Here is a 44,905-nt window from a genome sequence, read left to right as displayed (position 1 = left end):
CTATGGTGCAAATTGCCGCCATAAAATTATTTTTGAATAAATTTTAAACAGCTTCAAAATAGATTATCAGGAACTTGCTGGAACAGAATTTGAGGTAAAGCAAGCCGCATGTGAGTTTTCCCATACATCCGAGTTGACGAAATTTAGTGGATATTGGATGGAAAGTTATGCTGGAGCAGCCGACTATTATAGTATTACTTTTTCGGATAAAGGATGGGATGAAAACGGTGTTTGGCTGCCGGGTGGAATTTATTATAATTTATTGATATTGGATGAGCAGCCTGTAGATCCTTATCAACCTATATTGCGTCCGGGAACTTATGTTTTATCTGATAATGGTGCAGTAGGAGTGTTGGACATGGCTGGTTCAAAATATACAAAAAATGGAGCAGAACTTTCAGATCGGGTAGAGCATTACTTCAAATCGGGGTATGTGGTTGTGGAAGAAACGAATGGCGCATATAAGATTACAGCCAAACTGACTGATGATATAGGGGAAACACACATGGTGTCTTATACCGGTAGCGTCGTGTTACAGGGGCTGGTGAAAATGCCATCGATAGAAAGCGATTTGAACCTTGTTCCCAATGCAGCCTTTGCGCAATATGGACGGGGGGATAAGGAGAAGATGCACTGTGAACTGCGGTTCTCCAAACAAGAAATTTCAGATATAGGTATCCCTGTTGACAGAATACAGTTGGTGACCGAGATTTTTTTGAAATATGACAAGGACGGTCGGCTTACTCCTGGGATATATCCGTTTACGGAACCTAATGAATCGGGATTGATAGACGGTGAGGTAGGTACAATCTTTCCGGGAATACCTTCGTCTTTTACCTCAGATCCAACTATGGTACGAGGTACATATGTAAAAATGTTCAATGAAACAGGCCAGTGTGATCGTATAGCTCTGTTGAATAAGGGGACATTAACTATAGAAGAACAAGGTGAAGGTTATCGCATTACTTGTGATTTTACAACCGAGGATGGCTTGTACAAAGTAACGATGCAATATGAAGGCTTGTTGACTATACCTTCTGTGCCTGGACGATTCTCTACTTTAACAGGCGATTATACGCTGGATTTGTCTAATGCTGTAGGCACAGGCACTTATTTTGGAGATGTTTATGGTAACGGAAGCACAGCGTATTCTATCAATCTTAATCCGAGAGATGGGCAAACCGGTGACGGATTCATGGTAGAATTTGTAAGTAAGTCGTTTGCCTATTTCAATGAACCGATACCTGATGGAACTTTTGCTGCTGCTCCGGAGGATAAGACTGCAATGCCGGGACAGTTTACACAAGGTAGGTTAGATTTATCTAACGGGCAATTACTCGGAACAGTTTATGTGGGCGGTTATGCTGGTCCAGGCATGGTAGGTAAGGTGGCTCCTGCTACAAGCGGAAGCTTTAATATCAGATATTTGGGTGAAGGAATTTATATAATGGATTTCAAATTTTTGGATGACAGAGGACATACGTGGAATGGTAGTTGGCAAGGGAAGATATCTTTGTCGGATGCTGCTATGAATATCTTTCCCGTACAGTCTAATCTTTTTAAGATAACAAAATAACTATCGTTTTACACGGCTGGGAAATACCCCGGTCACATTGACAGATTATTATGAAAACAATTCTTAATACTTTATATTGTGCATTGGTTGCTTTTATTTTTGTAGGTTGTTCGGAAGATAAGGATAAGGAAGGGATGACTTTCAATCCTGATGATCAGGAATTGACAATAGTACAGGGAGAAGCCACCTCTACCACCTTTTCTTTTGATGTTCAGGTTAAAGATACTGATATACCTTACCTTTGTTTGTATGTAGACAAGAGTACAATAGACAGAGTACCTAAGGGAGAACTTCCTGATTACCTGATGAATGAGCTTAAAATGCAAGCTGAGAAGAAAGGTTTGAAGTTTCAAGACTATGTAGCTTCTCTTGCCATTACCGGTAATCTGACTGGCAAGGTGATAGACGGGTTACTTCCCGGACAAATTTATGAATTGGTTGCTTTTGCTGTGTCGGGTACCAGAATAGCCAATAAGGCTGAATACCTTTTCTTCGAGACTCCTGTCGTAGATGCTGTAGACTGTACATTTGATGTAAAAGCTAATGTTGCCCCCTATCCTATAGAACTGATTGTTGCGCCAACAAACAAGGATGTGGATTTTTACTTTAATTTGATGAAGAAATCCGATTTTGATGCTTATGTGGAAGGTGGGTATACAGTGGACGATATTATTGGTGCACTTTTTCAAAATGACTTCAGTACTGCAATGGCCCAGGTCGCTCCTGATGGGCAATTGTCGGCTGAAGGGCTTGAGGAACTGCAAAGAATCTTGTTCCGTAAAGGGGAAACAACTTATCGGGTAGTTGGACTTGTGCCCGAAACTGAATATGTGTGGATGGCTGTTGCCTTTAAGGTAGCCGAGATAGATAATGCGTTTCATATAACCATGGCATCGGTCGTCAGTTCGGGGAGTTTTATTTCTGCTCCGAAACCCGGTAACGGCATGGAGTTTGATATTGAAGCCAGGAGTGTACAATCTGGCACTATACAGTTGAACATTACTCCGAGTATGCAGGACGAAAGCTATCTTTGGTATTATGAGGCTATTTCTGAAGAAAACAATACTCTTACGGGGCAGGAATTGGCTGCTGGTTTCATGAATGAGCGTCAGGATGAGTTGGATGTTATAAAAGTGTCAGGAAGCCAGGAAATAAATATCGAAGGTCTACGGCCGGAAACTGACTATTATGTGCTGGCATGGGGATATGATGGGAATGTCGTTACTACTTTGCCCTGTATGTATGAATTCAGAATAGATGCTGACGGTATCTTGGCAGGTAATGTAAGTAAGGCTCTGCCATTTGTGGATAATTCATTCACAATAGTTCCGGTAACTAAATTGAATACAGTTTTTCTTGTGAGAAAATAAGACTGAAAAAGTCTGGATAATAATAAATTCAAATAAAATGATTGTTAAGATGAAAATATATGCAAAACTTCTATCATTTCTGATTTGCGCCTTGCTGGTTGCTGCTTGTGATGACGATAATAACCAAACGAATCCAGTTGTGACTTTGCAGCAAAATGAAATTAATAACATCCCTTATCAGGGAAAAACCTATGAAATAGCCTTGGACACAGAGGCTGATTGGACTGCTGTTGGAAAGAATGATTGGTGTAAAGTGCTTACATCAAAGGGGTATGGAAGCCGTGCTCTAGTATTTCAGGTTGAGGCGAACTTGGGTGATGCAAGGGAAGGTGAAATTATTGTGTACGCAGAGGAACAGGAATTTGTCATTACTTTGCAGCAGGATGCTAATAATACGACAGGTGAGTTCAAATACCAGATACCTGTTATTTTCCATGTTATCTATAATGATGCTGAGGACCTGGCGCAAAATCCTGCCGCAACAGATATTTATGCCATGTTGGATGAAGTGAATAGAATTTATAAAAATGCAGGTCCGGGAAGTGTGGATCTTAATATGGAATTCACCTTGGCAGAATACGATCCTCAAGGAAATAAGCTGGAAGAAAAAGGCATAGAACGTATTTATTGGCCACAAAAAACACTTGATCCCACAGAAGTGATGGAAGACAGAACTGGAAAATATAAACATTTCATTTGGGAACCGAATGACTATGTGAATATTCTGCTTTATCCTTTTTCCGAGTCGAATATTTTGGGCGTGTCGACTTTCCCTTATAATCCAAAGGGGGATACGGAGCATAAGATAGAAGGACTACAGGAAGCCCCGGTAGGGACTACGTTGGAAAATTTGAACTACGTACATGGTATTTCGGTTAATAGCAGTTATATGGTTGGGAAAGAAGATATTTTGGCCAAATTTGTGAAGGATGCGGAGATGAAAGAATTGATGAATAAGCAAACGAAACTTTATATCACACTGGCACATGAATTAGGGCATTACTTCGGGCTGAGACATACATTTAGTGAAGTAATGGGCGATTGGTGGGCCGATACAGACCATTGTACGGATACGGGAAGTTATGTCCGTATGGGAACAAACGGTTATGAGGCTAAATTGAACGGGCTGATTGGAGAATTTATGGAGAATCCTTCAAAAGCCGATAATTTTGATTGGACTTCTCTGTTCTTGCGTGATGGTGATCAGATGTTTGGAGAATATGAGGCTCATAATATAATGGACTACATGTATTGTTATTTGGATCAGTTCACTGCGCAGCAACGAGACAGAGTACGATTTGTTCTGGAATATAGTCCTTTAATTCCGGGTCCTAAGAAAAACCATTCTACAATAACGCGTAGTCAAACTGGCATTATAGAACTTCCTGTTATACAATCCACGGGGCATGCTCCTTTAGGCTACTAATTTGATATTTGTTGACTGTTTTATCGGTATTTCCAGTAGTGCTTGACGATGCGTGATATTGTACCTTTGTAATGAAAATCTAAAAGTACTCATATCCTAAGAGTATCTGGGAATATTATATGAGGATAAAGATGCTAGAAGAGAGTTCCTGAAAAGTGTAATAGCTTTAAAGGAACTTTCTTCTTATTATTTTATTGTACGAATGTGCTGTCAATTCTGTTTTTTTATGACGGTTCTGAATAGTTCGTCTTTTTTCTTAGTCATTGCTCGTTTTCGTACGAGTTCCATTCAATGTGCGGATGGGTATGGCTCCTCCCTGCCTAGTATTCACAATCTGCCATCGGAAGAAAATTCTGTGTTCATCTGTGTGGTCTGTGATCGGTCCTGGTGTAAATTCTGAGGCCAAAAAGATACGCTGTTGTCAAAATGTTATTAAACGGACGTAAAAATCGAGTGTCGGATGCTGTATTTTTCGACATTTTTTCGGATATTTGCTAAAAATCTAACGGTATGAAACCTATACGCAACTTTAACCAACTGACGGAACACCTGAAGACACTGAACCGCAGGAAACGCATTGCTGTGGTCTGCGCCAACGATCCCAATACCGAGTATGCCATTGCAAGGGCCCTGGAAGAGGGCATTGCTGAGTTTCTGATGATTGGCAATTCGTCTATCCTTGAGAAATATCCTTCGCTGAAGCAATATCCCGACTATGTCCGTACCATTCACATCGAGGACCCCGATGAGGCGGCCCGCGAGGCGGTGCGCATCGTGCGTGAGGGTGGTGCCGACATTCTGATGAAGGGCATCATCAACACCGACAACCTGCTCCGTGCCATCCTCGACAAGGAGCACGGCCTGTTGCCGAAGGGCAAGGTGCTGACTCATTTGGCCGTGATGCAGATACCGACTTACGACAAGCTGCTGTTTTTCTCCGATGCTGCCGTCATCCCGAGGCCCACGCTGCAGCAGCGCATCGAGATGATCTGGTATGCCATCCGTACCTGCCGACACTTCGGCATCGAGCAACCCCGTATCGCCCTGATACACTGCACGGAGAAGGTCAGTGCCAAGTTTCCTCATTCGTTGGACTATGTGAATATCGTCGAGCTGGCCGAGGCGGGCGAGTTCGGCAACGTCATCATCGACGGCCCGCTGGACGTGAAGACCTCGTGTGAGAAGACCAGCGGCGACATCAAGGGCATCGTGTCGCCCATCAATGGCGAGGCCGACGTGCTCATCTTCCCCAACATCGAATCGGGAAACGCCTTCTACAAGGCCGTCTCCCTCTTCTCGCATGCCGATATGGCGGGGTTGCTGCAAGGTCCCGTCTGCCCCGTGGTGCTGCCTTCGCGTAGTGACAGCGGGCTGTCCAAGTATTACAGCATAGCTATGGCCTGTCTTACCAGCAATGGGCAAGATACCATTGAATGACAGGAAAAGAGCAGTTTGACCGTTAACCATTAAGCATTAACCATTCTCATGAAGATATTAGTCATCAACCCCGGCTCCACATCGACCAAGATGGCCGTTTTCGAGGACGAAAAGCCTGTATTTGTCAAGACGCTGCGCCACTCTGTAGACGAGCTGGTACACTATCCACGTGTCATCGACCAGTTTGAGTTCCGCAAGAATCTGGTGCTTGCTGAGTTGGAGCACGAAGGTATTCCCTTTGTCTTCGATGCCATCATCGGACGGGGGGGGCTGCTGAAACCCATTCCCGGTGGTGTCTACGAGGTGAACGATGCCATGATCAATGACTGCATGCACGCCATGCGTACCCATGCCTGTAATCTGGGTTGCCTGATAGCCTCCGAGCTGGCCCATGCCCTGCCCGGTTGCCGGGCATTCATAGCCGACCCCGGTGTGGTGGACGAACTGGACGAGGTGGCCCGCGTCACGGGTTCGCCCCTCATGCCCCGCATCACCATTTGGCATGCGCTGAACCAGCGTGCCATTGCCCGCCGCTATGCTGCCGAACGGACGGCGGAACAACCCGACAGCCCCGTGCGTTACGAAGACTTGAACCTGATTGTCTGCCACCTGGGCGGCGGTATCTCTGTAGCTGCTCATCGCAAAGGCCGTTGTGTGGACGTGAACAATGCCCTCGACGGCGAAGGGCCCTTCTCACCCGAACGGGCGGGTACTCTGCCTGCGGGCGACCTCATCGACCTCTGCTTCTCCGGCAAGTTCTCGCAGAGCGAACTGAAAAAACGCATCTCGGGCCATGCGGGCCTGGCGGCCCATCTGGGCACGACCGACGTGCAGGCCGTGATGAAGCGTATCGAGGAGGGCGACGAGCATGCCCGGCTGGTGCTGGATGCCATGATTTATCAGATAGCCAAGAGTGTGGGTGCAGCGGCGGTTGTGCTCTACGGAAAGGTGGATGCTATTCTGTTGACGGGCGGCATCGCCTATTCGGATTACATCACCTCGCGTCTCAAGGAGCGTGTGTCCTTCCTGGCACCCGTCCGCGTCTATCCCGGCGAAGACGAGCTGGAAGCCCTGGCCCTGAATGCGCTGGGCGCATTGCGGGGCGAGCTGGAGGTGCAGGTGTATCAATAGGAGGAATTTCCCCAGCTTAAAGCGTCTGTTTGCCCAGCTTAAGTGAACCGTTTAAGCTGGGCAAACGGGTTGTTTGGGCTGGGCAAATGAATGGTTTGCGCAGGGTAAACAGATTGTTCCTTTTCATTTCGTTACCAACATCAGCCCTACGCCGCGGACGGTCTTGATTTCGATGTCGGCGTCAGCCTCGAAGAGCTTGCGCAGCTTGGATACGAAGACGTCGAGGCTGCGCGAGGCGAAATAATCATCTTCCGTGTTCCAGCAGCGGCTCAGAATGGCTTCGCGGCGTACGGTTTCGTTCTTGTTCTGAGCCAGGATGTGCAGGAGCTTGGCCTCGGTGACGGTCAACGTCTGGCTCCGGCCGGTGCGGTCGTCGCGCAGGGTGTTGTGTTCGGTGTCCAGCGTGTAGGAGCCAAACTGGCAGAAGCCGGTCTCCGTGCGCATGTGTGTACCCTGCGTCATCTTCAGGATGGCATGTATGTGGGCATCCAGTTCGTCGGCGATGAAGGGCTTCTTCACGTAGTTGTTTACCCCCAGCTGGTAACCGTACCTCACGTCCTTGGGCGAGGTGAGGGCCGAAGCGAACAAGATGGGTGTGTCGGCATCGGTTTCGCGAATGCGGCGCACCATCTCAAAGCCGTCCATCACAGGCATATCGATGTCGCTGATGATGATGTCGGGCTTGAACGAGGCCCATACCTTCAGGCCTTCTTCGCCGTTGGCAGCCGTCTGTACATCGTAGCCGCCGATGATGTCTTCCAGTCCGCACTGCACCACGTAGCGCAGGTTGGGGTCATCTTCTACCAGGAGTAGCTTGATCATGGTTATTGTCTGTTTTTGCGCAAAGATATGGATTTTACAGCTAATAAAGTCATGTTTACATCTTAATTATAAAAAGAAGAGGGTGCTCCGCCGTGGCGGGCACCCTCTCTCGATTCGGGTTATAGAAAAAGATTTCTATCCGTTAGTTATTGGATTTCTTTTCTCTTCTGGGTCTTTCGGGCTTTTCCGTGTAACCTTCGGGTTTCGGGATGAGCACCTTGTGAGACAGCTTGAACTTACCTGTCTTCGGGTCGATGTCCAGCAGCTTCACTTCAATCTCGTCGCCTTCCTTGAGTCCGGCTTCCTCGACTGTCTCGAGGCGCTTCCAGTCGATTTCAGAGATGTGGAGCAGACCGTCCTTACCCGGCAGGAATTCAACGAACGCACCGTAAGGCATGATGGAACGGATTTTGCCTTTGTAGACTTCGCCTACTTCGGGTACGGCTACGATGGCCTTGATCATGCGGATAGCATCGTCGATGCTCTGCTTGTTGGTACCGGCAATCTCGATTTTGCCCACGTTGTCTTCTTCTTCGATGGTGATGGTAGCACCCGTCTCTTCCTGCATACCCTGGATGATCTTTCCGCCCGGGCCGATGACAGCACCGATGAACTCCTTCGGGATGGTCATGGTCTCGATGCGCGGAGCGTGCGGCTTCAGTTCGGGACGCGGCTCGGCGATGCACTCGGTCAGTTTGCCCAAGATGTATTCACGGCCTTCCTTGGCTTGCAGCAGGGCCTTCTCCAGAATGTCGTAGGACAGACCGTCTACCTTGATATCCATCTGAGTAGCGGTAATACCGTTCTTCGTACCTGTTACCTTGAAGTCCATGTCGCCCAGGTGGTCTTCATCACCGAGGATGTCGGAGAGAACGGCATATTTCTCTTCGCCCGGATTCTTGATGAGGCCCATGGCGATACCCGATACAGGGTTCTTGATCTTCACACCGGCATCCATCAGGGCCAGCGTACCGGCGCATACGGTAGCCATAGAAGAAGAACCGTTGGATTCGAGGATATCGGAAACAACACGTACTACGTACGGATAGTCTTCAGGAATCTGTCCCTTCAGTGCGCGCCATGCCAGGTGGCCGTGGCCGATTTCACGACGGCCTACACCGCGCTGTGCCTTGGCTTCGCCCGTAGAGAACGGGGGGAAGTTGTAGTGCAGCAGGAAGCGTTCTTTGCCGTGTGTCAGCACGTCGTCGATAATCTTTTCGTCGAGCTTCGTACCCAGTGTGGCAGTAGACAATGACTGCGTTTCGCCACGGGTGAAGATAGCCGAACCGTGAGGGCCGGGCAGCGGGCTTACTTCGCACCAGATGGGGCGGATTTCCGTTGTCTTGCGGCCGTCCAGACGTTTGCCTTCGTCAAGGATACAGCGGCGCATGGCTTCTTTCTCCACGTCGTGGTAATAGCGGTCGATGAGCGGAGCTTTTTCTTCCAGTTCTTCTTCAGTGAACTGGGCCTTGAACTCGTCGCAGATGGCGGTGAAGGCTTCTTCGCGTTCATGCTTGTTGCGGTTGCCGCTGGCGGCAATGGCGTAAGCCTTGTCGTAGCAGGCATCGTGTACGGCCTTGCGCAGGTCTTCGTCGTTCACTTCGTGGCAGTATTCGCGCTTTACGGTGGAACCTACCTCTTCGGCCAGTTCCATCTGGGCCTTGCACTGCGGTTTGATAGCCTCGTGGGCAGCCTTCAGGGCGGCCAGCAGGTCTTGCTCGGATACTTCCTTCATTTCGCCTTCCACCATCATGATGTTTTCGTAGGTAGCACCTACCATGAGGTCCATGTCGGCCTGCTCAAGCTGTTCGAAGGTGGGGTTGATGACGAATTCTCCGTTGATGCGCGCTACGCGTACCTCAGAGATGGGGCCGTTGAACGGAATATCCGATACGGCCAGTGCGGCAGAAGCGGCCAGTCCGGCCAGTGCGTCGGGCATGTCTACGCCGTCGGCCGAGAAAAGTATAATGTTCACATATACTTCTGCGTGGAAATTGTCGGGGAAAAGGGGGCGGAGAGCACGGTCAACCAGGCGGCAAGTCAGAATTTCGTAGTCCGACGCGCGTCCTTCACGCTTGGTGAAGCCGCCGGGGAAACGTCCGAATGCGGAGAATTTTTCTTTGTACTCTACCTGAAGCGGCATGAAATCTGTTCCGGGAACTGCGTCTTTTGCGGCACAAACAGTAGCCAGCAGCATGGTGTTGCCCATGCGGAGCATTACAGAACCGTCTGCCTGTTTTGCCAGCTTTCCCGTTTCGAGCGTGATGGTTCTGCCATCAGGAAGCTCGATCGTCTTAACAATTGGGTTAATCATAAAAAAACTTTTATATCTATTTTCTTTCAAAATTCGCGCAAAGATAATGATTTTATTCACTTAACGCGGTGGAAATGAGTATAAAAGTTCGTATTTCTACTTTTTTTTAAGGTTTTGGAGCGGAAGATGGGGCAAAAATGCTTTGACTAACCGTGAAAAGGAGTATATTTGCACGTTGATTTAGAAAATAAACACACTGACTATATGAAGAAATTATTCGTGTTGGCACTCGTAGCCGTTGCGCTGGGTGCCTGTGATTCTGAACCTAAATTCAAAGTGGAAGGCGAAGTGAAGGACGCCGACGGTAAAATGCTCTATCTGGAGGCTTCGGCTCTCGAGGGAATTGTGCCGCTCGACTCGGTGAAGCTGAACGCAGGCGGTGCCTTCAGCTTCAAGGAGAACCGGCCGGCCTCGCCTGAATTCTACCGTCTGCGGTTGGAGGACAAGGTCATCAACTTCTCCATCGACTCTACAGAGACTGTAAGCTTCTGGGCTGCCTATTCCGATTTCGCTACAGGCTATACGGTGGAGGGTTCGGCCAACTGTGAGAAAATCAAGGAACTGTCGCTCAAACAGCTGGAGCTGCAAAACAAGGTCGACGGCCTCTATCAGTCCATGCAGAACCATACGCTGGGCGTGGATGTCTTTCAGGATAGCCTGGCTGCGCTGATGAAGAGCTACAAGGACGAGGTGAAGGTAAGTTATATCTTTGCGGCTCCCAATACGGCGGCTGCCTATTTCGCCCTGTTCCAGAAGGTGAACGGTTATCTGATTTTCGATCCGCTCAACAGCCGCGATGACATCAAGTGCTTTGCTGCTGTGGCCACGAGTCTGAACAACTACTATCCGCATGCCGACCGCTCGAAGAACCTGTACAACATAGCCCTCAAGGGTATGAAGAACACGCGTACTCCTCAGCAGAAGACATTGGAACTGCCCGAACAGGTGCAGGTTACAGAAACGGGTGTGATAGACATCAACCTGCGCGACATGAAGGGCAATGCCCACAAACTGACCGATCTCAAGGGTAAGGTGGTGATTGTAGACTTTACGGTCTATCAGAGTGCCGTCTCGGCCAGCCACAACTATATGTTGAACGAACTGTACACCAAATATGCTTCCCGCGGTCTTGAAATCTATCAGGTATCGCTCGATGCCGACGAACATTACTGGAAGACTACGGCCGACAACCTGCCCTGGATTTGCGTGCGTGATGCCAACGGTGTCTATTCGTCCGTGGCTGCCACTTACAATGTACAGAAGCTGCCTTCGCTGTTCCTGGTGAACCGGAACAACGAATTGAGTGCCCGTGGCGAGACTATCAAGGATTTGGACGCCGCCATACAGAAGTTGTTGTAATTTGTTATAAAGAAGGAGTTACTCCATTAAATATGTTACAAAACAGCGGCGGGTACTTGACACATATTGTTTAAAGTACTATCTTTGCCCGTGAAATATTGGAAGAGGGTTCCAACATGGCTGACATGTTGGAATTCTTTTTTGTTTTATAATACCATATAAAAACAAATATAAATTAAGAAATTAAGGAGGAAAAAGTATGGCTTATATGTCAGAAGAAGGCTACAACAAGTTGTTGGCCGATTTGAAAGAGTTGGAGACGGTGGAGCGTCCGAAAGTGGTGGCTGCCATTGCCGAAGCGCGCGACAAGGGTGACCTGTCCGAGAATGCCGAGTATGATGCTGCCAAAGAGGCACAGGGATTGCTCGAGATGAAAATCAGTAAGCTGAAAGCCGTTATTGCTGATGCCAAAATCATCGACGAGTCCAAGCTGAAGACTGACTCTGTACAGATTCTGAACAAGGTTGAACTGAAGAACGTGAAGAACGGCATGAAGATGACCTATACCATCGTGTCTGAAAGTGAAGCCAATCTGAAGGAAGGAAAGATTTCGGTCAATACCCCCATTGCACAAGGTCTTCTTGGCAAGAAGGTGGGCGAGAAGGCACAGATCAAGGTGCCGCAGGGCATGATTGAGCTCGAGATTTTGAACATATCATTTTAAACGGTAAGGCAGGCCATGTATGTGGCTTGCCTTGTTTTTTAATACATTATCGTTATGGCAACCATATTCAGTAGAATTGTAGCGGGTGAGATTCCCAGTTACAAAGTGGCGGAGGATGAACGTTTCTTCGCATTTTTGGATATCAATCCGTTGGTGAAAGGACATACGCTGGTCATCCCCAAGCGCGAGGTGGACTATATCTTCGACTTGGACGACGAGGAGCTGGCCGCCATGCATGTCTTCGCCAAGAAGGTGGCGCTGGCTATCGGCAAGGCGTTCCCCTGCAAGAAGGTAGGTATGGCCGTGCTTGGCCTGGAAGTGCCCCATGCCCATATCCATCTCATCCCCATGCAGAGCGAGAAGGACATGCTTTTCTCCAATCCCAAGCTGAAGCTGACGGATGAAGAGTTTCAGGCAGTGGCTCAGGCCATACGTGCAGCATTCTGACAATTTCCTCTACAAGATAGTGCAACAGAAAGGGGCGGTCCGTCAAGGCCGCCCCTTTCCCATATCCGTGTGTCGTTCCGGAGAATCGTGTGTCAGATGTATTCTTCGCCCATCTTGATCTGGGCATCATTTACATACTTGCGGATGGCATGTTCTTCGTCTTTCTTGCAGATCAGTAGGACGTTGTCCGACTCGGCGATGAGGTAGCCTTCCAGCCCTTCTACCACGGCCAGCTTGTTTCCGGGCAGGGTGATGATGTTGTTCCGGCTGTTGTACAGCAGGGACTGGCATTTCAGTGTTACGTTGTCGTTCTCGTCCTTGGGGGAGAGGTCGTAAAGCGAGCCCCAAGTGCCGAGGTCCGACCATCCGAAATCGCCCAGCGAGACATAGACGTTGTCGGCCTTCTCCATGATGCCGAAGTCAATGGATACGTTGGGGCATGCGGGGAAATTCTCGTCTATGAATCGTTTCTCGTCCGGCGTGCCATAGATATCCTTGCCCGGTTCTAACTTTGAGGCCAGTTCGGGCAGCAGGTCTTCGCCTGCCTTGATAATGGTATTGACGTTCCACATGAACAGACCGGAGTTCCAATAGAATTCGCCGCTTTCCACGAATACTTTGGCCAGTTCCAGCTCGGGCTTTTCGGTGAAAGTCTTCACTTTGTAGAAGTTGTCTCCGGCCGTTTCGGCTATCTGGATGTATCCGTAACCGGTCTCGGGGCGGTTGGGCTTTATTCCAAGAGTTAGCAGTTTGTTTTCGCCGGCCACGAAAGCCAGGCCTTTCTCGATGGCGGTCAGAAATTCATTTTCTTTCAGAATCAGATGGTCCGACGGCGCCACTACGATGTTGGCATTAGGGTTGATGGCCCGTATGTGGTAGGATGCCCATGCGATGCAGGGTGCTGTGTTTCGCCGTGCCGGTTCCAGAAGAATCTGTTCGGCTTTCAGTTCGGGCAGCTGTTGTTGTACGAGGTCGGCATAAAGGGCGTTGGTGACAACGATGATATTCTCGGTCGGTATGATTTTTTTGAATCGGTCGAACGTCTGTTGGAGCAGCGAACGTCCCGTTCCGAAGAAGTCGAGGAACTGCTTGGGTAGTGTCTTGCGGCTGAACGGCCAGAAGCGGCTGCCGATTCCTCCACCCATGATGACGCAAAAGTTGTCTTTGTTTATTGCCATGATTGAAGTTGTTAAAAGTTTCCGCTAATGTACACTATATTTTAGAAACAACGAAGATTTGCAGGATGTTTTCTGTTTTTTCTTGTTTTTTTTCGAGAAAGTATTGCAGGTAAAGAAAAAACTCGTATCTTTGCACCGCAATTGAGAAATCAATGCGATGCCCAGATGGCGGAATCGGTAGACGCGCTGGTCTCAAACACCAGTGGATTCACTTCCATCCCGGTTCGACCCCGGGTCTGGGTACAGGTTAAAGGTTGGATATTTGAATATCAAATATTCGGCCTTTTTTCTTTATAATCCCTTCCCTTAATCTTAGAGGTGGGGGATGCTGTTCAATCGGGTCTGTATGAAATATACCAATTATTGTTTTTATGGATATCTCAAATATCACCAAGTCTATCAAATTGTATTATCCGGTTTCCGATGAATCCATCGGTCAGCTTGTCAAGCATTTCACAGTTCATCATTTCCCAGCCAAACATCTGATTATAAGAGGCGGTATTATTGATAGGAATGTTTACTTTATAGAAAGAGGGGTAACCCGTTCTTATTGCCTGGTGGATGGAGATGAACATACTACCTGGTTCTCTAAAGAGGGTGATATTACGTTCGGCCTGTTATGTTTATATCATAATAAGGCTGGTTTTGAATATGTTGAAACCGTTGAACCGACATTGGCATATTCAATTCCCATAAATGAGTTGAACAAACTGTATGAGACCAATATTGAAATTGCCAATTGGGGGCGGGTAATCCATCAAGAGTGCTTGCTCTCGTTGCAATGCGTAAGAATAGACAATCTCACCATGACGGCCAAAGAAAGGTACAATGCTCTTCTGAAGAGATTTCCTGACATATGCCAGCGGGTTAATTTAGGATATATAGCTTCTTTTCTTGGCATATCAATCTCTACTCTAAGCAGAATCAGAGCCGGGAAGTAGCAAAGGAAAATCGGTTTTTGACCTATGTCAAAAACCGAGTCCTGTATAGTGGCTACTTTTGTGTCAAAAAAGCATGAAAGAACCATTGATTGAAAAAGATGACAAGCGGATTGTATGGCTTGATTTTGTAAAGTTTGTTGCTATCTTTATGATGATAGCGGTACATTGTACCGATAATGTAACCCCAGCGGAACGTTCTGAGCCTTGGTATAATCTTTGGGGTAGTTTTTACGGCTCGTTTATGCGGCCTGCCATACCTTTGTTTGTTATGGTGACAGGCGCGTTGCTTTTGCCTGTCCGCCAGAGTATCTCTGCATTTTATACGAAACGTCTGACAAGACTTGTTGTCCCCTTTATTATATGGTCTGTCGTTTATAACCTTTTTCCATGGCTGACCGGGGTATTGGGGCTTCCGCCTACAGTCATTAATGATTTTTTTGCTTGGGCAGAACCGGACCAATCTTTTTCTGGAGCTTTGCATAACATTCTGATGATTCCTTTCAACTTCTCGATGTTGGCTGTGCAGATGTGGTATGTTTACCTTCTTATAGGCTTGTATCTCTATATGCCCATTTTCTCGGCATGGGTCAGACAGGCATCGATCAAGGAACAGCGTGTATTCCTTGCCCTGTGGTTTATATCGCTTTTCATTCCTTATCTGAGGGAATATTTGACGAAGGACCTTTGGGGAACATGTTCCTGGAATGAATTCGGTCTTTTGTATTATTTTGCCGGATTCAACGGGTATCTGTTGTTGGGCTATTATATTATGAACAATAACATGAATGTCACTTGGGGCAGGCTGGCGGTGTTTGGTATCCCTTCGTTTGTCATTGGCTATTGTGTTACGTTTTGGGGCTTTAAGTCCATTACGGCAGTTCCTGGCCAGCCTGTAGAACTGGTTGAACTGTTCTTTACTTATTGTTCTCCCAATGTGTTGATGATGACGCTTCCTATTTTTCTTGCTATCAGGAAATTCAGGTTCGATTCTTTGGCAATCAGGCGTTTTTCCACCAGCATCTCTATCTGTACTTTTGGCATCTGGATGTCTCACTACCTTTTCCTTGGGCCTTGCTATATGCTTGTAGAATCTTTGCCCCTACATACCATGGTGAAAATGATGGTATGTACCGTGTTGTTATTGTCGGTAACCTGGGGATTTGTCTATGTGGTCAGAAAATCCGGTAAGGTAGGCAGATGGATAATGGGGTAACGGAAAATGGACGTATCGATGCTGTTGATGCGTTACGTGGTTTTGCCATTTCAGCCATACTCATCATACATTCGTCCAATCATTTTCTGTATCCGGGCATGCCGGACTGTTCACCTGAATGGTTGTTGCATGTGGATGAGGGGCTGAAATCGTTTCTGTATTTCATTTTTGATGGTAAGGCTTATTCTGTCTTTGCCTTGCTTTTCGGTTTTACCTATGCGCTGCAGTTGGACAAAAGGCTGGCCGAAGGTAAGGATATGAAGTACAGGATGGTCTGGAGGATGTTTCTGTTGGCTCTGTTCGGTTTTCTCAATGCGGCATTCTTTGCCGGAGGTGATCCGTTGATTTTCTATGCCTTATGCATGATTCCTGTCATCTGTCTGAGGCATGCTCGGAATAAAGTTCTCTTTGGAGTGGGGCTTTTCTTTTTGGCTCAACCTTTGGAGTGGATTAATTGCATTTTTCATCTGTTTGATGATAGCTATGGTGTTTTTTATGAACGTGTAGGAGATACACTGAAATCTGGTACTTTCGTGGAAATGCTGAAGGCGAATGTGACGGATGGTGTGAAAGGTTGTTTGCTTTGGGCATTGCAGACAGGGAGGTTGTCTCAGACGTTGGGACTTTTCTGTATCGGAATGTTGGCTTACCGTACCGGTTACTTCAGAAGGAATGTTTCTTTTTATAAGAGGCTTACTGTTTCTTTTCTGGTATTATCGGCGTGGCTGTATACATTATTGATGGTTGTAGGCAATACTCCATTGAGGCTATATTATAATCTTTCTTTTTCAGCATGTTTGGTCAACCTGCTGCTTTGGGGGTACTATAAGAGTCAAACGGTATCTGCTTGGAAATGTATGAGGGTGTATGGGAGAATGAGCCTGACCAACTTTATAGGTCAAAGTTTAATCTGTACTTTCCTGTTTTATCCATGGGGACTGCACTGGGGGATATTTGCCGGTACTTCCATAAGTGTGGCACTTTCCATTGTGGTATGGATAGTACAGGTACTTTTCAGTTTTGTTTGGCTCCGTTATCATAAACAGGGACCATTGGAATATTTGTGGCACAAATGGACTTGGATCGGAAGGAAGGACTTTTAAGGAAACCACTGGTTTCATTCAATGATACCGATGGTTTCTTTAAATGAAACCGATGGTTTCAATGGAAGAAACAAGTTTGGAACTTATGGTTTCGTTGCAAAGACAACTCTTGAAACTTTTTCCTGCCCGTCTCATGCAGTGCTTCCTGGCCCTCTGATGCAGTGCTTCGTTACCCGCTGACGCAGCACTGCATGACACCCTGACGCAGCACTGCGTGACAACGTCAGGAAGCACTTCGTCGGGTCGGATGTAAAATATTTCTTCCGACCGATGGATTTTGGGCAGATTCTTTTATCTTTGCAGGCATTAAACTGTCAGGAATGAATCGGATATCTTTACTGTGCAAGCATCCTTTTGTGTGGTTGGCCCGTTTCCGCCATCGGCGCGGCTATGGTGTCCACTCACCGTTTGCCTTTCATCTGATTACGGGGGTCATTTACGAGACTGCACCTTATTATAAATATTCTTCTCTGTTGGAGGAGGAGAAACGCCTGGCTGTGCAGCGGCCCAAAGGCTGGCGGAGCGAACCGCTCAAGGTGAAGCGGCTGCTCTTCCGTCTGGTCAACTATGCCCGGCCGGAGACCGTGGTCGATGCCGGACGTCTGTCGGCCTCGGGCCTTTACCTGAAGGCCGGCAGGGAGGGGGCGGTCTATACACATGCCGCAGAGCTGGATGAATTGTTTCTGGAGGCTGGTGTGCCGGTAGACTTCCTGTATTTGCACGACTGGCGTCGCCCTGACTTTGTGGAGGAGGTGTTCCGCTTGTGCGTGGGGCGTACGCGCGGCTGTTCGGTATTCGTCATCGAAGGTATCCGCTACACCCGGACCATGCGGCGCTTGTGGGAGGCGATGAAACAGGACGAACGTTGCGGCGTCACGTTTGATTTGTACGATCTGGGCATCATCTTCTTCGACCGGACGAAATTCAAACAGCATTATCTGGTGAATTTCTGAAACTTGTTGGAAACTTAAAACAACTGATATATGAAAAAAAGAATTCTTATCTGTCTGGGCTCACTTCTTGCAGCCGTCAGCCTGTTCAGCCAGGAGCCGGTTGATTACGTGAATCCTTTTATCGGTACGACCAATTACGGTACGTGCAATCCGGGAGCCATCTGCCCCAATGGCCTGATGTCTGTCGTTCCCTTCAATGTCATGGGTTCGTCGGACAACAAGTATGACAAGGACGCCCGGTGGTGGTCCACGCCCTACGAACACAACAACTGCTTCTTTACCGGCTTCTCGCATGTGAACCTCAGCGGAGTGGGATGTCCCGATATGGGCTCTCTGCTGCTGATGCCCACTACCGGCAAGCTCGATGTGGACCTGCGGAACTACGGGAGCCGTTACAAGGACGAGACGGCCAGTCCGGGCTATTACAGCCTTTTCCTGACGAAATACAACATCAAGGCAGAAGTTACCGCTACCCTCCGGAGCGGCCTTGCACGCTTCACTTTCCCCGAGGGCGAGAGTCACATCCTGCTCAATCTGGGTGAAGGGCTTACGAACGAAAGCGGTGCCTTTCTGCGCAAGGTGAGCAATACCGAGGTAGAGGGCATGAAGCTTTTGGGTACGTTCTGCTACAATCCGCAGGCCGTATTCCCTATCTATTTCGTGATGAGAGTCAGCAAGGCCCCCAAGGCTTGCGGCTACTGGAAGAAGCAGCGCGAAATGCAAGGCCCCGAAGCCGACTGGGACATACATAGCGGCAAGTACAAACTCTACACGAAGTATAACAAGGAGCTGGCCGGAGACGACATTGGTGCCTGGTTCTCGTTCGATACAGCCGGGAATGAAGAAGTCGAAGTGGCTGTGGGTGTATCTTTCGTAAGCATTGAGAATGCCCGCAAGAATCTGGAGAAGGAACAGGGCGGACGTCATTTTGCCCAAATCCATCAGGAGGCACGCGACCTGTGGAACAGCCATCTGGGACGAATCAAGGTGGAGGGCGGTACCGAAGACCAGAAAACCGTCTTCTATACGGGGCTGTATCATGCTTTTATCCATCCCAGTATTCTTCAGGATGTGAACGGCCAGTATCCGGCCATGGAGACGGGTGAGATACGGACTGCCCAAGGCAACCGTTATACCGTCTATTCGCTGTGGGATACGTACCGCAACCTGCACCAGCTGATGACACTGGTCTATCCGGAGAAACAAATCGAGATGGTGAGGACCATGGTCGATATGTACAAAGAGCACGGCTGGCTGCCCAAGTGGGAGCTTTACGGTCGGGAAACGCTGACGATGGAGGGAGACCCCAGTCTGCCGGTCATCGTAGATACCTGGAAGAAAGGGCTGAAGGATTTCGATATAGAGACGGCCTACGAAGCCATGTACAAGTCGGCCACTACGCCGGGGGCGCAGAACCTGATGCGTCCCGATATAGACGATTATATCAGCAAGGGATATGTTCCGCTGATGGAGCAGTACGACAATTCGGTATCTCATGCACTGGAGTACTACATTGCCGACTACTCCCTCTATACACTGGCCAAGGAATTGGGCAAGAAAGACGATGCGGATCTGTTCTATAAACGCTCTATGGGGTACAAGAACTATTATTGCAAAGAGTTCGGTACACTGCGCCCCATCCTGCCGGACGGTGAGTTCTACTCACCCTTTGACCCGAAACAGGGCGAGAACTTTGAACCCAGTCCCGGCTTCCACGAAGGTAACGCCTGGAACTACACCTTCTTCGTGCCGCACGACATCAAAGGACTGGCCAAACTTATGGGCGGACCGAAAAAGTTTGTGGACAAGCTCCAGATGGTATTCGACAAGGGCTACTACGACCCGGCCAACGAACCCGACATTGCTTATCCCTACCTGTTCAGTTACTTCAAGGGAGAGGAATGGCGCACGCAGAAGCTGGTAAAGGAATTGCTGGCCAAGCACTTTACAAATACGCCGGGTGGCATTCCGGGCAATGACGACGTGGGTACCATGTCGGCATGGGCTCTGTTCAGCATGATGGGGTTCTATCCGGATTGTCCGGGTGTGCCGGAATATACCCTGACGACTCCTACCTTCGATAAGGTTACCATCACACTCAATCCCGACTTCTACAGCCAGAAGGAACTGGTTATTGAAGTGGTCAATAAGGAGTCGGACTCCGACTACATCAAACGGGTGGAGATGGGTGGAAAGAAATGCGGCTTCCGTATCAATCACAATGATTTGATGGAGGCGGGCAAACTGACTTTCTATAAGAAATGAGTGTGACAGATTTCCATGTATATATATAACGTGTTCAAATAACAACCATGAAAAAAATTCTTTTATTTGCTTTGTTGGCATGGTGCTTAGGTACCGCAGATGCCGGGAATGTGTCCATTATCCCCCAGCCGGTCAGTGTGGTGGAGAAAAGTGGGCAATTCAAGTTGGAGAGAGATATGGTCCTTTCGTATGAGAAAGGGCTGGAACAGTATGCAGAATACCTGCAGGGTATTATCAGCCGGTCTACCGGATGGGACTTGAAGCTTGTTGCGGATAAGAAGAAAGCTGATATCGTCCTCAAGACTTCCCCCGCAGAGATTACGCATAAGGAGGGGTATCGGCTGGATGTGAGTCGGTCGGGTGTTACGGTTTGCGGTGCTGATGAGGCAGGAGTCTTCTATGGCATCCAGTCGTTGCTACAGCTGTTTCCGGCTCAGATATACAGTGAGAAGAGATGTAAGGACATTGAATGGACAGCTCCTGCCGTCTCGGTTTATGATGCTCCGGAAAGACCGTGGCGAGGAATGATGCTCGATGTGGCAAGATATTTCTACGACAAGGAGTTTGTGAAGAAGTACATAGACTTGATGGCTATGTACAAGATGAACAAGCTTCAGTTTCATATGATTGATGATTCCGGGTGGCGACTGGAAATCAAGAAATATCCCCGCCTCACTGAAGTGGGGGCATGGGCTGGTCCGGACCATAACCGTTTGGGAGGATACTATACCCAGGAAGATATAAAGGAAATTATCGCTTACGGCAAGTTTCGCAATGTGGAGATTATCCCCGAAATAGAGTTTCCGGCACACATGCTGTCGGCCGTTGTGGCTTATCCCTGGCTGTCTTGTACGGAGCAGCAGCATGAAGTTCCGGTACAGCATTTTATCAGCCGCGACCTTCTGTGTGTGGGGAAGGAAAGTTCATACAAGTTTCTGGAGGATGTTCTGGAAGAGACCGTGAACTTGTTCCCGTCGCAATATATTAATATAGGTGGCGATGAGGCTGTATATTCCCGTTGGCAGGAATGCCCGAAATGTCAGGCCGTGATGAAGAGAGAAGGGCTGAAGGAGGCCTCCGAGCTTCAGGGTTACCTTACCAATGTTGTTTCGGACATGATGAAAAAGAAAAACCGTACGGTCGTGGGATGGGAAGAGATTATTCAGAGGGGTAAAATCAACAATCCTGTTGTGGCTGTCTTCTGGCATAATGTGAAAGATACAATTCAGGCTACCCGAACCGGGCACAAGGCGATTTTGACGCCGGCCACCCACATGTATCTGGACTTCCCTGAAAGCAAGACGCCCGGTGAGATTAAAGCTGCTACCTGGATGCCGCCTATTTCTCTGGAGAAATGTTACTCTATGGAAATCAATGATTATTCGGAAGAATCGACGGTACTCGGCGTACAGGGGTGTTTTTGGAGTGACCAGTTCATTCATGGTACCGTACTTCAGGAATTGCCGTTACTCAACGAAAACCGTTCCGAGAATTATGCTGAATATCTCACTTTCCCCCGATTGATAGCTATTTCGGAGGTGGCTTGGAGTAAATTGGCAAACAGAAACTATAGCGATTTTTCAAAACGTATAAGTTCCCATTACCGGAAACTGGACTACAAAGACTGCCATTATAGAGTACCGGAACCGGAAATTGTCAATATGGACAAGAATGTAGATGGAACCGTTACATTCACCTTGAAGTCGAATGTGGAGGGTGCGAAGATTCTTTATCGTACGGACGGCCACTATCCTCATATCCATTCGGCAGAATACAACGCGCCGGTTACGGTCAAGAGCAAGGATGACTTCAGGGCTATGACGGTTGTGAATGACAGACATTTCTCATTGCCCCTCTATTTCGCTCCTGACTATTCTGCGTATGCGGTTTATGGAAACTTTGTATATAAGTGGGACCCGATGAAGATTCAGAAACAGCCTTCTACCATGAGATTTGAATGTACCGGTAAAATATCGGGGAATGGGAAGTATACTCTTACATTTGTTCATACAGGAGGAAGGGATGCCATGAAGATGGGTGCATTGAAAGTCTTCAAGCGGGATGAACTGGTTGCGGAGGTTTCCAATGAAGGAATAATAAATGCTGCCGGCAATAATTTGTCTTATACATTTGTTATTGATACGTTCGAGGCCGGTACTCCTTTCTTCGTAGAGGTCGAAGCCTATGGAGACAAGGGCAATGATATAAACGGTCTGGTATTTATTAAAAAACAATGATTGTTTATGGCAAAAAGTATGATATACACCCGCACGGGTGATGGTGGACAGACATCGCTGGTAGGAGGTACGCGTGTATCCAAAACGCATGTCCGCCTGGAGGCGTATGGTACGGTGGACGAACTGAACTCTTTTCTGGGTTTGCTGGTTACACGTCTTGAGGCAGAAGACCGGACTTTTGTCCAGTGGATACAGAATGAATTGTTTGTGGTAGGCAGTTACCTGGCTACCGACAGTGAAAAAACAGAACTTCGTGCGGCAAGTATCGTCACTCCCGAACAAGTTGCAAAAATAGAAGCGGAGATAGATCGGTTGGATGCTCTCGTGCCTCTTCTAAAGGCCTTTGTATTGCCGGGAGGCGATGAAGGAGCGGCTCTCTGCCATGTCTGCCGGACCGTTTGCCGGCGGGCTGAGCGCCGCATTCTTTCGTTGGCCGAAGAGGCTCCCGTTTCGGCCGAACTGCTGGCTTTTATCAACCGCTTGTCAGATTATTTGTTCGTTTTGTCCCGTAAAATCAATCTGGACAATAAAAAAGACGAAATATTTTGGCAGAATAGTTGCAAGTGAATTTTTTTGTTATACATTTGCCGGAAAATAGAAAAAGAACATTTGTTTACAACCATTTTAACGCGTAAAAACTATGTATTGGACATTGGAACTGGCGTCTAAGTTGGAAGATGCCCCTTGGCCGGCAACTAAGGATGAATTGATCGATTATGCCATGCGTTCGGGTGCTCCGCTTGAGGTGATAGAGAATCTTCAGGAAATGGAAGATGAGGGCGAGATATATGAAAGCATTGAGGATATTTGGCCTGATTATCCTAGCAAGGAAGATTTCTTCTTCAACGAAGAGGAGTATTAATGTGCGTAGAAACAAAGGAAAAGCCTGTTGGACAGGCAGGAGAGAATAAAAAAGGGCAGTTTGGCGGCTTGACTGAAAGAGCCGACAAACTGCCCTTTTCTGCTTAAAATGGTTTCAGAAGGAGGATGTCATGAATACACAGGAGAAGGAAACATACCGTTTGCCCGAGTTGAAGGAACGCCGGGTGCCCGAAGCCTGCCGTGAAGAGATAGGCGCGTTGTTGGGCGAGATTTATGGTTACAGTCAGTTCAGAGATCTGGAAATATATGAGGATCTTTTCAAAGGGAAGTCAAAGACTACCCTTTCGCAGGGAAGGCTTATCGAACATGTGGTGTGCGAGGCTGAGAAAGGACTCGGAGAATTGGAAGGAAGTCCGGATAATATTTTGATGACGGCACCCACGGGCTCGGGCAAGTCGTTACTTTTCCAGCTGCCGGCCATCTATTTGGGACGGCATTACGGAGCGCTTACGCTGGTCATTTCGCCCTTGAAGGCGCTGATTGTCGACCAGGTGGAGAGCTTGCAGGATTTGGGCTACGGGCGTGTGGCCTATGCGTCGTCCGACTTGTCGCCCGAACAGAAGGCCGAAGTGTACCGCCGGGTGCGCGAGGGTGAGGTAGACCTGTTCTATCTTTCGCCCGAGCTGCTGCTGTCGTATGACATCCATCATTTTGTAGGTGACCGTCGCATCGGTCTGGTGGTAGTCGATGAGGCTCATACCGTGACTACCTGGGGTAAGGAGTTCCGCGTGGATTATTGGTTCCTGGGGCGTTACTTGGCAGGCTTGAAGCAGACGTTGGGATATCGCTTCCCGCTGTTTGCACTGACGGCTACGGCGGTGTGGAATCCGACGGGCGACAATGATATGGTTTTCGAAACGATACGTTCGTTGCAGATGGAACCCTGTGTGCTCTACATCGGTACGGTGAAACGCAGCAATATCGGCTTTGATATCCGTCCGTTGCAGCTGGAAGAAGGAGAAACCTACGACAAAGCCAAACAGCGTGCGGTTTCAGCACGGGTGGACGACTATTTGGACGGCCACAAGACACTGCTTTATTATCCCTTTGCCGGTGGCATCGACATGCGTATTAAGTCGTGGGTAAAGCCTGCCGACTGGCCGTTGGTGGCCTCCTACTACGGCAAGAAGGACAAGATACAAAAAGCTGCCATTGTGGATGCTTTCAAGGACGGAAGTAAGCGCCTGATTGTGGCTACCAAGGCTTTCGGCATGGGTGTGGACATCAGCGACATCGACCGTGTCTATCACGTAGCTCCCTCGAGTACGTTTGTCGATTACGTGCAGGAAATCGGGCGTGCGGCCCGCGACGCATCGGTACAGGGAGTTTCGGCAACCGACTTCCACGAACGCGATTTCTACTACATGAACCGTCTGCATCAGACGGGAGCCATCGCACAGGAACAGTTGGCTCTGATTTTGCAGAAACTCGTCGAGGTGTATCACATGAAAGGACGGCAAGCAGAAATGCTGGTGTCGCTTTCCGACTTCGAGTTCGTGGTGAAACTGCCCCGTACCAAGAACAAACTGGAATATGAAACCGAGCTGGGGCAATTCGTGAAGACGGCCTTGTTGTGGTTGGAGGAAGATATCCAGAAGCGTTTCGGTAAGCGTCTGCTGGAGGTAAGTCCGCAAAATTTGCTGGTCGAAGGTTATGTACAGGACAAGACGGGCGATGCTTTTGCCCGTGAATATGCCGCCTACCTGACTTTGGTGACAGGGGAAGAAAATGTATATCTGGCCCGTCTCGACCGTCTGTGGGAAGAGTGTTTCCCCGAATTGGGTTATAAGGAATTCAAGCAGAAACTGAATAACGGTACTTTGTGTGAAGGAGCACGCCCGGTAGCCGTAGGTAAGCATGAAGTGCTGTTGAAAGAAGATGCCGAAACACTTCGCCGTCGTATGGACGAGCTGTTCAAGAGCCTGGTTACTTTGCTCAAGACAGCCTTGCTGAAAAACAAGGGACGGTTTGACGAGGAAGCCTTGCGCGCCGTTTTTGCCGAACATGCGATGGATGTTCGTTCGGCCAGGCGTTTTATCACTTCTTTGCTTGAGAGCCGTACGGAGGAAGGACGTAGTGTCAGCTGCATCAGCAGCCAGAAGAAAAAGGAGTCCAACGAACTTTCGTTTACCGTGACCCGTGGTTTCGATTTGTTGCTTTCGCGTTATCAGAAGTTGTTCGCCCAGCGCATCACTGGGCGTAAGGGTGACCGTCTGCAGTTCTACTGCACACCTTTTTCCGACCTGAACATGTTGCTCAATCTGCTTTCCATGCTGGGAGGACTGTCGTTCAGTGTGGCAGGAGGAGGCACACCGTGCGTGCATGTGCGCTTCAACGATGTGGAGGCTCTGGAGCAATTGGCTGCTTCCGATGGCTACCGTAACCTGATTCTCGATGCCAACGAACGCATCTTCCAGGAGCAAATCGAACTGTTTACCATCTTTTTCGGTTCCGACCGTATGACCGATGACTGCCGTTGGGATTTTATAGAAGATTATTTTACCGGTCTGTCGGTGGAAGAGTTGAAAAGAAAGTATTGTTAGCGGTTAGTGGTAAGCGGTTAACGGTTAGTATATTCCTCACCGTTCACCGCTAACCACTAACCGTTAACCGCTTACCACTAACCACTAATCTTCTGGTACGCCAGTCGTTCGTCACCGTTCATCAGATAGATGATGCCGCAATAGTGGAAGCCATGCTTCTGCAGGATGTGTTGCAGAATGTGGTTGTCGCGGTGTGTGTCGGCCCGCAGGTTCTGTATCTGCGTGTAGCACCAATCCAGACAGGCGGCAGCCACGCCATGACTGTCTTCCGTACTGGCCAGCCGGTGTATGGTGGCGTAAGGGCGTTCGTCGTCCAGCCATTGGCCGTCGTAGATGCGGGCGTATGTGGGGTCTTTGCCCGGAATGAAGGTAAACGTTCCGATGATGCCGGCCTTTTCGTCCAGACAGACATAGCTGTGACCGGCTTCGATATCTTTCCTGATCAGTTCACGGCTGGGATAGCTTCCTGTCCATTGTTTCAGGTTGCCGCTTTTCCGCATGATACGTTTGCCTTGTTCGAAGATATCCATCAGGCGGTCCAAGTCTTCCATTCGGCTTTTTCTGATTTGTATTGTCATAATGCTGTCAATGTTTCTTCAGGTGGTTGAAAACGATTTGTGATATCTGTCCGATAATCTCTTCCGTTTGTGTCTCCTTGTATCCGGAGTCTTTTACAAATACGGCCAGAATATAACGGGTTCCGTCGGGTAGGGTGATGAAACCGAGGTCGTTGGTTGCGATAATCCGACCGTTTTCGGCTGTATATCCGCTTCCGGTCTTGTGGCCGATTGAGGCTCCGGTGTTACGCAACGGGGCGGGAAGGCGTGCCGTGCCAGTCTGGCAGGCAGTCATTGTTCCCTTGATGAAGGCCTTGTAGGGTTCCTCGATAACATCAGTTTCCAGAAAATGTTCCAATAGTACAGCCGCTGCATAAGGTGTACTCCAGTTGTTCCGACTGAGGCGATGATCCCTCTGCATGTCGGCTTCGGTGCAGGCAATGCCAAAATCATCGGTTATATCCAGGCTTCTGATGAAGGCATCGGTCTCAGAAGGCGACACCAGTCGGTCGAACAGAATGTCGCAGGCGTTGTTGTCGCTCTGTTGTAATGTATATTCCAGTAGGCTCCTTACGCTGATGTTCATCCCGTCCGCAGATTCTTCTTCTTGCAGATACTTGTCTCTGAGCGGGCTCCATGTATCGGGTTTCAGGTCATCGGATGTGATGTGGAGCAGGGTGTCGAGTGGCAGTGCATGTCGCTGCAGGTAGTTGCATACAGCCAATGCCTGATGGAACTTGAAAACACTCATCATTTCGTAACGTTGTGTGTTGTTCAGGGTCAGGCTGTCACCCTCTGCTGTCAGCAAGGCAATGCCGACTTGTGCATCCAGCGTGTCTGTATAGGCCTGCAGTTCGGCTCGCAGTTGCTCATATCGGTTGTGGGTCGGATGGCAACCATAGACCGTAAAAAAGAAAGCCACCAAAGCGGCAATGATGAACATTTTCATAAGATGTAATGTTTATAACAACAAAAGGATGCAAATCTTACGTTCAGACTTACATCCTTTTTGAGCGGAAAGACAGGGATTCGAACCCTGGGAACAGTTGCCCGTTCACCGCATTTCGAGTGCGGCCCGATCGACCACTCCGGCATCTTTCCTTGTTAGGCGGTGCAAATGTAGCATGTTTTCCGCTAAATTGTTCCGTTTTTATGGATTATTTTACATATATTTGCCCAAAACTTTAAAAATTGAAGAGTATGAAAAAGGTTTTTAGTATTTTATTGGTTGCTGTGTGCTGTTTGGCACTGGCTACGCCTGCTCAGGCCCAGCTTATCAAGTGGGGTGTGAAAGGTGGTTTGAATATGTCTAAGTTGGACTTCAAAGAAGGGCCTACAAGTGATAATACTACCGGCTTCTTTATTGGTCCTATGGCTGAAATTACAATACCAGTTGTTGGTTTGGGGGTTGATGCGGCGGTGATGTATTCTCAGCGTGGTGAAGATGAATGGAAACAACAGGGAGTAGAAATTCCTGTAAATTTGAAGTATACGATTGGCTTAGGTAGTATGTTGGGCGTTTATGTAGCAGCAGGTCCTGACTTTTACTTTAATTTTAAGGATACAAAGTGGGAAGGCTTGGATACAAAAACAACTCAGGTAGGAGTTAATATTGGCGCTGGTCTTAAGTTAATAAAGCATTTGCAAGTAGGTGTGAATTATCAGATTCCTTTAGGGAATACATTTTCTTGGAAGAATGTAGGAGATGCTGTTATGGATGGAATAGGAGGAAATGGTAAGACCAAAACCTGGCAGATTTCCGTAGCCTACATTTTCTAAACAGAATAATTTCTGCTGAAACAAGAATAGCGCTGCCCGCTTCGGATGGGCGGCGCTTTTTTTGCACTATCTTCAGATAAGTCGTATCTTTGCCGCATCTATGGAGAAGTTTGTCGACGTCATATTGCCCTTGCCCCTGCATGCCTGTTTCACGTATGCCCTGCCGCCTGAAATGGACGGAGAGGTACAGATAGGTTGCCGGGTGGTGGTGCCTTTCGGCAAGAAGAAGTTCTATACGGGCATTGTGCGCAATGTGCATTACCTGAAGCCGCAGGATTACGAAGTGAAGGAGGTGACGGCCGTACTCGACGGGCAACCCATCCTGCTGCCCTTGCAGTTCCGGTTTTGGGAGTGGCTGGCCGACTATTACCTCTGCACGCAGGGCGATGTCTATAAGGCAGCCTTGCCCTCGGGACTGAAGCTGGAGAGCGAAACGGTGGTGGAGTACAATCCTGACTTCGAAGCCACGGAACCGCTGTCCGAACGCGAACAGAAGGTTCTTGACCTGCTGGCTGCCGAGCCCGAGCAGACGGTGACCCGGCTGGAGAAGGACAGCGGCCTGAAGAACATCCTCGCCATGGTGAAGTCGTTGCTTGAAAAAGACGCCCTCTTTGTGAAGGAAGAACTGAAGCGCACCTACAAGCCCAAGACCGAGACGCGTGTGCGCCTCACCGAAGCGGCGCGTAACGAACGGCGGCTGCACTTCTTCTTCGACGAACTGCAGCGACGGGCCCCCAAGCAGCTGGACCTGCTGATGAAGTATATCGAACTCTCCGGTTGTCTGGGAGGGAGAGCTGTCAAGGAGGTGCCCAAAGCCGAACTGCTGAAACGCTCGGGTGCCACACCTGCCGTATTCAACGGGTTGGTGGACAAAGGCGTGTTCGAGGTCTATCAGCAGGAAGTGGGGCGGCTCGAAACCGTTGCACAAGCCTTGATGCCCCTCAACGAACTGAACGTCCACCAGCAACGGGCCTTCGACGAAATCCGTGCTTCGTTCCGCGAAAAGAATGTCTGCCTGCTTCATGGAGTCACGTCCAGCGGCAAGACCGAAATCTATATCCACCTCATTGATGAGGCTGTCCGTCAGGGCAGGCAGGTGCTCTATCTGCTGCCCGAAATCGCCCTGACCACCCAGATTACCGAGCGCCTGAAGCGTGTCTTCGGCAGCCGGCTGGGTATCTACCATTCCAAGTTTCCCGACGCCGAGCGGGTGGAGGTGTGGCAGAAGCAGCTCTCCCAGGAACCCTACGACATCATCCTCGGCGTGCGCTCGTCCCTCTTCCTGCCCTTCCAGCGGCTGGGACTGGTCATCGTCGACGAGGAGCACGAGAATACCTACAAGCAGCAGGACCCCGCTCCCCGCTACCACGCCCGCAACGCGGCCATCGTGCTGGCCTCCATGTGCGGGGCCAAGACCCTGCTGGGAACCGCCACGCCCAGCGTGGAGAGCTGGTACAACGCCACCGAGGGCGGCAAGTATGCCTTGGTGGAGCTGAAGGAACGCTACAAGGAAATCCAGCTGCCCGAAATCATTCCGGTTGACATCAAGGAGCTGCAACGCAAGAAGCGCATGAACGGTCCCTTCTCGCCCCTGCTGCTGCAATATGTGCGCGAGGCGCTGGAGCAGAAGGAGCAGGTCATCCTCTTCCAGAACCGCCGCGGCTTCGCACCGATGATCGAGTGCCACACGTGCGGCTGGGTGCCCAAGTGCAAGAACTGCGACGTCAGCCTCACCTACCATAAGGGGCTCAACCAGCTGACCTGCCATTACTGCGGCTACACGCAGCCCGTGCCCCGCCAGTGTCCCGCCTGCGAGGGGGTGGACCTGCGTAACCGAGGCTTCGGCACGGAGAAGATTGAAGACGATGTGAAAGCCATCTTTCCCGAGGCCCGCGTGGCCCGCATGGACCTGGATACCACCCGTACCCGGGCGGCCTACGAACGCATCATCCACGACTTCCAGCAGGGACGGACGGATATCCTTATCGGTACGCAGATGGTGTCCAAGGGGCTGGACTTCGACCACGTCAGCGTGGTGGGCATCCTCAATGCCGACACCATGATGAACTATCCCGACTTCCGCGCCTACGAGCGTGCCTTCCAGCTGATGGCACAGGTGGCCGGGCGGGCCGGGCGCAAGAACAAGCGCGGGCGGGTGGTGCTGCAGACCAAGAGCATCGACCACCCCATCATCCCGCAGGTGATGCACAACGACTTCGAGGGGATGGTGGTCGGGCAGCTGGCCGAGCGGCAGCTGTTCCGCTATCCGCCCTACTACCGGCTGGTGTACGTCTACCTGAAGCACCGCAACGAGCAGCTGCTCGACGTCATGGCGCAGACCATGGCCGCCAAGCTGCGTGCCGTCTTCGGCGCACGGGTGCTGGGCCCCGACAAACCGCCCGTGGCCCGCATACAGACACTGTTCATCCGCAAGATTGTCCTCAAGATAGAAGTCAACGCCCCCATGGCCCGTGCCCGCCAGCTGCTGGTGCAGGTGCAGCGCGAGATGGTGGCCGAAGACCGTTTCAAGTCGCTCATCGTTTACTACGATGTCGATCCGATGTAGCATATATATAGGAATACAGATATGAAGATAGCATTAGACGTACACACGCATACCCTGGCCAGCGGGCATGCTTTCAGTACCCTGCAGGAGATGGCGCAGGCCGCGGCCGACAAGGGGCTGGAACTGCTGGGCATCACCGAGCACACGCCCGGCATCCCCGGCACTTGCGACCTGATTTACTTCCGCAACCTGCACGTCGTGCCCCGCCGCATGTATGGGGTGGACCTGCTGCTGGGGGCGGAAATCAACATCCTCGACACGGAGGGCCGCCTCGACCTGGACGAAGCGCACATGAAGAAGCTCGACCTGCGCATTGCCGGCATCCATTCGCTCTGCTACCAGCCGGGCACACCCGAGGAGAACACGCAGGGCCTGCTGAGCGTGATTGCCAATCCCTACATCCACATCATCAGCCATCCCGGCGACGGTACGGCCCGCCTGCTGTTCGAACCCGTTGTGCTGGCGGCAAAGGAACACCACACGCTGCTCGAAATCAACAACAGCTCCCTGAAGCCCTGCCGCCACAAGGAGGAGGCCCGTCCCAATAATCTGGAAATCCTCCGCCTGTGCAAGCATTACGAAGTGCCCGTCATCCTGGGCAGCGACGCCCATATCTCGTTCGACATCGCCAACTATGAATACGTGCTTGAACTGGTTCGGGAAGCCGACTTCCCCGAAGCGCTGATTCTGAATTCCGACGTGCGCCGGTTCAAGGAATATTTAGGAATAGATTTGACAAAATAGGACAGGAAACTGACTGCTCTCCCGGGGAGGTTTCAACCACAGCCCCCGAATGTTTGAAACCTTGAGGGGGAATGTTTGAAACATTCGACCCTTATGTTTGAAACATACCGATGCCTCCGCTCAGAATGAGCTTTGGCGGCTCTTGGACCTGTTTCTCGACTGAAAATGATTTTATTTGACAATTAAACGCAACTGTATGGAAAGTAAAGACCTGAAAACCCCGAAAAAACATCGCATCCTGTTCGTCTGCCTCGGTAACATCTGCCGTTCTTCTTCGGCCGAGGGCGTGATGAAGCATCTGGTGGAGGAGGCCGGAAGGACCGATGAATTTGTGATAGACTCCGCCGGTATCCTGAGTTACCATCAGGGCGAACTGCCCGACCCGCGGATGCGTGCCCATGCCGCCCGCCGCGGTTACGACCTTGTACACCGTTCGCGCCCCGTCCGCACCAGCGATTTCGAGGACTTCGACCTCATCATCGGCATGGACGACCGCAATATCGAGGACTTGAAAGAACGTGCTCCCTCGGTTGAGGCCGAGCGGAAAATCCGCCGCATGACCGACTATTGCACCCGCTTCACCCATGCTGACCACGTGCCCGACCCCTATTACGGCGGCGCCGAAGGGTTCGAATACGTGCTCGACCTGCTGGAGGATGCTTGTGCAGGACTGCTTGAGGAATTGATAATGGATAATTGAGAATGGATAATGGATAATGGAAGGTTCCCCCTCTTACTAATAATTTTCAATTCTCAATTCTCCATTCATTACCCATGATACACGTCATGATAGTGCCGCTTCTCGTCGTTGAGGCTGCATGTGGCGTCGATGCCTGCCTGACGGAGCCGTTCGGCAATCTCGTTGAGCTGCGTGCGGGGCACGCGGCCGATGTAGTACAGGCGGTAACGATAGGTCTTGTCCAATACTTCCATGACGTGTGTGGCGTTCGGCTCGCGTGCAAAGTCGAAGTTCACCTTCAACAGGTCGTTGTAGGCATAGTGGATTTCGCGTCCGGCGCTGACCACGGTCAGGCGGTCGGCTTCCAGGCGGAGGTAGCAGAAGCGTACCTGCAACAGGTAGATGCTGTAAAGGCTCGCACTGAAGAACAGGATGGGAAGGGCGATTCCGGTCCAGCGTTCGACGTCCAGCGTGTAGAAAGCCAGGCTGAGGCAAAGAACGAACAGCACGAAGTACCAGAACATGTAGAGCGACATGCGGCGATAGACGGTGGTGCCTGTCGGCCTTGTGCTTCCTTCCGTGGCAGCCGGATGGTTGTCGAAGGCGATGCCGCGGCTCACCAGGGTGCGTATCAGTGCTGTGGGATGGTTGCGCAGGTGTACAATCCGTATTTTCTCTTCGCCCGACTTCAGCCGCAGGGTCAGGATACCGGGGCCGTAAACGTTGGCAGGGCTGTGGCGGTCGGGTTCGGGCGTGTGACGCTGCATGAAGCTGAATCCGGCAATCTGTTCCGGCGTCAGCTGGTTGCGTTGCAGGAAGCGCAGGGCGCGCTGTTCTTCTTTGGCAGTAGGTTTCATGGCTCTATCGGGTTAGGTTTCACTTTTTATCGTCTTGCTTTTTCAGTTCGGGATAGCTGATGCGTGTGTGGTAGATGGTCTTCAGCTTCTCCTTGAACACTTCCTTCACGGTGGCGATATCCTTGAAGGTGATGGGGCACTCCTTGAAGTAGCCCTCGGCCACCTGCGAGTCGATAATCTTCTCCACCAGGTTGCTGATGCTTTCTTCGTCATACTGGGGCAGGCTGCGCGAAGCGGCTTCCACCGAGTCGGCCATCATCAGCACGGCCTGTTCCTTGGTGAAGGGATTCGGGCCGGGGTAGGTGAACAGAGCTTCGTCGGGTTCCTGGCCGGGGTGCTCGTTCTTCCACGAGATGTAGAAATATTTGGTTTTTCCTTTACCGTGGTGGGTAGTGATGAAGTCCTTGATGACCTTGGGCAGGTTATTCTTCTCGGCCAGTTTCATGCCGCCGGTGACGTGGCTGATGACTACCTGCGCGCTCTGTTCGTAGCTCAGGTTCTTGTGCGGATTGATGCCTCCTCGCTGGTTCTCGGTGAAGAATACGGGATTCTCCATCTTGCCGATGTCGTGGTAGAGGGCACCGGTACGCACCAGCTGGCTCTTGGCTCCGATGCGGTTGGCTGCCTCGGCTGCCAGGTTGGCCACCTGCATGGAGTGCTGGAAGGTGCCCGGCACGGTCTCGGACATGCGGCGCAGCAGCGGGGTGTTGATGTTGGACAACTCGACCAGCGTCACGTTCGACGTGAAGCCGAAGGTCTTCTCCAGCACAAACAGCAGCGGATAGGTGAAGAGCAGGAAGATACCGTTGATGATGAAGTAGATGTACATCCGGCCGTTCAGTTTCGACAGGTCGTTTTCCGTAATCATTTCGAAGGCGAAGTAGAGGGCGGCATACGTCAGGATGACCAGCACGGCCGTCTTGAACAGCTGCGAGCGTTGCGACAGCTCGCGGAGGCTGTAGATGGCCACCATGCCGGCAGCTATCTGGAGCAGGATGAACTCATGCGGGTAGCGCAGGCAGATGGAGCACACCAGAATGGTGACGACGTGCGTCAGGAAAGCTGTGCGCGAGTCGAGGAACACGCGGATGATGACCGGCAGCATGGCGTAGGGCAGGATGTAGACGTTGAACAGGTTGTTGGCCATCATGATGGCGGTCACCACGCAGTAGAACACCACCAGCGAGAACAGCAGGGACAGGCTGCCCTTGCGGTTGTAGTAATCCTTGCGGAAGAGGTCGAGATAGAGCATGAAGCACAGCATGAAGAGGCTGACGTAGAGTATCTGCCCGAACAGCATCAGGCGCTTCTGTCCTGCCGTGTCGCTGCGCTTGATGGACTCCTTGCGCAGGCTTTCGAGGATGTTGTAGGTCTCGGGACTGACAATTTCGCCGCGGTCGATGATCTTCTGCCCGCTCAGCACGATGCCGCTGGCCCACGAATAGTTCTCCAGCATTTCCTTGCGGGCAGTCTCGGTGCGGACGCTGTCGTATGCCAGGTTGGCCGAGAGGTATTCGTTCAGGGCATATTGACGGAGCAGGTGGGGCGGGTAGTGCAGGGTGTCGGCCGTAAGGATGTAGTGGTAGGCCGACTTGACGGTGAACAGCCGGTCGGTGGGCTGCTGGCTGGCCAGTTTGTCGCTCACCATCATGATGCTCTGGGTGCTGTCCCGGTGGAGGCGCTCCATGTCTTCGGAGGTCAGTATGCCGGCCTGGTAGACTTCCTTCAGCCGTTTCTCGATGTATTGCAGGTAGGAGGCGTTCAGATGTTTCTGGTACGACTGGTTCTGATAGCCTTCCTTCAACCGCTTCACCGCATTGTCCGCCACTTCCTTCTGCTGCTGGTAGTAGGGCTGGAAACGGGCCAGGATGCTGTCCTGCTCCCGCTTCACCACTTCGTCCGTCTTGTAGATGGGAAAGTCGAAGGTGGCGATGAGCTGACCGTATTTCCACGGTTTGTCGATGTCAAACTGATAGTTGAACTTCCCGTCGCGCGGCATGAAGTAAACCATGACTGTGACAGTAGCGATGAAAATGAGTGCTTTGTATAGCAAATCTCTATAGTTGACGGGTCTTTTCTCGTTGAATTTGTTCATATCGCTTGAAATTTTTGCGAAAAGTACAAAAAAAAACAATCATGTGGAAAAAAAGGCTTAATTTTGCCGTCTAAAATATTCATAAAGTAAGGTAGATTATGACAGAAAGAAGAGTCAGAGTCCGTTTTGCTCCGAGTCCGACGGGAGCATTGCACATTGGCGGTGTGCGTACCGCGTTGTATAATTACCTCTTTGCACGCCAGCATGGAGGCGACCTCATTTTCCGTATCGAAGACACCGACAGCAACCGTTTCGTACCCGGTGCTGAAGAATATATCCTGGAGTCGTTCAAGTGGCTCGGCATCCCCTTCGACGAGGGTGTCAGCTTCGGCGGCGAACACGGTCCTTACCGTCAGTCCGAACGCCGCGACATCTACAAGAAGTATGTCAAGGTGCTGCTCGACGCCGGCAAGGCCTACATCGCCTTCGACACGCCCGAGGAACTCGAGGCCAAACGTAAGGAAGTGGCCAACTTCCAGTACGATGCTTCCACCCGCCTGCAGATGCGCAACTCACTGACCCTTCCCAAGGAAGAAGTGGATGCGCTGATTGCCGAGGGCAAGCAGTACGTGGTGCGCTTCAAGATCGAACCGAACGAAGACGTGCATGTGCACGACCTCATCCGCGGCGAAGTGGTCATCAACTCTTCCATCCTCGACGACAAGGTGCTCTACAAGTCGGCCGACGAACTGCCTACCTACCACCTGGCCAACATCGTGGACGACCACCTGATGGAGGTATCCCACGTAATCCGTGGCGAGGAGTGGCTGCCTTCGGCTCCGCTGCATGTGCTGCTCTACCGCGCCTTCGGCTGGGAAGACACCATGCCCCAGTTTGCCCACCTGCCCCTGCTGCTGAAGCCCGAAGGCAACGGCAAGCTGAGCAAGCGCGACGGCGATCGTCTGGGTTTCCCCGTCTTCCCCCTGGAATGGCACGACCCCAAGACCGGCGAAGTGTCTTCGGGTTACCGCGAGGCTGGTTACTTGCCCGAGGCCGTCATCAACTTCCTTGCCCTGCTGGGATGGAACCCCGGCAACGACCAGGAACTGATGTCGATGGACGAGCTGGTGAAACTCTTCGACCTGAGCCACTGCAGCAAGGCCGGTGCCAAGTTCGACTATAAGAAAGGAATCTGGTTCAACCACGAATACATCCTCCAGAAGCCCGATGCCGAAATCGCCGGGCTGTTCAAACCTGTATTGGCTGCCAATGGCGTAGACGTGGCACAATACAGCGACGAGTTCCTGACCCGCGTCGTGTCGCTCGTCAAGGGCCGCGTCAATTTTGTGAAGGAACTCTGGGATCAGGCCCGTTTCTTCTTTGTGGCTCCCGAGGCCTATGCCGAGAAGGACGTGAAGAAGCGCTGGTCCGAAGACACGCCCCGCATCATGGGCGAACTGGTGGAAGTGCTGCGCGGCATCGCTGACTTCAGCTCGAAGCCGTCCGAAGACATCGTCATCGGCTGGATCACGGAGAAGGGCTACCACATGGGCAACGTGATGAACGCCTTCCGTCTGGCTGTTGTGGGCGAGTGCAAGGGCCCGCACATGTTCGACATCACCGAACTGCTGGGCAAGGAAGAGACCATCCGCCGCATCCAGCGTGCCGTGGAGGTACTGAAATGAAACGGAAATAACTCATAATCTTCGGAGGATATGCTGTTATACGACTTGGGAATAGGGCTTTACGACATCGCGGTCCATCTGGCCGCGCCTTTCAGCCGCAAGCCCCGCAAGATGATGAAAGGCCATTGGGTAGTGTACGAACTTCTGCGGCAGCAGCTGCAGAAGGACGTGCCCTACATCTGGTTTCACGCCGCTTCGTTGGGCGAATTCGAGCAGGGGCGACCGTTGATCGAGCGCATTCGTGCCAAGTATCCCCGCTACGGCATCCTGCTCACCTTCTTCTCGCCGTCGGGCTACGAGGTACGCAAGAACTACCGTGGGGCCGACGTGGTGTGCTACCTGCCCTTCGACAAGCCGCGCAATGTCAGGAAGTTCCTCGACATCGTGAATCCCTGCATGGCCTTCTTCATCAAATATGAGTTCTGGAAGAACTACCTCGACGAACTCCACCGCCGTCACATTCCCGTGTACAGCGTTTCTTCCATCTTCCGTCGCGGGCAGATTTTCTTCAAGTGGTACGGAGGACCCTACCGCAACGTGCTGCGCAACTTCGACTATCTCTTTGTGCAGAACGACCGCTCCAAGCGCTACCTGGCCAAGATAGGCATCAACCGCGTCACGGTGGTGGGCGACACGCGCTTCGACCGTGTGCTCCAGATCCGTCGTGAGGCCAAGGACCTGCCGCTGGTTGAGGCTTTCAAGGGCGGGGCGCTGACTTTCGTGGCCGGTAGCTCGTGGCAGCCCGACGAAGACCTGTTCATCGACTACTTCAACCGCCATCCCGAGATGAAGCTCATCATTGCGCCCCACGTCATCGACGAGAGCCACCTGGTGGAAATCGTGCGCAAGCTGAAGCGTCCCTACGTGCGCTACACCCGTGCCGACGAACAGAACGTCCGTAAGGCCGACTGCCTTATTATCGACTGCTTCGGTCTGCTTTCTTCCATTTACCGCTACGGCGAGGTGGCCTACATCGGCGGCGGCTTCGGCGTCGGCATCCACAACACCCTCGAGGCGGCCGTCTATGGCATCCCCGTCATCTTTGGGCCCAAATATCAGAAGTTTCAGGAGGCCGTGCAGCTCATCGAGGCGCAGGGCGCCTTCTCCATCCAGAACGGCGACGAACTGAACCGTCTGCTCGACCGCCTCTTCTCCGACCGTGCATTCCTCGAAACGACCGGCCGCCGTGCGGGCGACTATGTCACCGGCCAGGCCGGCGCCACGGACAAGATTCTGGAGATGATTAACTTCTGAGGTAAATGCTCGTAGGGGATGAGGGCTATGAAATCACGGTTCCGGCTTGTGTTTTTGTTCTGCCTGTCGCTGATGGGGATGGTCGCCTGTTCTCGTCCGGATGCCGGGCGTGAAGCCCTGCTGGTCCGGGCTGATTCCCTGCTTGGTCAGTTGCCCGACAGTGCCCTGACGCTGCTGCAGCCGTTGCGTACCGAGCGGATGGACCGTCAGGAGGCCGCCCGCTATGCCTTGCTGCTGGCCCGGGCCACCAACAAATGCTTCCGGCCGTTGCTTCCCTGCGACTCCCTGCTGGACATTGCGCTGAAATACTACGACGACCCCACCCCCGAACGGGCCGTTGCCTTGCTCTACAAGGGACGGCTGGTCGAGGAGATGGGCTGGCACGAAGAGGCCGCCCGCCTGCTGCAGGAAGCGCTGTCCATCGCCACCCGCTTCCCCGAAGAGCAGGAAACGAGGCGGCACATACTCAGTTCCCTGGGCAATCTTTATTTCTATTCCGGTAACTATGATGCTTCGCTTCCTGTATACCGGCAGCTTTATGAATGTTGTGAGACGGAGCTGGACAAGGCGATCGCGCTGGATGACATTGCATCTTGTTATGCTGTAAAGGGTGGGGTGGATTCTACATTTCTTGTGCAGAAGAGAGCTTTGTACCATGCTTTTGCTTCCAATGATTCTTTAATTATCGCGACAAATTTACTGTCGATGGGCCTTAATTATAAGGATAATGATAGGCGTGATTCTGCTTTGTATTATATAAGATGGGCGCTTCGTCAAATTCCGAATGATGAATCTAAAGGTAACTGCTATTATAATTTAGGTTCTTTGTTTGCCAAAGAACAGGAAATGGGTGACTCTGCTTTGTTTTATTTGGCTGAAAGTTGGGCTGATTCAACGTTTGATGGGAGATTTCTGTGTCTTCAAGATTTGGCGGATTTGGAAGCAGCTAAGGGAAATTACCGTATAGCCAATGCCTATTTGCTGCAATACATAGCGTATGCCGACAGCTTGATCTTTTCCGAGCAGTCTACGGAGATTGAGCAGTTGATTTACAAGCATGGTATTCAGATGAAAGTACGGGAAGAGCAGATGAGGTCGCAGCGTCTTCGGGAGCGGATGGTTACAGGCTTCCTTTTGTGTCTGGTGGGGATTGTAGTGCTGTTCCACTATCGTTTGAGTAAGAGAAAACGGAAACAACGGATATATGAAGCCCATTTAACTTATACTAGAGAGAAAATCAATGCTTTACAGACGACCATTGAAGATAATACGGTCATCATAGAACTGCTGCGGAAGGAACATCGGCAACTGGAAGAAGAAGTGCAGAGAGGTGAGCTGGAAGTACGGGAGAGGGAAGCCGTGATTGCCGGTCTGAAGAAGGAACAGGAGACCTTGCAGAATTGGCTCTTTTCTCAGACCGCCATCTATAAGAAAGTACAAGCGTTGCGCAAACAGTGGGTAGGGGGAAATAAGGAGCAGAAAGTGCTGGATGCGGCTGGCCGTCAGAAGCTGAAGGAAACGGTGCTCGACCTTTATTCTTCTCAGGTCAAGGAGTGGAGGGCGCACTATCCCCGTCTGTCCGAAGACGACCTGCTGTTGCTCTGTTTGCAGTTCGCTTCGTTCGATTCCCAAAGCATTGCCATCTGCTTCGGATATGGGGATACGCATACCATCAACCAGCGGAAAACACGCATTCGGGAGCGAATGGAGGAATGAATCATTGAAAGTGTGACTGTCTGATTTTGTATATGATTATAAATCAGGTATTTACAAATTTGAATTGTGACTGTCTGTTTTAACTGTGCCTTTGGAATTGTGACTAACTTTGCATCGTTTGAATGAGAGAAAAACGAATCTTTTATTTTATTAATTCATTAATGTCAATAGAGTATGAAAAAGTTAGTTATCATGTGTGTATTGGCTGTCTTCGCGATGGCGGCCAAAGCTCAATTCTATGCAGGAGGTTCGATAGGCTTTTCTGCGGTTACTACGAAGCAGAACCGGGAGTCACATACCAATTCGACCTATATGGTGATGCCGGAAATGGGTTATCGCATTAACAACCTTTTTTCGGTAGGTGTTTCCGGCGGTGTGTCGTATACCGTCATAGGTGAAGGCGATGATGTTGCGACTTACAATCTTTCACCTTATATCCGTACAACCTTTGCTCATGTGCGCTGTGTGGATTTCTTTGTCGACGCTACGGCCTTTTACCAGCGTGAGCGTTCGGGTGACACCGCAACGGCTGTAAACGGTTGGGGCGTGGCGTTGAATCCGGGTATCTTGATTAACCTTTCGGACCGTGTACAGCTGATGGGACGGACTTCTTTGTTCCAATATACAAAGATGGGAAAAAAGGCGTCTGCTGTCAAGCAGGTGGGTTTTTCCATTCCGGCCACGCTGTCGGTGGGAGTGATTTATCTGTTTTAAAAAGATGATTAGAGCAATCTGTCGCTTGCCGTTGGTGCTCCCTTCCGACGCCGTGCTTCCACACCTCCTGACGAAGCACTGCATGAGGTCGTGAGGAAGTGCTTCGTGATACAGTAACGCCGTGCTCCGTCAAGTGGTGACGAAGCACGGCGTCAGCCTGTTATGCCGTACGGTGTGTCATTCCTTGTACCAGCCGGCGTACATCAGGTAGTTGTGCGCTATCTTCTGGTTCAGCTCCTTGGCCTGTTCGGGGTCCACCTTCTTGATGAACTTGGCGGGTACGCCGCCCCAGATGCTGCCCGGCTCGATGACCGTGTTACTCAGCACCAGCGAACCGGCGGCCACGATGGCGCCTTCGCCCACCACGGCGTGATCCAGCAGCGTGGCGCCCATGCCGATGAGGGCATAGTCCTTCACGGTGGCGCCGTGGATGGTGACGTTGTGGCCGATGGACACGTGGTCGCCTATCTCGATGGTCGATTTCTCGTAGAGCGTGTGCAGCACGCTGCCGTCCTGTATGTTCACACCGTTGCCGATGCGGATGGAGTTGACGTCGCCGCGCAACACGGCGTTGAACCATACGCTGCAGTCGCGGCCCATCTTCACGTCGCCCACGAGGGTGGCGTTGTCGGCCAGGAAGCAGTTTTCTCCTATTTCGGGCGTAAAGCCTCTTACTGATTTGATTAATGCCATTTTTTTTAGCGGTTAGCGGTTAGTGGTTAGCGGTGAGTGGTTAACGATGCTTACTAACTGCTCACCGTTAACTGCTCACCGCTCTGTTTAAATCCTCTTGCAAGCCTTCTCCAGCCATAGCCGTTCGTCTTCGTCGAGGCTGGGCGAGAGTTGTTCGTATACCTTGCGGTGGTACTGGTTCAGCCAGTCGATTTCTGCCGGAGTCAGCAGGTCGCGGATGATGCCGCGGGTGCAGATGGGGCAGAGGGTGACGGTCTCGAACTTCAGGTAGCGGCCGAACAGGCCTTCACCCGCAGGGACGGTTAGCACGAGGTTCTCCGTGCGGATGCCGTGACTGCCGGCCTTGTAGACACCCGGCTCGTTGCTGGTGAGCATACCCGGACGCAGGCTGACGGGGTTCTCGTTCATGCGGATGCTCTGCGGGCCTTCGTGCACGTTGAGGAAATGGCCCACGCCGTGCCCCGTGCCGTGCAGGAAGTTCATGCGGTGCTGCCAGATGGGCATGCGGGCCAGTACGTCGAGCTGTGCGCCGCGCGTGCCTTCGGGGAAGACAGCCATGGCCAGGTCGATGTGGCCCTTCAGTATCAGGGTGTAGTCGGTCTTCTCTTCCTCGGTCAGCGGGCCCAGGGCAATGGTACGGGTGATGTCCGTGGTTCCGTCCAGGTATTGCGCACCCGAGTCGAGCAGCAGGAAGCCGTGGGGCTCCAGCGGAATATCTGTTTCGGGCGTGGCCTCGTAGTGGACGATGGCTGCGTGGGCGCCGTATCCGGCGATGGTGTCGAAGCTTTCGCCCATGTAGAGCGGTTGGGCGGCACGCAGTTCGTGCAGTTTCCGGTCGATGCTGATTTCCGTCTCATGGCCTTGAGGTACAGCCTCTTCCAGCCACTTCAGGAACTTGACCAGCGCCACGCCGTCGCGCTGCATGGCTTGTCGCAGCCCGGCTATCTCCTGCTCGTTGCGCACTGCTTTCAGCAGAGCAACCGGCGAGGCGGCTTCGATGACGCGGCACTGCTGTGGTATGGCCGAGCGGACGGCATAGTTGGTCTTGCCCGGCTCCAGCATCAGGCTGCCTACTAGCAAATCCTGCAAGTGGGTGAGGATGTCGGCGTAGGGCAGGCAGGCGACGCCGTTCTCTTCGAGGTAGGCGCGGACGGAGGACGTCAGCTTCTGCGGTTCGATGAAGTAGCAGGCTTCCTGCTCGCCAATCAGCAGGTAGCTGACGACTACGGGGTTGCAGTGCACGTCGCTGCCGCGCAGGTTCAGTACCCAGGCTATCTCGTCGAGGGCGGAGAGTAGCAGGCATTGCGTTCCGGCCCGGCGCATCTCGGTACGGATGGTTTCCAGCTTCTGTGCGCAGGTGCGTCCGGCATATTTTGTCTCATGGATGAAGGCGGGTGCCTGCGGCAGAGGTGGACGGTCGGTCCAGATGTCGTTCATGGGGTCGGGCAGACTCTTCACAGCGATATGGGCGGCAGCCAGCTCTTCTTTCAGGTTGCGGGCCGCTTCGGTGGAGAAGACGGTGCCGTCGATGCCGGCAGTCTGGCCTTCCTTCAGTTCGGCAGAGAGGAAGGCGGGGATGGAGGGCGTTTCGGGCAGCATTTCCTTGTACAGGTCGATGCCGGTACCCTCCAGTTGGCGGGCTGCCTGGAGGAAGTAGCGGGAGTCGGTCCACAAACCAGCTTTCTCAGGAGTCACGACGACGGTGCCTGCCGAACCCGTGAAGCCCGAAATCCATTCGCGGCTCTGCCAGTGGGGCGCCACATATTCGCTCAGGTGCGGGTCGGTGCTGGGGATAATGAAAGCCTCTACACCGGCCTGCTTCATCCAGGCGCGCAAGGCCCGGATGCGTTCTTGAATGATGGTATTCATAGTTGTTGTATTATATAATAATGTGAGACGCATTTCTCTGTCGGATAGAGAAACGCGTATCAAAAGTACGAAAAGCCTCCCGATTGAACAAACTTTCCATTGTGTTTTTGGCATTCCGGACATGGAAAAAGCCGGATAAGTGTATCCGAATATCTCTCTGTAAGTTAAGATTTTGCAGAAAGTTTTTTGTGAATAAAGAAAATATGTGTACTTTTGCGGCTCGAATTTAATCGTGAGATTTTATATATTAACTTTTAATTCATTAAAACAATGATTGTAGTACCTGTAAAAGAAGGCGAAAACATTGAGAAAGCACTGAAGAAATTCAAGCGCAAATTTGAAAAAACCGGTATCGTAAAGGAATTGAGAAGCAGACAGCAGTTTGACAAACCGTCTGTAATCAAAAGACTTAAGAAAGAACGTGCCGTTTACGTGCAGAAACTTCAGCAAGTAGAAGATTAATAATTCGTAAAATCCTTTGAATTATTGAATTCTTTTCATACATTCGTTGCACATTTAGTTATGTAGCGATATGTGGTTGACTGATTCTTTTTTGGACTACCTCCGTTACGAGCGGAATTATTCGGACGAGACCCTGAAGGCCTACGGCGAAGATATACGTCAGTTCCAGAGTTATGCTGAAGAAGAATCCTGCGTTCGGTCTCCTCAGGAAGTGAAGGCGGAACTGGTTCGTGAATGGGTCGTCTCGTTGATGGACCGGAAGTATACGTCGACCTCCATAAACCGGAAGCTGAGTTCGCTCCGTTCTTATTATAAATTCCTTCTGAAGAAGGGTGAGGTGAAGGTGGATCCGTTGCGGAAAGTGATGGGACCCAAGAACAAAAAGCCTCTGCCTGTGTTCTTGAAGGAAAGGGATATGGATCGGTTGTTGGACGATATTTATTTCGGAGATGGGTTTGAGGGGTGTCGTGACCACCTGATTATCGGAATGTTTTATGCTACGGGCATGCGACTTTCGGAACTGATCGGGTTGGATAACGGAGATGTGGATTTTGCGGCGTCTGTCATCAAAGTGACTGGAAAACGTAACAAACAACGTCTGATCCCTTTTGGTGACGAACTGCGAAACGAGATGCAGGAATATGTCAATGTGCGAAATGAATGTGTGGATGTTAAATCCGATGCATTTTTCGTTCGCAAGACGGGTGAACGTCTCTATCGCGGCATAGTTGATAACATTGTGAAACGAAACCTTGCGAAAGTGGTGGTTGCGAAAAAACGGAGTCCGCATGTGCTGAGACACACTTTTGCGACAAACATGCTGAATCATGAGGCAGAGTTGGGAGCAATCAAGGAACTGTTGGGGCACGAAAGTTTGGCTACGACCGAGATTTATACGCACACAACTTTCGAAGAACTTAAAAAAGTGTATAACCAGGCTCATCCTCGGGCCTAAAGAAAAGGAGGTAAGTATGGAAATTAGAATTCAATCAATTCACTTTGACGCATCAGAGCAATTGCAGGCTTTTATTCAGAAGAAAGCTGCGAAGTTGGAGCGATTTTATGATGATATAAAGAAAGTAGAGGTGTCATTAAAGGTAGTTAAACCAGAAACAGCCGAAAACAAGGAAGCCGGGGTGAAAGTTTTGGTCCCCAATGGCGAATTGTATGCGAACAAGGTTTGTGATACGTTTGAAGAAGCGGTAGATTTGTGTCTGGAAGCTTTGGAAAAACAGCTGGTTAAGTACAAGGAAAAATTACGTAGTAAATAAAAAGTCTGCAAAAATTTTGCAGGAAAGAAATAAATGCCTAAATTTGCAGCCGTTTCGAGCACGGTGTGGCGGAACGGCTGCAAAATTGCCTCTTTAGCTCAGTTGGCCAGAGCACGTGATTTGTAATCTCGGGGTCGTTGGTTCGAATCCGACAAGAGGCTCG

Annotated in this window: 37 protein-coding genes and 3 tRNA genes; 30 read left to right on the top strand and 10 right to left on the bottom strand. The window is 50.8% G+C overall.

Translation table 11 applies throughout. The features are described from left to right. Window positions 1-157: 157 nt before the first annotated feature. The 5 genes from RDO88_RS12265 (at window position 158) to buk (ending at window position 6,940) form a co-directional block, all read left to right on the top strand. Entirely contained in the window at window positions 158-1,576 is a 1,419-nt protein-coding gene (locus tag RDO88_RS12265) for a hypothetical protein (protein ID WP_307759644.1), read from the top strand. Between the two features lie 50 nt (window positions 1,577-1,626). After that, window positions 1,627-2,946 (top strand): hypothetical protein, encoded by a 1,320-nt coding sequence (locus RDO88_RS12260; protein WP_307759643.1) that lies wholly within the window; start codon window positions 1,627-1,629, stop codon window positions 2,944-2,946. Window positions 2,947-2,995: 49 nt separating this feature from the next. Next, complete coding sequence (locus tag RDO88_RS12255) at window positions 2,996-4,372, top strand: zinc-dependent metalloproteinase lipoprotein (protein ID WP_307759642.1); 1,377 nt, start codon at window positions 2,996-2,998, stop codon at window positions 4,370-4,372. 510 nt (window positions 4,373-4,882) lie between these two features. Continuing rightward, the gene (locus tag RDO88_RS12250) at window positions 4,883-5,809 is read left to right on the top strand and encodes a phosphate acyltransferase (protein ID WP_307759641.1); all 927 of its coding nucleotides are present in this window, start codon (window positions 4,883-4,885) and stop codon (window positions 5,807-5,809) included. A gap of 48 nt (window positions 5,810-5,857) precedes the next feature. Continuing rightward, window positions 5,858-6,940 carry a butyrate kinase gene (buk, locus tag RDO88_RS12245; protein ID WP_307759640.1) on the top strand — a complete coding sequence of 361 codons (1,083 nt, stop codon included), beginning with the start codon at window positions 5,858-5,860 and terminating at the stop codon, window positions 6,938-6,940. Window positions 6,941-7,063: 123 nt separating this feature from the next. Here buk and RDO88_RS12240 read toward each other — a convergent pair whose 3' ends face one another. Both RDO88_RS12240 and pnp read right to left on the bottom strand, forming a co-directional pair. Further along, window positions 7,064-7,762 carry a response regulator gene (locus RDO88_RS12240; protein ID WP_307759639.1) on the bottom strand — a complete coding sequence of 233 codons (699 nt, stop codon included), beginning with the start codon at window positions 7,760-7,762 and terminating at the stop codon, window positions 7,064-7,066. A 142-nt stretch (window positions 7,763-7,904) separates the two neighbouring features. Then, window positions 7,905-10,076: a polyribonucleotide nucleotidyltransferase gene (pnp, locus tag RDO88_RS12235; protein WP_307759638.1), complete on the bottom strand. Its 2,172-nt coding sequence runs from the start codon at window positions 10,074-10,076 to the stop codon at window positions 7,905-7,907. A gap of 204 nt (window positions 10,077-10,280) precedes the next feature. On the opposite strand from pnp, the gene RDO88_RS12230 reads away from it, so the two are divergent. The 3 genes from RDO88_RS12230 (at window position 10,281) to RDO88_RS12220 (ending at window position 12,546) form a co-directional block, all read left to right on the top strand. Continuing rightward, window positions 10,281-11,435, top strand: coding sequence for a thioredoxin-like domain-containing protein (locus RDO88_RS12230; RefSeq protein ID WP_307759637.1), 1,155 nt, complete (start codon window positions 10,281-10,283; stop codon window positions 11,433-11,435). Window positions 11,436-11,634: 199 nt separating this feature from the next. Next, entirely contained in the window at window positions 11,635-12,099 is a 465-nt protein-coding gene (greA, locus tag RDO88_RS12225) for a transcription elongation factor GreA (protein ID WP_307759636.1), read from the top strand. Window positions 12,100-12,153: 54 nt separating this feature from the next. Further along, entirely contained in the window at window positions 12,154-12,546 is a 393-nt protein-coding gene (locus RDO88_RS12220; RefSeq protein WP_307759635.1) for an HIT domain-containing protein, read from the top strand. Between the two features lie 92 nt (window positions 12,547-12,638). Here RDO88_RS12220 and RDO88_RS12215 read toward each other — a convergent pair whose 3' ends face one another. Beyond that, a complete protein-coding gene (locus tag RDO88_RS12215) occupies window positions 12,639-13,724 on the bottom strand; it encodes a sugar phosphate nucleotidyltransferase (RefSeq protein ID WP_307759634.1) in 1,086 nt (361 codons plus the stop codon). 159 nt (window positions 13,725-13,883) lie between these two features. Here RDO88_RS12215 and RDO88_RS12210 point away from each other — a divergent pair. The 10 genes from RDO88_RS12210 (at window position 13,884) to RDO88_RS12165 (ending at window position 25,861) form a co-directional block, all read left to right on the top strand. Continuing rightward, window positions 13,884-13,967: transfer RNA gene (locus RDO88_RS12210), tRNA-Leu, on the top strand. Window positions 13,968-14,095: 128 nt separating this feature from the next. After that, window positions 14,096-14,665 (top strand): cyclic nucleotide-binding domain-containing protein, encoded by a 570-nt coding sequence (locus tag RDO88_RS12205; RefSeq protein WP_307759633.1) that lies wholly within the window; start codon window positions 14,096-14,098, stop codon window positions 14,663-14,665. Between the two features lie 73 nt (window positions 14,666-14,738). Continuing rightward, window positions 14,739-15,878: an acyltransferase family protein gene (locus RDO88_RS12200; protein ID WP_307759632.1), complete on the top strand. Its 1,140-nt coding sequence runs from the start codon at window positions 14,739-14,741 to the stop codon at window positions 15,876-15,878. Then, window positions 15,863-16,981 (top strand): DUF418 domain-containing protein, encoded by a 1,119-nt coding sequence (locus RDO88_RS12195; protein ID WP_307759631.1) that lies wholly within the window; start codon window positions 15,863-15,865, stop codon window positions 16,979-16,981. Before RDO88_RS12200 ends, RDO88_RS12195 begins: the two co-directional genes overlap by 16 nt. Before the next feature lie 320 nt (window positions 16,982-17,301). Continuing rightward, window positions 17,302-17,934: a hypothetical protein gene (locus tag RDO88_RS12190; protein WP_307759630.1), complete on the top strand. Its 633-nt coding sequence runs from the start codon at window positions 17,302-17,304 to the stop codon at window positions 17,932-17,934. A gap of 30 nt (window positions 17,935-17,964) precedes the next feature. After that, entirely contained in the window at window positions 17,965-20,199 is a 2,235-nt protein-coding gene (locus RDO88_RS12185; RefSeq protein WP_307759629.1) for a GH92 family glycosyl hydrolase, read from the top strand. A gap of 47 nt (window positions 20,200-20,246) precedes the next feature. Continuing rightward, on the top strand, window positions 20,247-22,436 hold the full coding sequence (locus RDO88_RS12180) for a family 20 glycosylhydrolase (RefSeq protein WP_307759628.1): 2,190 nt from the start codon (window positions 20,247-20,249) through the stop codon (window positions 22,434-22,436). A gap of 6 nt (window positions 22,437-22,442) precedes the next feature. After that, window positions 22,443-23,003, top strand: coding sequence for a cob(I)yrinic acid a,c-diamide adenosyltransferase (locus RDO88_RS12175; RefSeq protein WP_307759627.1), 561 nt, complete (start codon window positions 22,443-22,445; stop codon window positions 23,001-23,003). Between the two features lie 73 nt (window positions 23,004-23,076). After that, window positions 23,077-23,298: a DUF2795 domain-containing protein gene (locus tag RDO88_RS12170; protein WP_002558131.1), complete on the top strand. Its 222-nt coding sequence runs from the start codon at window positions 23,077-23,079 to the stop codon at window positions 23,296-23,298. A gap of 130 nt (window positions 23,299-23,428) precedes the next feature. Beyond that, window positions 23,429-25,861 (top strand): DEAD/DEAH box helicase, encoded by a 2,433-nt coding sequence (locus RDO88_RS12165; protein ID WP_307759626.1) that lies wholly within the window; start codon window positions 23,429-23,431, stop codon window positions 25,859-25,861. Window positions 25,862-25,938: 77 nt separating this feature from the next. On the opposite strand, the gene RDO88_RS12160 is transcribed toward RDO88_RS12165, so the two are convergent. The 3 genes from RDO88_RS12160 to RDO88_RS12150 all read right to left on the bottom strand — a co-directional run bounded on the left by RDO88_RS12160 (window position 25,939) and on the right by RDO88_RS12150 (window position 27,519). Further along, a complete protein-coding gene (locus tag RDO88_RS12160) occupies window positions 25,939-26,412 on the bottom strand; it encodes a GNAT family N-acetyltransferase (protein ID WP_307759625.1) in 474 nt (157 codons plus the stop codon). Between the two features lie 34 nt (window positions 26,413-26,446). After that, the gene (gene bla / locus RDO88_RS12155) at window positions 26,447-27,367 is read right to left on the bottom strand and encodes a class A beta-lactamase (RefSeq protein ID WP_307759624.1); all 921 of its coding nucleotides are present in this window, start codon (window positions 27,365-27,367) and stop codon (window positions 26,447-26,449) included. Between the two features lie 65 nt (window positions 27,368-27,432). Then, window positions 27,433-27,519 (bottom strand) — tRNA-Ser (locus tag RDO88_RS12150). 99 nt (window positions 27,520-27,618) lie between these two features. Between RDO88_RS12150 and RDO88_RS12145 the strand changes: the two genes are divergently transcribed. From RDO88_RS12145 to RDO88_RS12130, 4 genes are all read left to right on the top strand, one after another. Continuing rightward, window positions 27,619-28,197, top strand: a complete 579-nt coding sequence (locus tag RDO88_RS12145; RefSeq protein ID WP_022020500.1) for a porin family protein — start codon at window positions 27,619-27,621, stop codon at window positions 28,195-28,197. A 100-nt stretch (window positions 28,198-28,297) separates the two neighbouring features. After that, window positions 28,298-30,763: a primosomal protein N' gene (gene priA / locus RDO88_RS12140; RefSeq protein ID WP_307759623.1), complete on the top strand. Its 2,466-nt coding sequence runs from the start codon at window positions 28,298-28,300 to the stop codon at window positions 30,761-30,763. 21 nt (window positions 30,764-30,784) lie between these two features. After that, complete coding sequence (locus tag RDO88_RS12135) at window positions 30,785-31,507, top strand: PHP domain-containing protein (RefSeq protein ID WP_307759622.1); 723 nt, start codon at window positions 30,785-30,787, stop codon at window positions 31,505-31,507. 196 nt (window positions 31,508-31,703) lie between these two features. Then, window positions 31,704-32,207, top strand: coding sequence for a low molecular weight protein-tyrosine-phosphatase (locus tag RDO88_RS12130; RefSeq protein WP_307759621.1), 504 nt, complete (start codon window positions 31,704-31,706; stop codon window positions 32,205-32,207). A gap of 68 nt (window positions 32,208-32,275) precedes the next feature. On the opposite strand, the gene RDO88_RS12125 is transcribed toward RDO88_RS12130, so the two are convergent. Both RDO88_RS12125 and RDO88_RS12120 read right to left on the bottom strand, forming a co-directional pair. Further along, the gene (locus RDO88_RS12125) at window positions 32,276-33,043 is read right to left on the bottom strand and encodes a hypothetical protein (protein ID WP_307759620.1); all 768 of its coding nucleotides are present in this window, start codon (window positions 33,041-33,043) and stop codon (window positions 32,276-32,278) included. Window positions 33,044-33,062: 19 nt separating this feature from the next. After that, window positions 33,063-35,138 (bottom strand): HDIG domain-containing metalloprotein, encoded by a 2,076-nt coding sequence (locus RDO88_RS12120; protein WP_307759619.1) that lies wholly within the window; start codon window positions 35,136-35,138, stop codon window positions 33,063-33,065. Between the two features lie 98 nt (window positions 35,139-35,236). Between RDO88_RS12120 and gltX the strand changes: the two genes are divergently transcribed. The 4 genes from gltX (at window position 35,237) to RDO88_RS12100 (ending at window position 40,447) form a co-directional block, all read left to right on the top strand. Further along, window positions 35,237-36,763: a glutamate--tRNA ligase gene (gene gltX, locus RDO88_RS12115; protein ID WP_307759618.1), complete on the top strand. Its 1,527-nt coding sequence runs from the start codon at window positions 35,237-35,239 to the stop codon at window positions 36,761-36,763. A gap of 33 nt (window positions 36,764-36,796) precedes the next feature. After that, window positions 36,797-38,017 carry a glycosyltransferase N-terminal domain-containing protein gene (locus RDO88_RS12110; RefSeq protein ID WP_307759645.1) on the top strand — a complete coding sequence of 407 codons (1,221 nt, stop codon included), beginning with the start codon at window positions 36,797-36,799 and terminating at the stop codon, window positions 38,015-38,017. A 27-nt stretch (window positions 38,018-38,044) separates the two neighbouring features. Continuing rightward, window positions 38,045-39,733: a tetratricopeptide repeat protein gene (locus RDO88_RS12105; protein WP_307759617.1), complete on the top strand. Its 1,689-nt coding sequence runs from the start codon at window positions 38,045-38,047 to the stop codon at window positions 39,731-39,733. 174 nt (window positions 39,734-39,907) lie between these two features. Beyond that, the gene (locus tag RDO88_RS12100; RefSeq protein ID WP_307759616.1) at window positions 39,908-40,447 is read left to right on the top strand and encodes an outer membrane beta-barrel protein; all 540 of its coding nucleotides are present in this window, start codon (window positions 39,908-39,910) and stop codon (window positions 40,445-40,447) included. 177 nt (window positions 40,448-40,624) lie between these two features. Here the strand turns inward: RDO88_RS12100 and RDO88_RS12095 are convergent, their stop codons facing one another. After that, on the bottom strand, window positions 40,625-41,140 hold the full coding sequence (locus RDO88_RS12095) for a gamma carbonic anhydrase family protein (protein WP_022020001.1): 516 nt from the start codon (window positions 41,138-41,140) through the stop codon (window positions 40,625-40,627). Window positions 41,141-41,227: 87 nt separating this feature from the next. Continuing rightward, window positions 41,228-43,009, bottom strand: coding sequence for an aminopeptidase P family N-terminal domain-containing protein (locus RDO88_RS12090; RefSeq protein WP_307759615.1), 1,782 nt, complete (start codon window positions 43,007-43,009; stop codon window positions 41,228-41,230). Between the two features lie 270 nt (window positions 43,010-43,279). On the opposite strand from RDO88_RS12090, the gene rpsU reads away from it, so the two are divergent. The 4 genes from rpsU (at window position 43,280) to RDO88_RS12070 (ending at window position 44,903) form a co-directional block, all read left to right on the top strand. Beyond that, complete coding sequence (gene rpsU, locus RDO88_RS12085; RefSeq protein WP_021848668.1) at window positions 43,280-43,471, top strand: 30S ribosomal protein S21; 192 nt, start codon at window positions 43,280-43,282, stop codon at window positions 43,469-43,471. Between the two features lie 70 nt (window positions 43,472-43,541). Further along, a complete protein-coding gene (xerC, locus tag RDO88_RS12080) occupies window positions 43,542-44,426 on the top strand; it encodes a tyrosine recombinase XerC (protein WP_307759614.1) in 885 nt (294 codons plus the stop codon). A 16-nt stretch (window positions 44,427-44,442) separates the two neighbouring features. Beyond that, window positions 44,443-44,742 (top strand): ribosome hibernation-promoting factor, HPF/YfiA family, encoded by a 300-nt coding sequence (gene hpf / locus RDO88_RS12075; RefSeq protein WP_307759613.1) that lies wholly within the window; start codon window positions 44,443-44,445, stop codon window positions 44,740-44,742. Between the two features lie 87 nt (window positions 44,743-44,829). Further along, window positions 44,830-44,903 (top strand) — tRNA-Thr (locus RDO88_RS12070). Window positions 44,904-44,905: the final 2 nt, after the last annotated feature.

It is taken from the genome of uncultured Mediterranea sp. (assembly GCF_902493215.1).
In the GTDB taxonomy this organism is placed as follows: Bacteria; Bacteroidota; Bacteroidia; order Bacteroidales; family Bacteroidaceae; genus Bacteroides.
This window is presented reverse-complemented; position numbering and strand designations above follow the sequence as displayed.

Bases quoted from the DNA above. Each gene is read 5' to 3' on its own strand.
- RDO88_RS12265 (WP_307759644.1), top strand. From the start codon at position 158: ATGGAAAGTTATGCTGGAGCAGCCGACTATTATAGTATTACTTTTTCG.
- RDO88_RS12260 (WP_307759643.1), top strand. From the start codon at position 1,627: ATGAAAACAATTCTTAATACTTTATATTGTGCATTGGTTGCTTTTATT.
- RDO88_RS12255 (WP_307759642.1), top strand. From the start codon at position 2,996: ATGAAAATATATGCAAAACTTCTATCATTTCTGATTTGCGCCTTGCTG.
- RDO88_RS12250 (WP_307759641.1), top strand. From the start codon at position 4,883: ATGAAACCTATACGCAACTTTAACCAACTGACGGAACACCTGAAGACA.
- buk (WP_307759640.1), top strand. From the start codon at position 5,858: ATGAAGATATTAGTCATCAACCCCGGCTCCACATCGACCAAGATGGCC.
- RDO88_RS12240 (WP_307759639.1), bottom strand. From the start codon at position 7,762: ATGATCAAGCTACTCCTGGTAGAAGATGACCCCAACCTGCGCTACGTG.
- pnp (WP_307759638.1), bottom strand. From the start codon at position 10,076: ATGATTAACCCAATTGTTAAGACGATCGAGCTTCCTGATGGCAGAACC.
- RDO88_RS12230 (WP_307759637.1), top strand. From the start codon at position 10,281: ATGAAGAAATTATTCGTGTTGGCACTCGTAGCCGTTGCGCTGGGTGCC.
- greA (WP_307759636.1), top strand. From the start codon at position 11,635: ATGGCTTATATGTCAGAAGAAGGCTACAACAAGTTGTTGGCCGATTTG.
- RDO88_RS12220 (WP_307759635.1), top strand. From the start codon at position 12,154: ATGGCAACCATATTCAGTAGAATTGTAGCGGGTGAGATTCCCAGTTAC.
- RDO88_RS12215 (WP_307759634.1), bottom strand. From the start codon at position 13,724: ATGGCAATAAACAAAGACAACTTTTGCGTCATCATGGGTGGAGGAATC.
- RDO88_RS12205 (WP_307759633.1), top strand. From the start codon at position 14,096: ATGGATATCTCAAATATCACCAAGTCTATCAAATTGTATTATCCGGTT.
- RDO88_RS12200 (WP_307759632.1), top strand. From the start codon at position 14,739: ATGAAAGAACCATTGATTGAAAAAGATGACAAGCGGATTGTATGGCTT.
- RDO88_RS12195 (WP_307759631.1), top strand. From the start codon at position 15,863: ATGGATAATGGGGTAACGGAAAATGGACGTATCGATGCTGTTGATGCG.
- RDO88_RS12190 (WP_307759630.1), top strand. From the start codon at position 17,302: ATGAATCGGATATCTTTACTGTGCAAGCATCCTTTTGTGTGGTTGGCC.
- RDO88_RS12185 (WP_307759629.1), top strand. From the start codon at position 17,965: ATGAAAAAAAGAATTCTTATCTGTCTGGGCTCACTTCTTGCAGCCGTC.
- RDO88_RS12180 (WP_307759628.1), top strand. From the start codon at position 20,247: ATGAAAAAAATTCTTTTATTTGCTTTGTTGGCATGGTGCTTAGGTACC.
- RDO88_RS12175 (WP_307759627.1), top strand. From the start codon at position 22,443: ATGGCAAAAAGTATGATATACACCCGCACGGGTGATGGTGGACAGACA.
- RDO88_RS12170 (WP_002558131.1), top strand. From the start codon at position 23,077: ATGTATTGGACATTGGAACTGGCGTCTAAGTTGGAAGATGCCCCTTGG.
- RDO88_RS12165 (WP_307759626.1), top strand. From the start codon at position 23,429: ATGAATACACAGGAGAAGGAAACATACCGTTTGCCCGAGTTGAAGGAA.
- RDO88_RS12160 (WP_307759625.1), bottom strand. From the start codon at position 26,412: ATGGAAGACTTGGACCGCCTGATGGATATCTTCGAACAAGGCAAACGT.
- bla (WP_307759624.1), bottom strand. From the start codon at position 27,367: ATGAAAATGTTCATCATTGCCGCTTTGGTGGCTTTCTTTTTTACGGTC.
- RDO88_RS12145 (WP_022020500.1), top strand. From the start codon at position 27,619: ATGAAAAAGGTTTTTAGTATTTTATTGGTTGCTGTGTGCTGTTTGGCA.
- priA (WP_307759623.1), top strand. From the start codon at position 28,298: ATGGAGAAGTTTGTCGACGTCATATTGCCCTTGCCCCTGCATGCCTGT.
- RDO88_RS12135 (WP_307759622.1), top strand. From the start codon at position 30,785: ATGAAGATAGCATTAGACGTACACACGCATACCCTGGCCAGCGGGCAT.
- RDO88_RS12130 (WP_307759621.1), top strand. From the start codon at position 31,704: ATGGAAAGTAAAGACCTGAAAACCCCGAAAAAACATCGCATCCTGTTC.
- RDO88_RS12125 (WP_307759620.1), bottom strand. From the start codon at position 33,043: ATGAAACCTACTGCCAAAGAAGAACAGCGCGCCCTGCGCTTCCTGCAA.
- RDO88_RS12120 (WP_307759619.1), bottom strand. From the start codon at position 35,138: ATGAACAAATTCAACGAGAAAAGACCCGTCAACTATAGAGATTTGCTA.
- gltX (WP_307759618.1), top strand. From the start codon at position 35,237: ATGACAGAAAGAAGAGTCAGAGTCCGTTTTGCTCCGAGTCCGACGGGA.
- RDO88_RS12105 (WP_307759617.1), top strand. From the start codon at position 38,045: ATGAAATCACGGTTCCGGCTTGTGTTTTTGTTCTGCCTGTCGCTGATG.
- RDO88_RS12100 (WP_307759616.1), top strand. From the start codon at position 39,908: ATGAAAAAGTTAGTTATCATGTGTGTATTGGCTGTCTTCGCGATGGCG.
- RDO88_RS12095 (WP_022020001.1), bottom strand. From the start codon at position 41,140: ATGGCATTAATCAAATCAGTAAGAGGCTTTACGCCCGAAATAGGAGAA.
- RDO88_RS12090 (WP_307759615.1), bottom strand. From the start codon at position 43,009: ATGAATACCATCATTCAAGAACGCATCCGGGCCTTGCGCGCCTGGATG.
- rpsU (WP_021848668.1), top strand. From the start codon at position 43,280: ATGATTGTAGTACCTGTAAAAGAAGGCGAAAACATTGAGAAAGCACTG.
- xerC (WP_307759614.1), top strand. From the start codon at position 43,542: ATGTGGTTGACTGATTCTTTTTTGGACTACCTCCGTTACGAGCGGAAT.
- hpf (WP_307759613.1), top strand. From the start codon at position 44,443: ATGGAAATTAGAATTCAATCAATTCACTTTGACGCATCAGAGCAATTG.